The following is a 56,890-nucleotide window of genomic DNA, read 5'->3' as shown; positions in this document are numbered from 1 at the left end:
TCCCAACCTGGAGCCTGAACCATGCACCGCTTGCTTCGTACCCTGCTTGCCACTACCGCCATCGTCGCCGCCCAGCATGCCGCCGCCGCCCCTGCCGACTATGGCAAGGCGCCGGAATTCACCGGCATCGACAAGTGGCTCAACTCTGAACCGCTGACCGTTGCCGGGCTGCGCGGCAAGGTCGTGCTGGTCGATTTCTGGACCTATAGCTGCATCAACTGCATCAACACGCTGCCCCATGTGCGGCAGTGGTACGACAAATACCGCGACAAGGGCCTGGTCGTGGTCGGCGTCCACACCCCCGAGTTCCCCTTCGAGAAGTCCACCGCCAACGTGCAGGCAGCGCTCAAGCGCTTCGATATCCGCTACCCGGTAGCGCAGGACAACGCCTATGCCACCTGGAACGCCTGGCGCAACCGGTACTGGCCGGCGCTCTACCTGGTCGATGCCAACGGCTCCGTGGTCTACAAGCACTTTGGCGAAGGGAGTTACGCCGAGACCGAAGCGGCCATCCAGAAGGCGCTGGCCGGGCGCAAGTAAGTATCAATTCGTCGAGCCTTGAGCAGCCGGTCAAGACCAACAACTTTGACATCCTCTCCTCCCTAAAGGGAGGAGATTCCCTCTGCAGGCGATCGATGTCCCGATCGGGCAAGGATATTTAGCGCAGCGTTCACATCGCGATCAGGTACAGCACCGCATCCACTGCATACCCACTGCCTTATTCCAAGGTCTGCGATACCTTTCGGCCTCTCCGGCGGCATCGCGTCGCACGAAGAGCAGACCTGGGTGGTGAAACGTTCGTCGACTTCCTCGTACCACGCGCCATGCGCAATCGCCTTGTACGCGAGCATTGTGCGGAAGGACGACCAGCCCGCATCGAGGACGGACTTCGCCATGCTGGTCCTGGCGAGGCCGGCGGCGTTCACATTCCCCACCGCAATGTAGTCGAAGTCCCGCACGATGCGATGCGAGAGCTTGTGCAGGAAGTCACGCCGCGCATTGGCGATGCGGGCGTGAAGGTTCGTGGCCTGTCGCCGCTTGCGCGCTCGCTGCGCTTTGGCCAGCGCTTGCTCGAGTCGGCCAAGGTGGCGCGGATTCCCGACCTTCTCGCCGGTGGACAGCGTGGCAAGGTCCTTCAAGCCCAGATCGATGCCAACGCCGCGTGCCGGGGAGCGGGCTTGGGTGTCGGCAACTTCAATCACGATGTTCAGGAACCAGTTGCCTCGCGCGTCGCGGGAGAAATTCGTCCCGTCCTTGATCTTGCCATCGGGAAGGGGGCGGGAGCTGAACACGCGAAACGTGTTGCCGGCAAAGCGGAATGCGTCGCCCGAGCGCTTGAGATCCCGGCCCTTGAGCGGCACCCAGCCGAGCGACTTGCGGCCGCGATAGCGCAGGTACGGCCGGCGATGCTGGCTACGCGACTTGGCGTACTGCTCGCAAACCGCGTTGACGGTGCCGGAATGGATGCGCAGTTCCTTGCAGCTGCTGGTGGTCAACACGTTCATATCGAAACCCGTGGGCCATTTCTTGCCCCACCTCCCGCGCAAGGGAGTTGATACAAATTGTATGCAATTTTTGTATCACGGAGTGCTTATCCCTGCTATTCTTGCTCCCCGGTTGCAGCCTGGAATCTGATCCAGGCCACGCTCGCGGCAGGCGGCCTCCGCCTGCCCGTCAGCGCGCAATGACAGGGCCGGGGGCAGCCCCTTCCCCGGCGCCAGAAGAACAAGACAGTCCGGAAACCTATCCGGCCAGACAACAGGAGACATGAATGGCGCCCTTGCTATTCAAGGTGGAAGACCGCCCCCCTCGGCTGACGACGTTTTTGCTTGCGCTCCAGCATCTGCTGGCCGCCCTGGGCGGCATCATTGCGGTGCCGCTGGTCATTGGCGGTGCGCTGAAGCTGCCGCCGGACCAGGTCATTGCCCTGGTGAATGCGGCCCTGCTTGGCTCGGGCATCGTCACCATCATCCAGTGCAAGGGCATTGGCCGGGTGGGCATCCGCATGCCATGCGTGATGGGCACCAGCTTCGCCTTTGTCGGCGCGGCCATCAGCGTGGGCGTCGAACACGGCGTGGCCGGCATCCTGGGCTCGGCGCTGGCGGGTTCGCTGGTGATGATCCTGGGCAGCTTCTTCATGCCGGCGATCCGCAAGCTGTTTCCGCATACCGTCACCAGCGTGGTGGTCACCATGATCGGCCTGTCGCTGATTCCGGTGGCCATCGACTGGGCCGCAGGCGGCCAGGGCAGCAGCCGCTATGGCGCCCCCGGCAACCTGGCGATTGCCGTCGCGGTGCTGGCGCTGGTGGTCGCGGTGGTGCAGTGGGGCAAGGGCATGCTGTCGGCCTCGGCCATTGTGGTCGGCATTGCCGGCGGCTACCTGCTCTGCCTGGCACTGGGCCTGGTCGACTTCACTCAGTTTCACCAGGCGCCGATCATCGCGGTGCCGCAGCCGCTGCACTTCGGGATGTCGTTCCCGGTCTCCGGCATCGTCGCCATGTCGATCGCTTACCTGGTGACCATCGTCGAATCCACGGGCACGTTCATGGCACTGGGCGCGGCCACGCAGCGGCCGATTTCCGGTAAATGCCTGTCGCGCGGCATCCTGTGCGATGGCTTTGGCTCGGCCTTTGCGGCACTGGTGTCGAGCCCGCCGCTGTCCACCTTTGCGCAGAACGTCGGCGTGGTTTCGCTGACCGGCGTGGCCAGCCGCCATGTGGTCGCGCTGACCGGCGTCATGCTGCTGCTGGCGGGGCTGTTCCCGGTGCTGGGCGCGCTGGTGGTGACGATTCCGCAGCCGGTGCTGGGCGGCGCCGGCCTGATGATGTTCGCGATGATCGTGTCGGGCGGGATCCAGATGCTCAGCACCGTCAAGTTCACGCAGCGCAATACCCTGATCGTGGCCGTGTCGATCGGCTGCGGCCTGGCGGTGACATTCCGCCCGGAACTGCTGTCCAAGCTGCCTGCCTTCGTCCATGAAGTGTTTGGCTCCGGCATCACGGTGGGCTCGCTGTCGGCGGTGATCCTCAACCTGCTGCTGCCCGGCGGCAAGGACGAGCCGGCTGAAGAAGTCGGCCACGGCACCGTCGGCGAGGCTGCCTGAGCGGCCTGCCTTGAAACCCGCGGGCGCGCGCGCTAGCGTGCGCCGCCTCGCGCGGCCGCCCCGCCCCCTGGCGCGGGCGCCTTCAGCAGCGGGTAGGGATTGATCGCCCCGCCCGCGGTGTAGACGCCATAGTGCAGGTGGGGCGGCGTGCCCCGCGCATTGCCGCTTGTGCCGACATAGCCCAGCACCGTGCCGGGCACAATCACGTCGCCGGCACGCACGCCGGCGTAGTCGTCCAGATGGGCGTAGTAATGCAGCTGGCGCCCGGGCCCCATCACCCACACCACCTTCCCGCCCAGCTTGTTGGTGCCCACGCGCGTGACAATGCCCTCGGTAGCCGACACCACCGGGCGGCCGCGCGGCGCAAAGATATCGATGCCCTCATGCTTGCGTCCGCCGGAGCGCGCGCCGTGCCAGGTATCGCGCAGCGCCCCCGGGACAATGCCCTCGACCGGCACCGGCAATGCCACCGGCGCGGGGCGGACCGAGAGCCGGGCCACGTAGATCGCGCGTTCGATTGGCGGCCGCAACCAGGGCCAGGCGAGCCAGATCAGGCAGATGCTCACCACCAGCCAGATCAGGCCGGCGAATGCGCGGGGACGGGAAGACAGACGGGAGGCATGCATATGCCTTCGACGGCAGCCAGCCCCGCAAATTCCCCGTCAGGCGCGCCTGCGCGCCACATCAAGCGGCCCCGGCACCACTTTCGCAAGCATTTTCCGGTCGAACCATACGCGCTGGCGCCGGTCATACCCTGACTGTTTTCACTGCAATGAGGAGAAGCAATGGATTGTCCGGTGTGCCCGCAAACGCAACTCGTGATGTCCGAACGCCAGGGCATCGAGATCGATTACTGCCCGAAATGCCGCGGTGTCTGGCTGGACCGCGGCGAACTCGACAAGATCCTTGAGCGCTCCGTGGCAACCGCCCCCGCGCAGCAGGCGGCGCCGATGCAGCAAATGCCGCAGCAAACCCAACCCCCGCGACAGGAATACCAGCGCGGCCATGGCGACCGCGACCGGTACTATGAGCGCGAGCAGAAGCACTATAAGAAGAAGAGCATCTGGCACGAGCTGTTCGACTGATGCTGACTTGCCAGTGAGCAAGGGCGACGCAAGGTCGCCCTTTTTTGTTGCCGGCCGCAATCGCCAACCGCTATAACCCTGCGGCCAATCCATCTCCACGTGGATCCGTGGCGCCATACATCACGCCTGTCACTGGATCGATCAGGATGGCGCCCGCGTGGCCCATCGTGTCCGTGAACGCTTCCACGCGCCTGACCGGATGCCCGCGGCGAGCCAGCTCGGAGGTCACGGCCTCCGGCACGCGGCCTTCAATCTTGAGGTCGTTCGACGACACGCCCCAGGTCCGCCCATACAGCCAGCGCGGCGCATTGACGGCATCTTGCGGCGACATGCCGAAATCCACGATCCGCGTCACCAGCGCGGCCTGCGTTTGCGGCTGCCCTTCCCCGCCCATGGTGCCGTAGACCAGGAACGGTTTGCCGTCCTTCAGCAGCAGTGCCGGGTTGAGGGTATGGAAGGTGCGCTTGCCCGGCGCCAGTTGATTCACGTGCGCGGGATCGAGTGAAAAGAACGAGCCGCGGTTCTGCAGCAGCACGCCGGTGCCCTTGGGTACGATGCCGGAACCGAAGTCGTGATACACGCTCTGGATCATCGACACCACGTTGCCGTCCTTGTCGGCGGTGCCGAACCACACGGTGTCGCCGTGCGGGTCCATCGGCTTCACGTCCATGCCGGCCCGCAGCATGCTGATGCGCCCCGACTGCACCTGCCCGTGCTGCGGCGACAGCAGCCGCGCCAGCGGGATCTGCACGAAATCCGGATCGGCCAGGTAGCGGTCGCGATCGGCAAAGGCCTGCTTGGTCGCCTCCACCAGCACGTGATAGTAGTCGGCCGTGCCTTCGCCGAGGGCGCGCACGTCGCGCTTGTCCAGGATGTTCAGGATCTCCAGCGAGGCAAAGCCTTGCGTGTTGGGCGGAAAGTTGACGGCCTGGTAGCCGCGGTAGTTCACGGTAATAGGCTGCACCCAGTCGGCGCGATGGCGGGCAAAGTCACCGTAGGTCAGCATGCCGCCGTGTGCCTGCAGGTCGGCCACGATCTTGCGCGCGATTTCCCCCTGGTAGAACGCCTTGGCGCCGCCCGCCGCGATCTGCTGCAGCGTTCCGGCAAGGTCGGGCTGGCGCAGGGTTTCGCCAACCCGGTAGGCAGAGCCGTCCGGCTTGAGGAATGTCTGGCGAAAGCCGTCGAAGCGCTGCAAGGCGCGGAACTCCTTGTCGGACGGATCGGTATTGATCCGGCTCCAGGTCACGAATGAAGATGAGACCGGAAAGCCCGTCTCGGCATAACGCACCGCATCGGCCAGCAGATCCGGCCAGGGCAGGCTGCGGCCCATGCCCTGGCGCGCGTACTGGTACGCCGCCTCCCAGCCGGCAACGGTGCCGGGCACGGTGTTGGCCGACAGGTAACCGCGGGCGGGGATCTTGTCCAGGCCTTTGCCTTGGTAGAAGGCGATACTGGCCTGCTCGCCAGCGCGGCCGCTGGCATTGAGCGCGCGCACCTCGCGGGTTCTGGCGTTGTAGATCAGCCAGAAGGCATCGCCGCCGATGGAGTTCATATGCGGGTAGACCACGGCGATGGTCGCAGCCACGGCGATGGCAGCATCGACCGCATTGCCGCCGCGCGCAAGCACGCGCAGCCCCGCCTGCGTGGCCAGGCGGTTGGACGACGTCACCATGCCGCCGGTGGCCATCGGGTTGACGCAGGCTGAAGGTGTATCGCAGTACTTGCCGCTCACATCGAAAGCCCACGCCGGCGCAGCCGGCAGGATGAGCGCGGCCAGCAAGCCGGCCCGGCGCAGTCGGGTGGAAAGTCGTATGCGGTGCATTGCAGGCTCCGTTGGTAACACAGCGAAGGGGGCATGCCGGACGCTGGGCAACCTGCATGCGTGGTAGAGCGGATTGCCCGGATTGCCTATGGGGCGAGCGCAAGTTAGCCTGCGGCAAATAATCTGGCTAACGGCAAAGTCGCATCCGGTATCGCCAATCGGACATCAGCAGCGGCATCGCCCACAGCGCCAACGGACACCGCATGCCTGCCCACGACCACGGCCTGCGCGCACTCGCGCGGCTGCCTCGCCCGCTATATGGCCATGTCGAAGCCCTGCCCAACCGCATACTGGGCTACCGCCACCGGCATCCGTGGTGCCAGTTCGCCTATGCCCTGGAGGGTGTGCTGGAGGTGCTGACCGACAGCGGGCGCTTTGTGGCACCGCCGCAGTGGGCGGTCTGGATTCCGTCCGGCATGCAGCACCGCGTGCGCTGCGCTGCCGGCACGCGCGTCCGCAGCCTTTACCTGGACAACGGGGTTTGCGCGGCGGCCTCGGGCCGCTGCCGTGTGCTCACGGTAAGTCCGCTGCTGCGCGAGCTGATCCGGGCCTTCAGCTACCTGCCCGCCGAATACGATGAGCACAGCGCCGACGGCCGCCTGGCGCGCGTGCTTCTGGACCAGCTCGGCGCCGCGCCGGAAGTGGAACTCATGCTGCCGCTGCCTGCCGACCCGCGCCTGCGGCTGGTCTGCAACGGCCTGCAGCGCCACGCGGACCGCGATACCAGCCTGGCTGCGTGGAGCGCCCGCCTGGCGGTGTCGGACAAGACCTTGACCCGGCTGTTCCTGCGCGAAACCGGGCTGACCTTCCGCGCCTGGCGGCAGCGCCTGCGCCTGCTCGACGCGGTCCCGCGGCTGGAGCGCGGCGAGGCCGTGACCGACGTTGCCCTGGATTGCGGCTATGACTCGCTGTCGGCGTTTATCGCGGCATTCCGCCGGCTGTACAACATGACCCCGGGCGAGCTGTCCCGCGCGAACCGGATCGGCACAAGCGGGGCGTAGCACACTGCCGTCACGCCGCCTTGCGCCTGCGCCGTGACGCTTCCGCGGCAGCATCGCGCAGCTCTGGCGGCAACGCGCGCAGTTCGGCTGTGAAGAAGGCACGCTCGGCCGGCCGCAGCGCCGGCAGCTGGGCGGCCAGCCGCTCCACCGCGGCACACGCTATGGCGGTAGCGCCTTGCTCGTGGGTGAGGTACCAGGCCGATTCGAGCAGCAGGTTGGCCAGCTGCAACGGCCCCAGCCTGACGTGGCCGACGTCATGGTCTTCCAGCGCGAACGCAGCCACGGCGGACCAGCGCACGAAGCCCTTGGCCGGTGCGAACGGCGCGTGGAACGGCCGCAGTGCGTCGACAGCGTCGGCAACGGACAGCGGGCGCTGGCGGCGGAACGCGGCCATGCTGTCGTTGGCCCTGGCTGGCCGGTCGGATGGCGGGGTATCGGGCCCGCAGCTGCCGCGTGCGATGCGCAGCAGGAAGATCGCGTTCCACGCCGTGCCGCCGCCCACGCCGAACCGGTCGCAGATCCACTCCGACAAGCCCAGCCAGCGCATCGCCTGCCGCTGCACCGCGCTGGCGGACAAGGTGCGCGCGGCATCGACCAGGCCGTGCTGCCAGAACAGCCACAGGCACAGGCCGATATTGGCCGCGGCATGCTGCACGGCGTCGACGGAATCGGCCTCGTAGGCGGCCTGCAGCGCGCCGGCGAAGGTATCCAGCGCCAGCTGCGCGGCCCGCGCCGTGCCGGCATGCCCGGCGCGCATGGCATCGGCCTTGTGCAGCAGCGCTTCCAGGTTCAGCACTTCAAAGCGCACGCGCGGGTTGTAGCGCACCACCAGGCGCAGTTCCGGATCGGACTGCAGCCCTTCCAGGCCGGCACGCGCGCCGTCGCTGTCACCGCGGGTATAGCGTTCCCAGGCCCGCACGATATGCGCCATGGCGCAGAACGCGGGCGTCGCCGCGCCGGCCTCGGCCGCCTGCACCAGGCGGTCGACACGCCTGAGTGCCGCCCGGCTCTGATCGAGGCGGCCGCAGCGGCGCCACGCCAGGCTTTCCTTGAGCAATGACAGCGCTTGCTGGAAACCGTCGCCGGCACTGCGGCCTGCCGCGCGGAAGGACTCGGCCACGGCTGAGCCGTGCATGCCTGCGTGGCCGTCCTGCGCGCCGCGCATGGCCTGGGTCAGCTCGCTCCAGAAGGCCATGTCGCGCATCACGTAGCCGACGCCGTCCGGCTGGCCCGCCGGCGCCGCTTGCGGCCCCGTGGGAAAGCCAAGGCGGCGGGCCAGCGCGGCCGGGCCCAGCGTGCGCCCGTCCGCCACAAAGCGCAGGCGCCGCGCGCTCGCTGCCGTGATCCAGAACGGCCCGCGGCTGCGCTGCGCCGGATTGGCCGCGGCCGGGTCGCGCTGGCGGTCGGCCCCCCATCCGACCGCCACCTGCCAGCGCGCAAAGTCCGCAAACGCGCGCGACACCAGCATGCGCAGGTTGGCCGCCGTCGGGAAGGCGCTGCGCACCACTGCCGCGGCGACACCGCCCTCCCCGGTGCGATGCGCATGCCAGATGCGCGCCAGCAGCCAGACCGACTGGTAGCGCGCGGGTTGGCCGTCGACCCGGTACGGGGCCGACACGTCGATACGGATCGGGGCAGGCGTGGCTGGCATCAGGTAGTCAGGGATCGAGTGAAAAGCGCTGGTGGCGCCCGTCATGTTACGCAAGTTACAGCCAGCGCGGTTGGCCTTATCCGGACGCTCTCCTATGCTGCGCACCACGGTCCGGGCCCGGATTGCCATCCCCTCAACTCTTCTGCAAGGCCATGAACAGACATCTTGCTCGTCTGCTGACACCGATGGCGATCGGCTTCGGCCTGCTTGCCTCCACCCTGCCCGCCCTGGCGGCACCGAAAGAAGTCCCGCTGGATGCCGCGGCGCTGTTCCGCCAGGCCGATACCACCGGCACCATGGTGATCTACGACCTGCGGCGCGACCGCATGCTGACCTACAACAAGCCGCGTGCGGCCACGCAGTACTCGCCGGCGTCGACCTTCAAGATCCTGAACTCGATGATCGGCCTGGAGAGCGGTGCCGTGGCCGACGTCGACCATGACAAGCTGCCGTGGGACGGCAAGGTCTGGCTGGTCGGCGGCAAGGCTGTCCTGCCCGACGCCTGCAACGCTGACGTGCCGCTGCGCGTCGCCTTCCCCAACTCCTGCGTGCCGGCCTACCAGGCGCTGGCGCGGCGGGTTGGCAGCGCGGCCTACCAGCGCTACCTGACCGCATCGCACTATGGCAATGCCAACAGCTCCGGCCAGGTCGACCGCTTCTGGCTGAACGGCACGCTGCAGATCTCCGCCTACCAGCAGATCGACTTCCTGAAGGGCGTGGTACAGCGTACGCTGCCGTTCTCGCCAACCACCTTCAAGGCCGTGGACGACATCACGGTGATGGAGCGCACCGCCGGCTACACCCTGCATGCCAAGACCGGCTGGGCCGATTCGGCCAAGCCCGCAGTGGGGTGGCTGGTGGGCTGGGTTGAGCGTGGCGACGACGACTACCTGTTTGCGCTCAATCTCGACCTGGTGCGGCCCGAACACGCCAAGGCGCGCATGGAGATTGCGCGCGCGGCGCTGCGGCAGGCGGGGGCGTTACCGGATTGACGCTGCCGAAGGCGGCCGCCGCACGCGCGGCCGCCTGCAGTCACTGCCCTCGGACATTTCACACAGGCAATTTCTCCCCCGTATTTCAGATCCGTCTGATTTACCTGCCGACCCCGGATCGATAGCTTTGGCCGGTCGGCATTTCCCACCGCGTCGCCCGACGCAACCATTCCGTAGTGGGATCTGCCCGACGCCCGTATGCAACGGGACAGCCAGACCTTTCCCACAATCCGGAGGTGAAATCCAATGAGAAAAATAGCAATGCCGGCAGCCCTGCTGTCGGCCATCGCGCTGCTGGCCGCCTGTGGCGGCGGCGCGGACGACGCAACGACCACACCGGCGGCACAAACGCCACCGTCCGAAAATAATCCGGCACCGGCGCCTACACCAAAGCCTGAGCCCTCGCCCGAAGCAGCACCGCAACCTGCGCCCACTGGCGAGCTGCCGCCGAGCCTGAGCGCACCGCAACCGGGCTCGACGGCAGCGGTCGGCAATGGCAGCGAAGGTCTCTGGGTCGGCCTCATGAACGCCACGCTGGTCGACAACAGCGGGAAGTTCGTGCACGCGAGACTGACGGGCGTGCTGGCAGGCGCGTTCCAGTTTTCTGGCTCGGCCTGGACGCTGGGCCCCGGCACGCTGTACGAAACCGGCTTTGCCTACCCGGCCACCGGGGCCGGCACCATTACCCCGGGGCAGCGCTTTGACGGCAATTTCGTCGCCACGCCAGGCAACCCTATCAATTTGCTATCCGGTACCTATGATCCGTCCAACGCGCTAGCCGTGGACCAGGCTGCCATCGCCGGCAACTGGAAGCAAGACGGCTTTGCCATGCAGATCGATGACGCGGGCAACGTCACCGGTACCTATACCAGCGGCACCCGCATTTGCGACCTGCAGGGCACGGCAACGCTTGCCACCCCGGGATCGGCCAAGAACCTGTATGCGGTCAGGATCGTAGCCGAAAACTCCATGCAGGCGGGCAGCACCGGCTGCGCGCTGTCGACCGGCGTGCCGCACAACGGCTTTGCCGCGATCCGCCTGATGCCGGCCGACGGCAGCATCATCGTGAGCAGCAGCACGCGCTATGCACGCACGCTGGTGATGGCCGCCAGCACCGGGACCGGCGGGTACTTCACCATGCAGATGTCCAAACAATAAGCCCGCCCCCCGCAACGCCCCGGGCGGTCCTCCTGCGGGCGGACCGCCGCTACCTTCTTCCTTCCGAGCCACGGCAGTGGCCTCACCATCACCTGACACCCAGGCGTCGCATCCGCCCTCCGGGTTTCCCCGCGGTTGAGTTCTGTGCTCGCATATCATTTAATTCAACGTGAATTAATTAATAGCGGACGGAGACAAGATGACCGCATCCAAAGCGGGCCGTGGCGTGAATTCCGCCAGCCTGCGCCTGTACAACGAACGTGCGCTGCTGCTGGCGCTGCGCCGTGCCGGCGAGGCCTCCAAGGCTGACCTGGCGCGCATGGCGCAACTGACCAATACGGCGGTGGGCAGCATCGTGCAGACCCTGTCCGAGGAAGGCCTGGTCGAGCAGTCCGGACGCCGCACGGAAGGCCAGCGCGGCCAGCCCGCCAGCCTGATCCGGCTGCAGCCCAAGGGCGCCTTCGGCATTGGCGTGCGGCTGGACCGCGGCAGCATCGAGGTGGTGATGGTGGACTTTGCCGGCCATATCCTGGCCAGCCGCGCCCACCAGCTGGTCCTGCCCCACCCTGACCAGGCGCTGGAAATGGTGCGGCACGATATTGCCGAGCTGCGCGCCCTGCTCACCCCCGCCGAACAGAAGCGCCTGCTGGGCATCGGCGTGGCGCAGCCCTATAACCTGGGTGCCTGGCTGCGCGAGCTGGACGTGCAGGGCGAAGCCTTCCAGGCAAGCTTCCGCGCCTGGGACCAGGCTGACTTCCCGGCAATGCTCAACGCCGCCACCGGCTTGCCGGTCTTCGGCGAGAACGACGGCACCGCCGCCGCGGTGGCCGAGCTGTTCTACGGGCGCCACCATGCCCAGCATTTCCTCTATGTCTTCCTTGGCCCCGCCATCGGCGGCGGCGTGGTGCTCAATGGCGACTGCGTGCGCGGTGTCTCCGGCAATGCCGGCGATATCGCGATGATCCCGGTGCCGCCCAGCACCCTGCCCTCCGCGCCGGTTGCCACCGGCACCGGCAAGCGGCGCGACATCCTGATCTCGCGCGCGTCGCTCAACGCCCTGACCCGCCACCTGCGCCACCACGGCGTGGTGGTCAACGGCCATGCCGACCTGCAGCGCCAGGTAGAGCTGGGCCACCCCGCGGTCGAGGAATGGATTGCCGACTGCGTCGATGCGCTGGCGCCGGCGCTGCAGTCCGCCCTCGCCGTGCTCGACGTGCCGCTGGTGATCTTCGATGCCGATATCGACGGCGGCCTGGTCGCCACGCTGATCGCGCGCCTGCAGCAGGCGCTGGATGAAAGCGCCCCCGAAGCCCGCGCGCCCGCCACCGTGGTGCGCGGCTGCTTTGGCGCCAACGCCGGCGCGGTGGGTGCCGCGTCGCTGCCGATGTTCATGAACTTCTCGCCACGCGCCGAGCTGCTACGGGGTGCGTCTGCCATCGTTCCGGAGGCCAGCCATGCCATTGTCTGAAGCACCGCGTACCTCGCCCATGCCAGCACACCTGCATGGCGGCCATGCGGGCCCAGCGCCGCTGCTTGAACTGCGCAATATCTCCAAGACCTTCCCCGGCGTGAAGGCGCTCAGCAACATGGAGCTGACCGTCTACGCCGGCGAAGTCCATGCCCTGATGGGCGAGAATGGCGCCGGCAAATCCACGCTGATGAAGATCCTGTCCGGCGCCTATATCGCCGACCCGGGCGGCGAGTGCCGCATCGACGGCAAGCCGGTGGCCATCGACGGCCCGGCCACGGCGCGCGCCCACGGCGTGGCCGTGATCTACCAGGAGCTGAGCCTGGCGCCCAACCTGAGCGTGGCCGAGAACATCTACCTGGGCCGCCACCTGCACCACCGCGGCATGGTCGACCGCACCGCCATGGCGCGCGCCTGCGAGGCCACGCTGGCCCGGCTGGGCGCGGACTTCACGCCGCAGACGCCGGTGCATACGCTGTCGATCGCGCAGCGCCAGCTGGTGGAGATCGCGCGCGCGGTGCATTTCGAGACCCGCATCCTGGTGATGGACGAGCCCACCACGCCGCTGTCCACCCGCGAGACCGACCGCCTGTTCGCGCTGATCCGCCAGCTGCGCGCCGAAGGCATGGCCATCATCTATATCAGCCACCGCATGGCGGAAATCGATGAGCTGGCCGACCGCGTCACCGTGCTGCGCGACGGCTGCTTTGTCGGCACGCTCACGCGTGAGGTTCTGACGCAGGCGGCGCTGGTCAAGATGATGGTCGGGCGCGACCTGTCCGGCTTCTACACCAAGACCCATGGCGAGGCCGCGCCGGGCGAGATCATGCTGTCGGTGCGCAATATGTCCGATGGCCGGCGCGTGCGCGGCTGCAGCTTCGACCTGCGCGCCGGCGAAGTGCTGGGCCTGGCCGGGCTGGTGGGCGCCGGGCGCACCGAGCTGGCGCGGCTGGTCTTCGGCGCCGATGCCCGCACCGATGGCGCCGTGTTCGTGGCCGGCACGCCGCTGGCCGTCACCGGCCCGCGCCAGGCGATCGATGCCGGCATTGCCTACCTGACCGAAGACCGCAAGCTGCAGGGCCTGTTCCTGGACCAGAGCGTGCACGAGAACATCAACCTGATCGTGGCCGCGCGCGATGCGCTGCGCGGCGGGCGCCTGAACCGCGCCAGCGCGCGCCAGCGCACCGCCGCGGCGATCCGCTCGCTCGGCATCCGCGTGGCGCACCCGCAAGTCAACGTGGGATCGCTGTCCGGCGGCAACCAGCAGAAGGTGATGCTGTCGCGGCTGCTGGAAACCCGGCCGCGCGTGCTGATCCTGGACGAGCCTACGCGTGGCGTGGATATCGGCGCCAAGGCCGAGATCTACCGGCTCATCAACGAGCTGGCGCGCTCCGGCGTGGCGGTGCTGATGATTTCCAGCGAACTGCCCGAGGTGGTCGGCCTGTGCGACCGCGTCCTGGTGATGCGCGAAGGCGAGCTGGCCGGCGAAGTGCCGGGCTGCGCCGATGCCGCCGCCATGCAGGAACGGATCATTGCGCTGGCGACCGGCGCCGGCGAGCAACCGCCCCCGGTCCTGCACTGAACCGCTGAATTCCCGAACAGGCCGGCACAGAACGGCCGCACCGGGGCGGCATCCCGCCTCGCAGCATCAGGAGACACTTATGCGCAATCCCCTCTCATCCACGGCCCATGGCGTCACCGCCCAGGCTTCCGCGCCGGTGGGCCACGCCACCGGCCGTGCCACCACGCAGGAACGCCTGCGCGCGCTCGGCATGCTGCCGGTGCTGGTGCTGCTCTGCCTCGGCTTCACGCTGCTGACCGAGAACTTCGCCAGCCTGCAGAACCTGTCGATCATCGCCCAGCAGGCGTCGATCAACCTGGTGCTGGCCGCGGGCATGACCTTCGTGATCCTGACCGGCGGCATCGACCTGTCGGTGGGATCGATCCTGTCGGTGTCGGCCGTGGTGGCGATGCTGGTCTCGCTGATGCCGCAACTGGCGGCGCTGAGCGTGCCGGCAGCACTGCTGTGCGGGTTGCTGTTCGGACTGGTCAACGGCGCGCTGATCGCCTTCATGAAGCTGCCGCCGTTCATCGTGACGCTGGGCAGCCTGACCGCGGTGCGCGGGCTGGCGCGGCTGGTCGGCAACGACAGCACGGTCTACAACCCCGATATCTCGTTCGCCTTTATCGGCAACGGCGACCTGCTGGGCACTCCCTGGCTGGTGGTGATTGCCGTTGCGGTGGTCGCGGTGTCGTGGCTGGTGCTGCGCCGCACAGTGCTGGGGCTGCAGATCTACGCGGTCGGCGGCAATGCCGAGGCGGCGCGCCTGTCGGGCATCAAGGTGTGGGTGGTGCTGCTGTTCGTCTATGCGGTGTCGGGCGTGCTGTCGGGGCTGGGCGGCGTGATGTCGGCGTCGCGGCTGTATGCGGCCAACGGGCTGCAGCTGGGGCAGTCCTATGAGCTGGATGCGATCGCCGCGGTGATCCTGGGCGGCACCAGCTTTGTCGGCGGGGTGGGATCGATTGCCGGCACGCTGGTGGGGGCGCTGATCATCGCGGTGCTGTCCAACGGGCTGATCCTGCTGGGCGTGTCGGATATCTGGCAATACATCATCAAGGGCCTGGTGATCATCGGCGCGGTCGCGCTCGACCGCTATCGGCAGAAGGGCTCGGCCCGTACCTGAGCTGCGGCCGCACAGGAGACAGACCGTGATCCAACCCATCCTCAAAGCCCTTGCCGCGAGCGCGCTGGCAGCGCTGTGCGCGGTGCCGGCCCTGGCACAAGCGCCCGCGCAGACCGCGCCGGCTTCAGATGTCCAGTCCGTGCAGCGCCCGCTCAAGAAGGTCGGCGTGACCCTGGGCTCGCTGGGCAACCCGTATTTTGTCGCACTGGCCCGCGGTGCCGAGGCCGCGGCCCTGCAGGCCAACCCGAAGGCAAAGGTCACCGTGCTGTCGGCGGACTACGACCTGAACAAGCAGTTCATGCACATCGACAGCTTTATCGTCGCCGGCGTCGACCTGATCCTGATCAACGCCGCCGACGCCCGCGCCATCGAGCCGGCGGTACGCAAGGCGCGCAAGGCCGGCATCGTGGTGGTGGCGGTCGATGTGGCCGCCGCCGGCGCCGATGCCACCGTGCAGACCGACAACACCCAGGCCGGCGAACTCGCCTGCGGCTTTATCGCCGACCGGCTCAAGGGCCGCGGCAACGTCATCATCCAGAACGGCCCGCCCGTATCGGCGGTGCTGGACCGGGTCAAGGGTTGCAAGACCGTGCTGGCGCGCCACCCCGATATCCGCATCCTGTCCGACGACCAGGATGCCAAGGGCTCCCGCGAAGGCGGGCTGAACGTAATGCAGCTGTACCTGACGCGCTTTCCCAAGGTGGATGCGGTCTTCACCATCAACGACCCGCAGGCCGTGGGCGCGGACCTGGCCGCGCGCCAGCTCAACCGCCGCGGCATCGTGATTGCCTCGGTCGACGGCGCGCCTGACATCGAGGCGGCACTGAAGGCCGACACGCTGGTGCAGGCCTCGGCCAGCCAGGACCCGTGGGCCATTGCCCGCACCGCTGTGCAACTGGGCGTGGGCATGATGAACGGCCAGCGCCCGCCCAACCCGACCGTGCTGCTGCCGTCCACGCTGGTGACGCGTGCCAATGTCGGCCAGTACAAGGGCTGGGCCGCGCCGCGGTAAGCGGCACGGCCGGTCCCTCCACCCTCCTTTCTATTTGCTGATCCATGATGGCTAGACCCCCTGCCGGCGCTCCGGCACCTGAACCTGCCCCGGAGTTCGATTTCGTACTGTTCGGCGCCACCGGCGACCTGGCGCGGCGCAAGCTGCTGCCGGCGCTGTTCGATGCCCACGCCGCCGGTTCGCTGCATCCGCGCGGGCGCATCCTGGCATTGGGCAGCCAGCCGCTGTCGCATGACGCCTACCTGGCGATGCTAAACGACGAAGTACTGCCAGCGCTGGCCGGCAACGCCGCGGCCGCAGCGTGGCAGGGTTTTCTCGACCGCATCGTGTACCTGCAGGTCGATGCCAACGCCGATGCCGGCTTCGATGCGCTGGCCGAGCTGGTCAATGCGCGCGCGGCGCCGGTGGTGGTGTTCTACCTGGCCACGGCCCCGCACCTGTTCGTCACCATCTGCGAGCAGCTGGCGCGCGTGGGCCTGACCGGCCAGTGCAGCCGCATCGTGCTGGAAAAACCGCTCGGGCACGACCTGGCCTCGTCCGAGGCCATCAACGCCGAAGTGGCGCGGCACTTTGCCGAGGACCAGATCTACCGGATCGACCACTACCTGGGCAAGGAGTCGGTGCAGAACCTGATGGCGGTGCGCTTTGGCAACGTACTGTTCGAGCCGCTGTGGCGGCGCGAATGGGTGCGCCAGGTGCAGATCACCATCGCCGAAGAGCTGGGCGTGGAGCGCCGCGGCAACTTCTACGACGGCATCGGCGCGCTGCGCGACATGGTGCAGAACCACCTGCTGCAGTTGCTGTGCATGGTCGCGATGGAGCCGCCCACGAGCCTGTCGGAAGACGCCATCCGCGACGAGAAGCTCAAGATCCTGAAGGCGCTGCGGCCGATCCTGCCGGAAGACGTTGCCGAGAAGGTGGTGCGTGGCCAGTACTCCCGTGGCGCCGCGGGCGGCGACCCGGTGCCCGGCTATGCCAGTGAACCCGGCATCGCGCCCGACAGCCGCACCGAGACCTTCGTTGCCATCCGCGCCGAGATCGCCAACTGGCGCTGGGCCGGGGTGCCGTTCTACCTGCGCACCGGCAAGCGCATGCAGTCGCGCGTGGCGGAGATCGTGATCCATTTCCACGACGTGCCCTACCCGCTGTTCCCGCACCCGCTGGGGATCATGTCCGGCAACCGGCTGGTGATCACGCTGCAGCCCGAGGAAAGCATCCGGCTGTATTTCCTGACCAAGCAGCCGGGCGACACGCAGGCGCTGATTCCCGCGTCCCTCGACCTGCAGCTGAACACTGCCGCCCCACGTGTACGGCGCGTGGGCGCGTACGAGCGCCTGCTGCTCGACGTGATCCGCGGCCGGCTGGGCCTGTTCGTGCGGCGCGATGAGCAGGTGCAGGCGTGGCGCTGGGTCGCGCCCATCCTGAAGACGTGGGAGAACTCGCCCACGCCGCCCAAGCCTTACACCGCCGGCACCTGGGGCCCGGCGGCCTCCAGTGCCCTGCTGTCGCGAGACGGCATGGCCTGGCATGAAGAGATGTAGCACACGTATCGCGGAGTATCCGACATGACCACTTCCCTACCCGCCTGGCAAGCCCTGCGCGCGCACGCCGACACCCTGCGCGGCACCCATATGCGCGACTGGTTCGACGGCCCGCGCGGCCCGCTGCGCGCCGAGCGCTTCAGCGCCGAAGCCTGCGGCCTGACACTGGACTACGCCAAGAACCGCATCACCGACGAAACGCTGGCGTTGCTGTTCACCCTGGCTGGCCAGGCACGCGTGGCCGAGCGGCGCGACGCCATGTTCGGCGGCGAACCGGTCAACACCACCGAGCACCGCGCCGCACTGCATATCGCGCTGCGTGCCTATCCGGAGGATGGCTATCGCGCGCTCGGCGTGCCCGTGGGCGCGGACGTCGCCGCGGTGTTGGCACAGATCGAGCGCTTTGCCGGCGCGGTGCGCAGTGGCGCCTGGACCGGCTTCGATGGCCGCGCGATCACCGACATCGTCAATATCGGCATCGGCGGCTCGGACCTGGGCCCGCGCATGGTCTGCCGCGCGCTGGGCGATGCGCAAACCACCGGTCCGCGCATGCACTTTGTCGCCAATGTCGACGGCAGCGATCTGGCACGCACGCTGTCCGGGCTGGATGCCGCCACCACACTGGTGATCGTCTGCTCCAAGACCTTCACCACGCTGGAGACCATGGCCAACGCCTGCACCGCGCGCGACTGGTTCCTGCAGCAAGGCGTGACCCGCGCCGGACTGGCGCGGCATTTCGTGGCGGTGTCGACCAACCGCGATGCGGTGGCCGAATTCGGCATCGACCCGGCCAATATGTTCCCGTTCTGGGACTGGGTGGGCGGGCGCTTCTCGCTGTGGTCGGCGGTGGGGTTGTCGATCGCCGTGGCCATCGGCTTCGGGCGCTTCCGCCAATTGCTGGACGGCGCGCGCGCGATGGACCTGCATTTCGCCAGCGCACCGCCCGAGCGCAACCTGCCGATGATCCTGGGCCTGCTCGATGTCTGGTACCGCAGCTTCCTCGGTGCCGGCAGCCGCTGCGTGGCGCCCTACTGCGAGCCGCTGGAACTGCTGCCGGCCTTCCTTCAGCAACTGGAAATGGAGAGCAACGGCAAGTCCGTGCGGCTTGACGGCGGCGCGCTCGATGCGGGCTCGGCCGCGGTGGTGTGGGGCACCACCGGCACCAACGGCCAGCACGCCTACTTCCAGATGATGCACCAGGGCTCGCAGCTGGTTCCAGTAGACTTCATCGCCACGCTGGAACCCGTGAGCGACTTGCCCGGCCACCATACCAAGCTGCTGGCCAACTGCTTTGCGCAGGGCGAAGCGCTGCTGCGCGGGCGCACCGCCGACGAAGTGCGCGCCGAAGGCGTGCGCGACGAAGCGCTGGTGCCGCACCTGGTATTCGAGGGCAACCGGCCCAGCAATACGCTGCTGCTGCAGCGGCTGGACCCGTACCACCTGGGTGCGCTGCTGGCGCTGTCGGAACACCGCACCTTCGTGCAGGGTGCGCTGTGGCAGATCAATTCGTTTGACCAGTGGGGCGTGGAACTCGGCAAGAAGCTGGCCGCGCCGATCCAGCGCGAACTGGAAGGCACGGCCGGCGCCGCCGCGCATGATGCCTCGACCGCCGCACTGATCCGCCGCGCCCAGGCAGTGCGGGCAACGGCCGCAAGCTAACGCGCGGCAGACAACACAGGAGACTCCGATGTCCACGCCCCTTCCCCGCTATGTCGTGTTCGGCGAAGCCCTGACCGACATGGTCCGACAGGCCGACGGCAGCTGGCTGGGCCTGCCCGGCGGCTCTTGCTGGAACGTGGCGCGCGTGGGCGCCCGGCTGGGCATTGCGACCGCCTTTGCCGGCGCCGTCAGCCAGGACCTGTTCGGCGATGACCTGGCGCAGGCCAGCGCTGACGCCGGCTTGGACAGCCGCTTCCTGCAGCGGGTGGCGCGCTCGCCGTTCCTGGCCTTTGTCGCGTCACGCCATCCGCCGCAGTATTTCTTTGTCGGGGACGACAGCGCGGACCTGCATTTCGATCCGGTCCGCTTGCCAGAGGGCTGGCGCCACGTGGCAGAGGTGATCCACTTCGGCTCCATCAGCCTGGTGCGCCAGCCGCTGGCGGCACGGCTGTGTGAAGAAGCCACGCTGGCCGCAACCGCGGGCAAGCGCATTGCCTTCGACCCCAACTTCCGGGACCTGATGCGCGCGCCGGGCTACGCCAACGTCCTCGCACACATGCTGCGGCTGGCCAGCTACGTCAAGATCTCGGACGAAGACCTGGCCGGGCTCTTTCCCGCGCTCGACACCAACGCAGCACTGGCGCAGGTACGCGCCATGGCGCCCGATGCAACCGTCATGCTGACGCGCGGCGCGCATGGCATGACGTTGCTCAAGGGCAGTGTTGTCGTCGAGCAGCCCGCGCTCGCAGTTGATGTGGCCGACACCGTCGGCTGTGGCGATGCGGCGATGGGCGGCTGGATGGCCGGCGTGCTGTCCGGCGCGGCGCGCGACCTTGCCGCACAGGCGCGGCTGGCTGCCGCGGCGGCGGCCATTGCCGCGACCCGGGCCGGCGCGTATCCGCCACGGCGCGAGGAAGTGGAAGAACTGCTGGCTGTTTGAAGGGCCAAGGAAAGCCGTTTGGGAAAGCTCTGAATATGCACCAGATTTCGAGAAAGTAACCTCCTCGCTACATTGTCGGTGGCAAAGTGCTGTGCTAGCCAGACGAGCCTTGGCCACAGGCAACGTTATTCTGCCGCCCTATGGGCATACGAAACTATGCAAAGCGGTCGGGCTCGCCATACTTATCACACTGTGATAGCATCGCTATGCGCGACCGTAGCCTCGACACACTGTTGGACCTGGATGGACTCCGCTTCGTCATAGATGACGAGAGCTTGCATTGGGTGAAAATCGTGGTGCGCACCTGCCCTGTCTCGCAGGAACGCCCTCACGGACTGAGGTATTCGCTGACACTGCATGACAGGATTGGCTGCCGTTTGCTTGGCTTTGACAATGCGCACGGCATCAATGAGGGATCCGGGCCAGGAGTGCGGACGCGCATTGAATACGACCACCAGCACATGGCGGCGGGCATTCGATTCTACGACTACCAGGATGCTTCCACGTTGCTGGAAGATTTCTGGACAGAGGTCGACAAGATCCTGCAGCAAAAGGAGTGAATGATGAGCGGCAACCTCAAGATTGGCATCGCCTCACTGGAAGACTTCAAGGCCCGCACCATGGCCATCGCCCGCGGCAAACTCAAGCCCGGAAAGGATGAGCCCAAGGTCTGGTTTCAATCGCTGGACGTGCTGGCAAAGGTCCTGTCCCCAGCCAATCGCCAATTGCTTGCGCTGATCGCGGAAACGAATCCCGAATCGCTCGAAGAGCTCTCGCAGAAAACCGGACGCGCCGTGTCGAACCTGTCGCGGACACTCCGCACGATGGAGGGCTACGGCCTGATTCACTTCGAACAAGGGCCGCGCCGCAGGCTTGCTCCGCGCGTTGACTACAGCGGCGTGGAGCTTGAGCTTGCTTTCCACTAACGTCCGCTGACATGGCCGGCACGCTTGCCGCTACGGCAGGAACGCCGGCGACAGCAGCCGCAGCCCGATCGTAAAGAAGCGCGCACCGGTACCGCCGCCGAACACGTTGCCGTAGGTGGTATCGACCTGCACGCGGTCCTGCACCACCCAGAAACGGAATCCCGCCTGGAACGACGGCTTGCCGCGGTTCTCGCCGAAGGCCTCGGCGATCAGGAACACGCGCGGATGCAGTTCCGTCTCCGTGCCTGCGCCCCATGTCATGCGCGTCTGGTTGTTCTCGGTGTCGCGGTTGGCGCCCACGTTCAGGTGCGCGACGAAGCGGTCGTCGGCAAACGAGACCGACACCGGCACGTTGAGATACAGGTTGCCGAACAGCTTGCGTTGCTCGGCATTGGGATGATGGATAAGGCCGCCGGACAGCGCAATGCCGTAACCGTTGGTCTCCAGCGGCTTCAGCAGCGTCTTGGCCTGGAACTGCACATTGGTGGCATCCAGCCCGCCATCGATCCGCTGCAGCGACCCGCCCAGCGTCAGCTCCAGATTGCCGGTGGGGTTGCAACCCGGCAGCGCCCACAGTTCATTGCCGCCGGACTGGAACTGCATCCACGATTCCAGCTGGCAGGACTTGGGATCGACAATGCGGGCATCGTCAGTGATCAGCGGCCGGGCCGCAAGCGCCGGCCGGCAGGCCGCGGCCACGATGGCCACAGCGGCCAGACGCACGAAGAACTGGTGCCACACCATGGCAACCCTCCTGGCAAATACCGCCACATGGCCGCCAACCATACGCGCAGGCCATGACAAGACATTGAAGGACAGGAAGGGAAGAACGGCACCGGCGGGCACAGGCTTGCACCTGGCCACGGGGGACGCTGCAGGGCGCGATGCCATCACTGCAGCGAAAGACTGCAGTGGCTCAGCGCACCCCGACGGCCTGAGAAACTTCCCTTCCGCGAGAATGACTGGGACAACTGTCCACGGATAACTCCGCTGATAAGAACGGGGCGCAGTGTAACGGCAGGCCGGCAACACGGTCAACCCGAGCCATGCGCCACGCGCATGCATTCATGCGGAGATATCGCTACCGTCTGCGCCCCGCCTTCTCCTAACATCGGCTGCACCATCTGCCAGGCCGGCTGAGACGACACCGGCTCTTGCCCCCGGCAGCTGCCACAGAGGAGGAAGCACCCATGCAAAACAGCGCTGCGCCAACGAGCGCACCCTACACACCGGCAGGCCCAGCGGCGCCCGCCATCCAGCCCAGCCAGCGCCGCCGCGCCATCATCGCCACGGTGATCGGCAATGGCCTGGAATGGTTCGATTTCACCGTCTACAGCTTCTTCGCGGTCATCATCGCGAAGCTGTTCTTCCCCACCGGCGACGACCTCAGCTCGCTGCTGCTGGCCGTGGCCACCTTCGGCGTGGGCTTCTTCATGCGCCCGGTGGGCGGCATCGTGCTGGGCATCTACGCCGACCGCGTGGGCCGCAAGGCGGCACTGTCGCTGACCATCCTGCTGATGGCGCTCGGCACCACGCTGATCGGCATTGCGCCCACATACGACCAGATCGGCATCTTCGCCCCGCTGCTGATCGTGGTGGCGCGCCTGATGCAGGGCTTCTCCGCCGGCGGCGAGATGGGCGGCGCCACCGCCTTCCTGACCGAGTATGCCCCGGCGCGCCAGCGTGCCTACTACTCCAGCTGGATCCAGGCCAGCATCGGCGTGGCCGTGCTGCTGGGCGCGGCGGTGGGCACCTACGTCACCAGTTCGCTGAGCACCGAGGCGCTCAACAGCTGGGGCTGGCGCCTGCCGTTCCTGCTGGGCATCGTGATCGGCCCGGTGGGCTACTACATCCGCCACCACCTCGATGAAACCCCGACCTTCCGCGACAACGCCGAGCGCGCCGATTCACCGCTCAAGGAAATCGTGCAGGCCTACCCGCGCGAAACCCTGGCCAGCTTCTCGATGGTAATCCTGTGGACGGTGTGCACCTACGTGCTGCTGTTCTACATGCCGACCTACGCCGTCAAGGTGCTGAAGGTGCCGCAGGCCGATGGCTTTATCGCCGGCATGGCGGGCGGCAGCGCCATCATGGTGTTCGCGCCGCTGGTGGGCCTGCTGGCAGACCGCATCGGCCGGCGCGTGCTGCTGAGCGGCTCGGCGCTGCTGATCCTGGTGCTGGCCTGGCCGATGTTCGCGTATATCAACCATGCGCCCGGCCTGGCTTCGCTGCTGGTATTCCAGCTGGTGTTCGGCGTGCTGATCGCCACCTATACCGGCCCGATCCTGGCGGCGTTCTCCGAACTGTTCCCGGCGCGCGTGCTGTCGACCGGCCTGTCGGTGGCCTACAACTTCGCGGTGACGATCTTCGGCGGCTTTGCCTCGTTCATCATCACCTGGCTGATCGCCACCACCGGCAGCAGCATGGCCCCGGCCATCTACGTGATGATCGCCGCCGCCATCAGCCTGGTCGGCACCCGCTTCGTGCGCGAACCTTCCTACCTGCAACAACGCTGACATGTCCCAGAGTCCCCAGATCCTTTTCCACGGCGGCGATGTGCTCGAACCCGGCACGGGCGAGCTGCTGCGCGGCCACGACGTGCTGGTTGAAGGCGAGCGCATTGCCGCGGTCGGCCCGGCCATCGATGCCCCCAACGCACAGCACATCGACGCGCGCGGCAAGACCGTGATGCCCGGCCTGATCGACTGCCACGTGCATGTGCTGGCCTCGCTGGCCAACCTCGGCCTGAATGCGGTGCAGCCCAACGTGCTGGTAGCGATCCGCGCGCTGCCGATCATGCAGCGCATGCTGGAGCGCGGCTTCACCACCGTGCGCGATGCCGGCGGCGCCGACTGGGGCCTGTCGCAGGCCGTTGCCACCGGGCTGGTGCCGGGACCGCGCATCTTTGCGTCGGGCAAGGCGCTGTCGCAGACCGGCGGCCATGGTGATTTCCGCCCGCGCTCTGACGTGCTGGAACCCTGTTCGTGCGCCTTCCGCGCCGGCGCCATCGCGCGCGTGGTGGACGGCGTCGACGCGGTGCGGCTGGCCGTGCGCGAAGAAATCCAGAAGGGCGCCAGCCAGATCAAGATCATGGCCTCGGGCGGCGTGGCCTCGCCCACCGACCCGATCGGCAACACCCAGTACAGCGAAGACGAGATCCGCGCAATCGTGGCCGAAGCCGAAGCCGCACAGACTTATGTGATGGCCCACGCCTACACCGGCCGCGCCATCACGCGCGCGGTGCGCTGCGGCGTGCGCACCATCGAGCACGGCAACCTGGTCGACCGCGCCGCCGCCGACGAGATGCGCAGACACGGCGCCTTCGTGGTGCCGACGCTGGTCACCTACGACGCGCTCGCGCGCGACGGCGCCCGCCTGGGCCTGCCGGCCGACTCCGTGGCCAAGATCGAGACCGTGCGCCAGGCCGGCCGCGACTCGCTGCGCATCTATGCCGATGCCGGCGTGCCGATGGGCTATGGCTCGGACCTGCTGGGCGAGATGCACGACCACCAGTCCGAAGAGTTCCGCATCCGCGCCGAGCTGCTCGGCAACCTGGAAGCGATCCGCTCGGCCACCTCGATCGCCGCCGCCATCCTGCAGCGCGAAGGCGAGCTTGGCACCGTGCGCGCCGGTGCGCTGGCCGACCTGCTGCTGGTCGACGGCAACCCGCTGGCCGATATCGGCCTGATCGCCGGCCAGGGCGAGCGCCTGAGCGTGGTGATGCAGGCCGGCCGCATCCACCGCCGCGCCGGCTGATCCGGGCGGCGCGCCCCACCCGCTGGCCCGCGCCCGCGGTCTATCATGGGGGCTTCTCTGACCGGAAGCCCCCATGCGCATTTCCCCGCTCCCGCCCCTGCCCAACCTGGTCGCGTTTGAAGCCGCGATGCGCCACGGCAGCTTCACCCGCGCCGCGGCCGAACTGCACCTGACCCAAAGCGCGATCAGCCGCCAGGTGGCCCAGCTGGAAGACTTTCTCGGGCGCAAGCTCTTTATCCGCGAACCGCGCGCGCTGCGCCTGACCGTCAGCGGCCAGCGCTATGCCGAGGTGGTGCAGCGCCTGCTGGTGGGCTGCGCCGAAGCGACCGAAGACGTGATGAAGGTGCGCAGCCATACCGCCCTGACGGTGGCGTGCTCCAGCGGCGTGGCGGTGCTGTGGCTGACGCCGCGGCTGGCCTCGTTTCGCGAGGCGCACCCCGAAATCCAGCTGCGCCTGACCGTCAACGACAGCCTGGCGTCACTGTCGCCGGCGGAGTTCGATATCGCCATGTACTACCTGCGCGAGGGCCCGCCGCCCGGACTGGCGGCGCGACGGCTGTATGGCGAGGAAGTGTTCCCGGTGTGCGCGCCGGGCTATCTGAACGGCCGCACGCTGGCCCCGGCCGCGCTGGCCAATGAAACGCTGCTGATGCTCGACGACGGCCAGCGCCAGTGGATGTCCTGGCAGACCTGGCTGGCCAACCAGGGCCTGCCCGATGCCACGCTGCGCAACGTGCTGACCTCCAACCAGTACCCGATCCTGCTGCAGCTGGCCATGGAAGGTCAGGGCATCGTGCTGGGCTGGCGCCATATGATCGACGCGTGCCTGCGCGAAGGCCTGCTGGTGCGCGCCAGCGAGGCCAGCGCCAGCCTGGGCGGCGGCTACTACGCGGTGTGGCCGCGCGACCGGATGGAACCGGCCGCGGCGCGCGCGTTCCGCAGCTGGCTGGTGCGGCAGGCGACGCCTGCACCAGCCTGATTGCTCAGGAACCCGCCTTGTAGTTCGTATCCTTGACGATCTTCGCCCACCTTGCCGCATCCTCGGCAATGGTCGCGGCGAACTGCTCCGGCGTGCCGCCCACCACCTCATAGTCGATCGCTGCCAGGCGCTGCTTGATCTCGGGCTGCGCCAGGATGCGGTTCACCTCCTGGTTCAGCCGCGTGACGATTTCCTTGGGCGTGCCAGCCGGTGCCAGCAGCCCCGCCCAGGAATTGAAGGCCATGCCGTCATAGCCGGCCTCATGCATGGTCGGCACGTCCGGCAGCGCGGGCGAGCGCTTGGACGCGAACACCGCCAGCGGGCGCAGCTTGCCGGCCTTGATCATCGCCATGCCGTTGAACGGGTCGATGGTCATGTCGACCTCGCCCGCCACCACCGCCTGCATCTGCGGCCCGGTGCCGCGGTAAGACACGCTGACGACGTCCGGCGTGCCCGCCGCGGACTTGAAGGTGGCACCGATCAGCTCAATCATGCTGCTGCCGGCCGACAGGCTCAGCGGCTTGGTCTTGGACTTGGCCAGCGCTACGAACTCCTGCACGGTCTTGGCCGGCACCGACGGATGGACCACCATCACGAAGCCGATATTGCTGATCTGCGAGATCGGCGCAAAGCTCTTCAGCGGCTCATAGCCCGCCTTGTACAGCACCGGGCTGAGGGTCTGCGCGCCGGCGCTGTTCAGCAGCAGCGTGTAGCCGTCCGGCGCCGCGCGCGCCACGATGTCCGTGCCGATGATGCCGTTGGCGCCCGGGCGGTTTTCCACCACCACCGACTGCTTGAGCGCTTCGCCCAGCTTCTGCGAAATCAGCCGCGCCACCACATCGGTGGCCCCGCCTGGCGCAAACGGCACCACCATGCGGATGGGCTTGCTGGGATAGGTGTCACTCCAGGCCAGCGCGGGCATCGCGCCCAGCATGGCGGCGCACAGCATCAGGCGGCGGCGCGAGTTCGGTTTCATCGGGTTGTCTCCTGGACGGCGGTTGTCGGAAGCCGGCACCGGCATGGCCAGCCATGGCTGGCACCTGCCTTTATTCATATTTGTGAATTGGATTTTACGCACATAAATTATCCCGTCAACCGAGGGTATGTGCGGACAGGCGAGTGCTGCCATGCGTTTACATGCTGCTCGGCCTGTCGCCTGAGGCTGGCGGCGTCTACACGCTATGCACTAGGGCGAGCCGCGGGGGGCGCCAGCGTTGGTGCATACGCCCGGCGCGATCGCCGCGGCGGCACTTATGCGGAAAGTCAGAGTCTTCTGCCGTTCAGGGAAGTCGGCCGGCGCCATTCCCTGTCAGAAATTGTTTCCACATTCACCTCTCGAACTGTGGGAGTTGGTGAACTGATATGGCATCGGACGGCAACAGCAACTTGCCTGCCGCCTCCCCGTGCGCGACTCAGCTATTGCAATCACACGCTGTTCCCAAAGCTTGGGACACCCCGCACGCTCATACCAGCTACCAACGAATCCGCATGCCAAGATTCCCCGTCCATGCCTGGCGGTAGTCGCCCGACACATCGGTCAGGTAATCCACCTCGGCATACAGGCTGACGCGCTCCTGCACGCGGGCCGCCACGCCCAGGCCGAACTGCAGCGAGGTCGAGCCGAAGCGCGTGGGCACGGCAGCCGCACCGTTGTACACGGTCTCGTCAGTACCGGAGAACTCGCGCCACAGGTTGACGCGCAGGTAGGGCTCCACCAGGCGGCCGCCGGAGTCGAAGGTGCGCTTCAGCCGCAGACCAAGCCGGCCCACGTAGGCGTTCGATTCATTGAAACTGACTTGCGCCGCGCCGTCGTTGAAGCCATTCATCGACACGAACTGGGCAATGAGCTGCGCCTGCGGCTCCAGCGTCAGCCCGCTGCCGAGCGCCAGCGGATAGCCGCCTTCCAGCGACAGCGTGGTAGCGGTGCCGCGGGTGCTGCTGTCCATGCCGTCGCGCGACTTCATGTCGGCGGACAGCCAGGTGACCATGGCCACGGCGTCGGTGTACCAGTTGGTGGGGCCCACGTGGGTCCAGTAAGCGCCCAGGCTGTAGCCGTCGATATCCAGCGAGCCGCTGAGCAGGCCGGACTGCGCCAGCGTAAAGCCGCGCACATCGCCCTTGGCCCGCGCATAGCTGGCGAGCACGCCGACGCGGTCCTGGTGCTGGCTGTCGCGCTGCCAGGTGTAGAGATCCTGCCCCAGTTGGAAGCCCGCGATGTGGCCGTCGAACTGCGGCGCGGCGTCACCGCTGTAGCGGTTGTCGGTGCTTTCGCCGAAGACCCGGCCCCAGGCACCGGTCCAGGCGCCCTTGCCGGTCAGCAACGACTGCTCGCCCTGGCGCTGGTGGAAGGTGTCAAGGGTGGTGATCGCCAGCTGACGCGACGTAGCCACCACTGCGCTTTGCACCGCCACCTCGGCGCGGTAGATCGGCACTTGCAACGGCGCGTCCTGCGGTTGCGCCAGCACGATCGCGGAGGGCAGCACCACCGGCGCGCCGGGGGCCTGCTGCGGTATCGGCTGCTGCGCGGTCACCACCGGGACGGTCGAGCGCAGGTACCAGTTGTCCTGCGATCCGCTGCTGACGCCGCCCTTGTACAGGAAGTACTGGTACGGGCCAGCCTTGACCGTCTGCGGCATGCTGAACGCGGCGGCATCACTGGTCGCGCCGTTGGTGGCCTGCACCACCATGATGCCGTCTGCAACAGTCTCCGCCCCGCCGCCGCCCACATTGTTGACCGACAGCAGCGACTGGCCGCCGATGCGCCCCTGCGACACGATCAGCCGGTCGGCCGCAGCGCCGTCGCCGGCCAGCACCGCATCCACCTTCAGCGTGCCGCCGTTGCCGGTGTAGTTGCCGGCGATAGTGAGCCGGTTGGCGGCGCTGCCGCCGGTGAGGTCGATGGTGCCGGCATTGGTCACGCTGGCAAGCTGCCCGGCGGTGATGGCGCGGATGGCCGCCGCCGTGCCCGGCACTGCCTTCAGCGAGCTGGTGGCATCGAGCGTCAGCGCGCCCGTACCGGTGCCGCTGTCGCCGAGCACCAGGTCGCCGTCCATCGACAGGCCGGAGCCGCGCTGCAGCGCCATCGATTCCCAGTTGACAAAGCGCGCCACGCCGCCGGCCTGCGCGTTGTCCAGCGTCAGCGCATCCGCGCCCAGGCCGCCGTCGAAGGTGGCCGTCGGCGCCAGCTTTGCAGCATCCAGATTGCGCAGCGTGGCGGTGTCGTTGTCCGGGCCCATGTCGATGCGGCCCAGCACGGTGCCGCCGCCGTCCCATGTCAGCGTGTCGCTGCCGAAGCTCAGCAGCGCCGAGCCTTCGAGCCGCCCGCCGGTGATGGTGAGGCTGTCGGTGCCGCCGCTGACGCTGATGTTGCCCCCGATCACGCCGCCGGACAGGAGGATGGTGTCGTTGCCAAAACCCGCCACCAGGTTGCCGCGGATGGTGCCGCCTGACATGTCGAAGATGTTGTTGTCCAGCTTCATGTCGACGCGGCCGATGGTGCCGCCGGTCATGGTCGCGACGTCGCCGTCTTCGAACGCGCCCACGATGGTGCCGCCCGACATGAAGAAGGTGTCGCGGGTATCGCCCTGCTGCAGCGAGCCGATCTGGCCGCCGGTCATGCGGAAATCGTCGGACATGGCGCCCTGTGCCACCGCACCCGTGATGACGCCATCGGAGATGACGGCGCGGTTGCGGCCATCGCCCTGGCTGACGGCACCCTCGATCCTGCCGCCCTCCATGGTGAAGCTGTCCGCGCCCGCACCGAACTGCACGGCATTAGCGCCGCTGCCCTGGATATTGCCGCTGTTGACCAGGCTGCTGTCGCCGCCGCTCAGCGACACGCCGGGGCCAGCCGTGCCGGTGACCTGGCCGCGGTTGACCACCGCGTTGCCGCTGCCGACGCCGAGCACGCCAGTGCCGCCGCTAATCGTGCCGGTATTGGCCAGCGTGTTGCCGTCGCCGGCCAGCGATACCCCGGCGAACCCGGCTGCGGCGGTGATCTGGCCGGCGTTGGACAGCGTACTGGCGTTGCGCAGGCGGACCGCATCGGCACCGGCGACGTTGAGCGCCGCACTCTGGTCCACGGCGACGTTCACGTTGCTGCTGCCTGCCACGGCGTCGATCCGCTGCGGGTCGGGGTTGGGCGCGCCGCTGTTGCAGGTCACGGTCTCGCCGGAGGCCGGGTTGTACGGGTCGCCGGTGCCTGTCGTCGTCACGCAGGCGGCGTGAACCTTGCAATTCAGGGCAGAAGCGGCAATCAGCGACGCGTAGACCAGATGTCTAGCCACGATGGTCCTCCCGGGGGCGTTTGTTTTTCGTTATTCGGGCAAGAGCAAGTGCAGCTCTCGTCTATGAGCCGCAAATATGCATTACCGGTGGCATCATCCGTATTGAATTATTTTGAGGAGTGATTTTCGAAAGATAAAAGGAACCCTCCATCTGTATGTTTTTCTACAAATGGGGATCTGGAGGTCTTGATGTGAAATTACGCCATTCTTGCTGGATGAGAACTCGGCTCATATATTCCCAATCAGATTTGTCGCTCAACAACTTGTTGCGACAATCTGAAAGCAACACTATGGCCGTACTCGCATCTCCTCCGGGTTTGAACGAAAGGACGCGACGGCAAGCATGAATAATGGCGCCAAAATGCCGGCCTCCACTTGGCGGTGAACAGCACCACGCCCACGCCGGTGGTGACGCGCAGCTGGTGGCGCATGGCCGAGCGCGTCGCAGCCCGGTCGTTGGCGGGCCGACGCGAGGCTGAGGGAAAGCAGGGCTATCGAGAGACGATGTCCTTCCTCATTGGCCCTAGCATGCCGAGCAGTTCTTTCTGTTCCTGAGGCGGAACCTTGAATTTGGTGAGCGACTTCACCAGGTCTTCCACCAGCGCATCGAACTCGGCATTGGTGATGCCCATGCCGGCGTGGGCGGTCCTCATGTCACGCCCGGAGTAAGTGCATGGCCCCCCTGCGCCAGCACAAATCTGTTCAACCAGTCTAGTCTTCAGGCGCGGAATATTGGCCGTGGCGAACTTCGCATTGATGCGCGTGTCGGCAGCAACATTTCCAACAAAATCGTCGACGACCGCGGTAATTGCCTGCATGCCACCAAGCCGTTCATATAGCGAAGACGTGGCTGGCTTCGGCTTGTCCGGCATGGCGCAACCGCCGAGTCCAATCAATGCGGCTAGCAGAACGCCGTACAGGGAAGGTGAAATGCGCATGGTCGTCTCCTCGTGCAGGATTCAGACTCCCCCGGACAGATTTGAAAACAGTTGCTGGCGCAATCGGCAATGATGAACTGCCGACGCCGGCTGATATGGGCAATTCCGCTGGTTCAGCATAGCAGATTGCGGGGCTTTCTCATGGCCCTTGCGAGCAGGGAAATCCGCCGCTATCCGGATGCTCGAAGGCGCGTCACAGCATTGATCGCTACCATGGAATCGGCTGGCGATCGCGGAAGAAGCCGCCGGTGGGACCATCGTCGGGCAGCGTTGCCAGCCAGATCACCGTGTCGATGCACTGCTCCGGCGAGCGCGGCGCATCGGGGCCGCCCAGGTCGGTGCGGCACCAGCCGGGGCACACCGAGTTGACCTTGATACCGCGATCGGCCATCTCGGCGGCCAGGATACGCGTGACGGCATTCAGCGCCGTTTTCGAGATCCGGTAAGCTGGCACGCCACGGCCCATCTCCGCCAGTTGTCCCATGCCCGAAGCCAGGTTGACCACCCGGGCGGCGCGGCTGGCGCGCAGCAGCGGTGCCAGCGCCTGGGTAGTCCGGAGCACGCCGAACAGATTGGTTTCCAGGGTGCGGCGCAGGGTCTCGAGCGGCAGTTCGAGCAGGCTGGTGTGATAGTGGTCGAGTGAAACACCAGCGTTGTTGATCAGCACGTCCACGCGCCCGAAGCGTTCGGTCAGCCAGTTGGCCAGCGCGGCCGCCGAGCCTTCTTCCGTGACGTCAAGGCGGTGGCATGCGATCGGATGCTCCGCTAGCCGGAGCTCTGCCTCAAGCCCCGCGAGGTCCGCCGGCGTGCGCGCCGTGGCGACGACCAGATGGCCTTCAACAGTGGCCAGACGACGCGTGGCTGCGCGGCCCAGGCCGCGGCTCGCGCCAGTGATGACGGTAATCGGTTGGTTGGCCATGCCTGAGGTCCTCCTCGCTGGCGCAGATAACCATCTATACACCGTCGACTGCGACTTTTGGCAGCGGCTTTCCGCATCCCGGCCTGATTTGAAACAGGGATGCCGGAACAAATCCGGACCGAATTGGTTCTAATTTAAGAAATACCGGTGGCGACAATGCTCAGACTTAGCAAGCTGACTGACTATGGCACGGTGATCATGACGCACCTGGCGCGAAACCCGGGCCGGATCTACAGTGCCGCCGAGGTCGCCGCCGCGATCGGTGTGGCGGCTCCGACGGCAAGCAAGATTCTGAAAATGCTGGCAAGGCACCACTTGCTGGAGTCGTTGCGCGGTGCCAATGGCGGCTACCTGCTGGCACGACCGCCGGAACAGATTTCGATCGCACAAGTGATTGACGCCATGGAAGGCCCGGCCGGCATGACCGAGTGCAGTGTCGCTGCCGGCCTGTGTGCGCAGGAAGGCCTGTGCGCCATTCGCGCCAACTGGCAATCGATCAATCGAGTCATCTTTAGCGCACTGAATGGCGTGACGCTGGCGGATATGGCGCAACCGGTATTACACCCGGTGGATATCGGCGCCTTGCATGCCCGACGCGCAAACGGGCCGCAAGCTGACATTTTGTGATTCAGGTGACAGTGGCAAGCGAAGGCAGACCATGGCAACCCCGGCACGCAAGCTCGATGAACTGATCAGCCAAGGCTATAAGCATGGCTTCTACACCGCCGTTGAGACGGACACGGTGCCGTGCGGGCTGGATGAGGACGTGATCCGCATGATCTCGGCCATCAAGGGCGAGCCGGAGTTCATGCTGGAGTGGCGTCTCAAGGCCTTCCGCCACTGGCTGACGATGTCCGAGCCGCACTGGGCGACGGTGACGCACCCGCCCATCGACTACCAGGCAATCGCCTACTATGCCGCGCCGCGCTCCCAGAAGGCCGGACCGAAGTCGCTGGCCGAGGTCGATCCGGAGTTGCTGCGCACCTACGAAAAGCTGGGCGTGCCGCTGCACGAGCGCGAGCTGCTTGCCGGCGTGGCCGTGGACGCGGTATTCGACAGTGTCTCGGTGGCCACCACCTTCAAGCAGAAACTGGGCGAACTCGGCATCATCTTCTGCTCGTTTTCCGAGGCGGTGCGGGACCATCCGGCGCTGGTGCAGCAGTATCTCGGCTCGGTCGTGCCCTATACCGACAACTTCTTCGCCACGCTCAACTCCGCCGTGTTCAGCGACGGCTCGTTCTGCTATATCCCGCCCGGGGTACGCTGCCCGATGGAGCTGTCGACCTACTTCCGCATCAATGCCAGCAACACCGGCCAGTTCGAGCGCACCCTGATCATCGCCGACCAGGGCGCTTACGTCAGCTACCTGGAAGGCTGCACCGCGCCGATGCGCGACGAGAACCAGCTGCATGCCGCGGTGGTGGAGCTGATCGCGCTGGAAGACGCACAGATCAAGTACGCGACCGTGCAGAACTGGTATCCGGGCGACAAGGATGGCAAGGGCGGCATCTATAACTTCGTCACCAAGCGCGGCGACTGCCGCGGCGCACGCTCGAAGATTTCGTGGACCCAGGTGGAGACCGGCTCCGCCATCACCTGGAAGTATCCGAGCGTGATCCTGCAGGGCGACGATTCGGTCGGCGAGTTCTATTCGGTCGCGCTGACCAACCACTACCAGCAGGCCGACACGGGAACCAAGATGACCCACCTCGGCAGGAACACCAGGAGCACCATCCTTTCCAAGGGCATCTCGGCCGGCCACGGCCAGAACGCGTATCGCGGGCTGGTGAAGATGGCCCGGAGCGCGGTCGGCGCGCGCAACTACTCGCAATGCGATTCGCTGCTGCTGGGCGACAAATGCGCCGCCCACACCTTCCCATACATCGAGGTGAAGAACGCCACCGGCCAGGTCGAGCACGAGGCCTCCACCTCGCGCATTGGCGAGGACCAGTTGTTCTACTGCCAGAGCCGCGGCGTCAGTGCGGAGGATGCAGTCTCGATGATCGTGAACGGCTTTTGCAAGGAAGTATTCAAGGAGCTGCCGATGGAATTCGCGGTGGAAGCCCAGAAGCTGCTGGGCGTGAGCCTGGAAGGCAGTATCGGATGAAAGAAGGCCGCCATGCTTGAGATTCGCAAGCTGCATGTCAGCGTAGACGACAAGCCCATCCTGCACGGCATCGACCTCAGCGTGAAGGCCGGCGAGGTGCACGCGATCATGGGCCCGAACGGTTCGGGCAAGAGCACCCTGGCCCACGTGCTGGCCGGGCGCGACCGCTTTACCGTGACAGAGGGCGAAGTCCTCTATGACGGCACCAACCTGCTTGGCATGCCGCCGGAGGAGCGCGCCCGCGCGGGCATCTTCCTCGCTTTCCAGTATCCGGTTGAAATTCCCGGCGTCTCCAATATCTACCTGCTCAAGGCGGGGCTCAACGCAATCCGCAAGCACCGCGGCGAGCCGGAGCTGGACGCTATGGATTTTCTCGCCCTGGTCAAGGACAAGCTCCAGCTCATGGAGATGGACCAGGACCTGCTTTACCGTTCGGTGAACGAGGGCTTCTCAGGCGGCGAGAAGAAGCGCAACGAGATCCTGCAGATGGCAGTGCTGGAGCCGCGGCTCGCCATTCTCGACGAGACCGACTCCGGCCTCGACATCGATGCGCTCAAGATCGTCGCCAGAGGCATCGAGGCCATGCGCAGCCCGCAACGCGCGATTGTGCTGGTCACGCACTACCAGCGCCTGCTCGACTACATCGTGCCGGACCAGGTCCACGTGCTTGCGCAAGGCCGCATCGCCAGGTCCGGCGGGCCGGAGCTGGCGCGCGAACTGGAGCGGCACGGCTATGCCGCGATGGAGTCTTCGACATGAGCGCAAGCGGACTGGAGCACTATCTCGCCGAGTTCGCCCGCGTCGAGGGCGCACTGCCCGGCCGCCGTCTGGGCTGGCTTGCGCACGCGCGGCGGCAGGCGCTGGATCATTTTGCCCAGGCCGGGTTCCCGACGCTGCGCCAGGAGGACTGGAAATACACCAGCGTGGCCGCACTCGAGCGAAGCCGCTTTGCCGTGGCACTGCCGCAGGCCGGCGACAGCCTGGACCCCGCGGTGGCAGCCCGGATCGAGACGCTTGCCCTGGCCGGCGCGCACCTGATGGTGTTCATCAATGGCGCGCACCAGCCGCAATGGTCGCGCATCGGCACCCTGCCTGCGGGCATGGAGCTGGCCAGCCTCGCCGCGATGCTGGAGCGCGCGCCGGACTGCCTGGAAGCGCTGCTGTTGCGTCGCGCAAGCGACTACCCGTCCGGCTTCGCCGCCTTGAACATGGCGTTCATGACCGACGGTGCCTATATCCGCGTGGCGGCCGGCATCGTCCCGGAACAGCCGATTCACTTGCTGTTCCTCGCCACGGCTGGCGAGGTGGCAATCCATGCGCGCAACCTCGTGGTGGCGCAAGCCGGCAGCCAGGTCTGCATCGTGGAGCACCACGCGGGCCTGGATGGCGTGGGCTATTGCACCAATACCATCACTGACATCGTTGCCGAGCGCGATGCTCTGGTCGAACATCACAAGCTGCAGCAGGAGAGCCTCAAGGCCTTCCATATCGCCGGCGTGAACCTGGACCAGCGGCAGGGTAGCCGCTGCGCCTCCAGTTCCTTTGCCCTGGGCGGCGCCCTGGCGCGGGTCGACATCGAAGTCGGGCTCAATGCCGAGCATACCGAGTGCTCGCTGGACGGGCTGTATATGACCGCGGGGCGGCAGCATGTCGACCACCATACCCGCGTCGACCACGCCAGCCCGCACAGCAAGAGCCGCGAGTTGTATAAGGGCGTACTGGCGGGCGCCTCGCGCGCCGTCTTCAACGGCAAGGTGGTGGTACATGCCGATGCCCAGCACAGCGATGCGCACCAGTCCAACCGCAACCTGCTGCTGTCCGACCAGGCCGAGGTCGACACCAAGCCGCAACTGGAGATCTATGCCGACGACGTCAAATGCGGCCACGGCGCCACCGTCGGCCAGCTCGACGCCGAGCAGATCTACTACCTGCGCTCGCGCGGGATGGACGATGCCGCGGCGCGTGCCCTGCTGACCTTTGCCTTCGCCGAAGAGGTCGTCAGGCGGCTCGGCCCGGCCCCATTGCGCACGCGGCTGGAAACGCTCTTGCGCGGCAAGCTGCCTGAGCCTGTGAAGGAGCTGCCATGAACACGGCAGCGCATGAACTGATGGCCGTGGAGCGCGCCTTGCCGGTCGCCAGCCTGGAGGTAGAGCGGCTGCGGCAGGATTTCCCGATCCTGCGCCAGACCATCAACGGCAAGCCGCTGGTCTACCTGGACAACGCCGCTACCACCCAGAAGCCGCAAAGCGTGATCGCTTGCGAGGCGCATTACTACGGCGCGCTCAACGCCAATATCCACCGCGGCGTGCATACCCTGAGCCAGCGCGCCACCGATGCCTACGAGGCCGCGCGCGACGCAGTGCGAGACCTGATCAGCGCCGCCGGGCGCGAGGAAATCGTGTTCGTGCGCGGCACCACCGAGGCCATCAACCTGGTGGCGGCAAGCTTCGGCCAGCGCCTGCGCCCGGGCGACGAGATCCTGATCAGCGCGATGGAGCACCACTCCAATATCGTGCCGTGGCAACTGGCGTGCCAGCGCACCGGCGCCTTGCTGCAGGTGGCGCCGATCAACGATGCCGGCGAGCTGATGCTGGAGGAGTTCGCGCGATTGCTCGGCCCGCGCACCAGGCTGGTCGCGCTGACGCACCTCTCCAACGCGCTGGGCACCGTCAACCCGGTGCGGCACATCATCGAGCTGGCGCATGACCATGGTATCCCGGTGCTGATCGATGGCGCCCAGGCCGTTCCGCACCTCAAGGTCGACGTGCAGGCCCTCGATTGCGATTTCTACGCGTTTTCCGGGCACAAGCTTTACGGCCCCACCGGCGTCGGCGTGCTCTACGGCAAGGCCGCGCTGCTCGATGCCATGCCGCCTTACCAGGGCGGCGGGGACATGATTCGCGAGGTCACGTTCCGCAAGACCACATACAACGAGCTGCCTTACAAGTTCGAGGCCGGCACCCCCAATATCGCCGGCGTCATCGCACTTGGCGCCGCCATCGGCTATGTACGCGCGCTCGGCCTGGAAGCCATCGCCGCCCACGAGCACGCGCTGCTCGCCTACGCCAGCGCACAGGCAGCGAAGATCGCCGGCCTGCGCATGATCGGCACGGCAGCCGACAGGGCGAGCATCCTCTCGTTCACGCTGCACGGCATCCATCCCCACGATGTCGGCACCATCCTCGATCAGCACGGCGTGGCGGTCCGTGCCGGCCACCATTGCGCCATGCCGGTGATGGAGCGCTTCGGCGTGCCGGCCACGGTGCGCGCATCCTTCGCGCTGTACAACACGCGTGAAGAAGTGGATGCACTGTTTGCTGCCGTGCGCGCGGCACAGGAGGCATTCGCCTGATGCCTGACCTGCGCAACCTCTACCAGGAAGTGGTCGTCGACCACAGCCGCTCCCCGCGCAATTTCGGACGGCTGGCGGCAGCGAACCGCAGCGCCGAGGGCTTCAACCCGCTGTGCGGCGACCGGCTGACGCTGTACCTGAGAATCCGCGACGGGGTGATCGAGGACGCCAGCTTCGAGGGCTCGGGCTGCGCCATCTCCACTGCCTCTGCGTCGCTGATGACGGAAGCGCTCAAAGGCAAGACCGAGGCCCAGGCGCGAGTCCTGTTCTACAGCTTCCACGCGCTGGTGACCGGAGAGCCGGGGCAGTCCGAAGTGCCGATGGGAAAGCTGGAGGTCCTGGCCGGCGTGCGCGAGTTCCCGGCACGCGTGAAGTGCGCCACCCTGGCCTGGCATACCATGCAAGCCGCTTTGGAGAACAGCGCCAGGCCGGTCTCAACGGAGTAAAACCATGAGCATGATCGATTGGCTGCACAAGGCCAGGGACCACGAAGACAGGTTCGAGGCTGAGCCGGACAGCCTCGAGGGGCGGGTGATAGCGGCCTTGCGCACAGTGTACGATCCCGAAATCCCGGTCAATATCTACGACCTTGGCCTGATCTACCAGCTATCGGTGGACGAAGCCAGCGGCAAGGTGGGGATCCGCATGACGCTGACCGCGCCGGGCTGCCCGGTGGCGCAGACCTTCCCCGGCGTGGTGGAGAGCGCCGTGATGGAAGCCAGCGGGGTGGACGAGGTCGAGGTGGAACTGGTGTGGGACCCGCCCTGGTCGAGGGAACGGATGAGCGAGGCGGCACGCCTGGAACTGGGGCTGCTCTGAGATGAGCGAGTGGATCGATGTCGCCCGAGCCGAGGACTTCGCGCCCGGCACTTGCCGCAGCGTCGATGTCGATGGCGTCCAGGTCGCGGTATTCAATGTGGATGGCACTTACTACGCCATCGAGGACCTCTGCTCGCATGAGGCCGAGCCGCTCTGCGGCGGCGACGTGGAAGGCCAGGAAGTCGTCTGCCCGCGCCACGGCTCGCACTTTTCCCTGCTGACGGGCGAGGCGCTGTCCCCGCCCGCCTACGAGCCGGTGGCGACGTTCCCGGTCCGGGTGGCGGACGGCAAGGTGCAGGTCAGGGACGAGCGCGGGGAATAAGCGCACGCCCCGATCAGTCACCTGGCCTGGGGCGGCCTGGACGCGCTGTCACCAGGCGGCACCGCCTTGCCATCCCCGCCGATCCCGCCTCTAATAGTCTTGAGTACCGTCCAGGCGACCAACGACGGCCAGGAGGCGAAATGCGCTGCACCAGTTGCGGTTTCGCGAACCTTGCGGGAGCCAACTTCTGTGAGGCGTGCGGGGCGAAGCTTGGCCGAGCCTGCCCTCAGTGTGGCGAGGAGGCCACTGCAGCCGCGAAGTTCTGCCGCGCTTGCGGCTTTGCGCTGTCCGACACACCGGCCGGCACCGTTTCCATGCCAATGCCGGCCGCGGCCACGGCCCCGGTCCTCTACACCCCGCCCCACCTTGCCGGGCGCATCCTGGCCGAGCAGGCGGCAATGGAGGCCAGGGGCGAGACTGCCGGCGAGCGCAAGACCATCACCGCGCTGTTTGCCGACATGGCGGGCTCGACCGCGCTGACGCAGGACCTCGACCCCGAAGACGCGCGCCGGCTGATCGACCCCGTGGTGACGCTGATGATGGAAGCCGTCCACCACTATGAGGGCTATGTGGCCAAGTTCCTCGGCGACGGCATCCTGGCGCTGTTCGGCGCCCCGATTGCCCACGAGGACCATGCCTTGCGCGCGCTCTACGCGGCGCTGCGCATGCAGGACGCGATGCATCGCCACAGCGACCGGGTGCGGCTGGAGCAAGGCATCCCGCTGCAGATCCGGATCGGCGTCCATACCGGCGAAGTCGTGGTGCGCTCGATCCGCAAGGATGACCTGCACACCGACTACGATCCGGTCGGGCACACCATCCATATCGCCTCGCGCATGGAGGGGATTGCCACGCCGGCGTCGATCCTGGTCAGTGAATCGACCCACAAGCTCACCGAAGGCTATTTCGAGTTCACCGCGCTGGGGACCACCCATGTCAAGGGCGTGCGGGATCCGCTCGCGGTATATGAAGTCGTCGGCCTGGGCGCCTTGCGCACGCGCCTGCAGGTGGCGGCGCACCGCGGCCTGGCCAGGTTTGTCGGGCGCCAGGATGAGCTGGCGCACTTGCACGCGGCGCTGGGGCAGGCCAAGGCGGGGCACGGGCGCATTGTTGCAGTGGTCGGCGAAGCGGGGGTCGGCAAGTCCCGGCTGTTCCATGAATTCAAGGTCAGGTCGCAGCAGGGCTGCCTGGCGCTGGAGACCTTCTCGGTCTCGCACGGCAAGGCGTTTGCCTACCTGCCGCTGATCGAGATGCTGAAGAGCTATTTCCAGATCACGGCGCAGGACGGCGACCGCAGCTGCCGCGAAAAGATGACCGGCAGGCTGCTGACGCTGGACCGTTCGCTGGAAGAACACCTGCCCTACCTGCTCTACCTGCTCGGCACCATCGAGCCCGACTCGCCGTTGCCGACCATGGACCCGACCATCCGGCGCCAGCGCACCTTCGAGGCGATTGCGCGGCTGCTGGTCCGGGAAAGCCTAAACCAGCCGCTGGAAGTCATTTTCGAAGACCTGCAATGGCTGGACGGTGAGACCGAGGCCTTCCTCAACATGCTGATCGACCATGTGCCCGGCGCGCGGATCCTGCTGCTGGTGAACTACCGGCCGGAGTACAGCCATCGCTGGAATGCGGACGGGCATTATTCGCAGCTGCAGCTGCAGCCGCTGGGGCAGGCGGAGGCGCAGGAACTGCTGACGGCCCTGCTCGGGGACGACCGCAGCCTGGTGCCGCTGAAGCGGCTGATCCTCGACAAGACCGAAGGCAACCCCTTCTTCATGGAGGAAGTGGTCCAGACCCTGGCCGAGGAAGGCGCGCTGCTCGGCCAGCCCGGCTGCTACCGCATCGAGACCGCGCCGGCCCTGCTCCATATCCCCACCACCGTGCAAGGCGTGCTGGCCGCCCGTATCGACCGGCTGCCGCTGGCCCAGAAGGAGCTGTTGCAGACCCTGGCCGTGATCGGCAAGGAGTTCCCGCTGAGCCTGGTCCTGCGCGTGACCGGCTTGCCAGAAGACCACTTGCATCCGCTGCTGTCCGACCTGCAGGCTGCGGATTTCATCTACGAACGGCCGGCATTCCCTGAGGTCGAGTACGCCTTCAAGCACGCGCTGACCCAGGAGGTGGCCGGCAGCTCGCTGCTCACCGAGCGGCGCAGCGCCTTGCATGAAAGCTCCGCCCAGGCCATCGAGGCGCTCTTCCATGGCCGGCTCAAGGACTACTGCAGCGAACTGGCGCACCACTATAGCAACAGCGGCAACATCCCGAAGGCGGTCGAGTACCTGCACTGCGCCGGCCAGCAGGCCCTGCTGCGCTCGGCGCAGGCCGAAGCGATCCGGCACCTGAGCACCGCCATCGACCTGCTCAAGCGGCAACCCGACAGTGCCGAACGCGCGCGCCAGGAACTGACGCTGCTGCTTGCGCTCGGGCCCGCCCTGATTGCGGCCAGGGGCCAGGCATCGCCCGAAGTCGAGGGCAATTACCGGCGGGCGCTGGCCTTGTGCGAGCAAGGCCAGCAGACGCCCTACCTGTTCTCGGCACAACTGGGGCTATGGGCCTTCTATCAGCTGCGTGCGCAATACCAGGTCTCGCTGCCTTTGGGCAAGCGGCTGCTTGCGCTGGCCATGAAGTCGCAGAAGCCCAAGCAGCTGGCGGAGGGCCATCGCGCGATCGGCGCCACGCTGTTCCGCCTTGGCATGCTGGACGCCGCGCGCAAGCATGTTGAGGCGGTGCTCGCGGTGCCGCATCCTGAGCAACCGGCGTACGACTTCCTGACGGGCTACGGGCGCGACCCGGCCGTCCACGCCACCAGTACGCTGGGCTGGATCCTGTGGTACCAGGGGTTGGCGGACCAGGCACTGGCGCGCTGCCAGGAGGCGCTGGCCATGGCCCGCTCCCGCCCGGATGCGTACAACCTTGCGCTGTGCCTGGTGTTTGCCGCGGAACAGCATCGCTGCCGGCACGAAGTCCGGCTGACACAGGAATACGCCGAAGCCGCCATCGCCATCTCGGGCGAACAGGGTTTTCCGATCTACCTGGCGTGGGGCACCGTGCTGCAGGGCTGGGCCATGGCGGAGCTGGGCAGTCACCAGGAAGGCATCGCGCTGATGCGCCAGGGCGTGGCCGCCTATGAGGCCACCGGCGGCAGGCTGGGCATGCCGAACCTGCTGGCCCTGGTTGCCGATGCCTGCGGCAAGGCCGGCCAGATCACCGCCGCGCTGGACGTGCTAACGCAGGCACAAGCGCTGGTGGAAGAGACCGGAGAGCGGCTCGACGAGGCAACCGTGTACCGGCTGCGCGCCGAGATTCTGCTGCAGCTGTCGGCAGAGCGCCCTCCGTCGCCGGCCGCGCAGGAGGAAGCCGAGGCCTGCTTCCAGCGGGCCATCACGGTCGCCCAGGAACAAGGTGCAAAGCCGCTGGAGCTGCAGGCCACCCTGAGCCTGGCCCGGCTGTGGCGGCAACAAGGCAAGGTCGACGCGGCGCGTGAAGTGCTGGCGCGGGTCCACGGCAGCTTCAGCGAGGGCACCGACACCGCGGACTGGCAGGAGGCCCAGGCGCTGCTTGCAGCGCTGGCGGCCGACCTGGCCAATACCCCGGAGCGCCCCCACGCATGACCTCGACGCCAGGCCTCCCCCTGCAAGACCGCTTCATCGCGCTGTGGACACGTGCGGGCGGCACGCACGCGGCCGACGCCTATGCAGATCTCGCCCGTTGCTACGGTGAGCCGACGCGGCACTACCACACCCTCGACCATGTCCGCCGCTGCCTGCAAGACCTGGACTGGGCGCGCAGCGCGATACCGGATACCGACGAGGTGGAACTGGCGCTCTGGTGCCACGACGTCATCTACGTGCCCGGCGCCACGGACAACGAGCAACGCAGCGCCGCATGGTTGCGCCATTGGTCGGCTGGCAGCATCGCCGCCGCCGCGCGCGTGGCCGCCCTGATCCTGGAAACCACCCACGCCGAAGTGCCGGCTAGCCTGGCCGGCCGCTTCACCGCCGACATCGACCTGGCGGCGCTGGGCTGCAGCCGCGCGCGCTTCCAGGAAAATGGCGCCAACCTGCGCGCCGAACGCACCGACCTGGACGACGCCGCCTATGACGCCGCCGAGCGCGCCTTCCTGGGTGCGCTGCTGGCCAGCCCGCGCATCTACACCACCGACCTGTTCCAGGCGCGCTACGAGGCGCAGGCACGGGCCAACCTGACGTGGCGACTGGCGCAGCCGGCCTGGCCTACAGGAACTCTCCGCTGATATCGATGCTGGAGCGCTGGCCCACGCTGTCGTAGTGCTGCTCCAGCCACCGGCTCGCTTCTGCGCGGCCCTTGTCGCGCAGCGAGCACAGGAAATCCCAGTCGGCGTTGTACTTGGTGGAGACCCCCAGCGCGGCCATGGTCTGGTCCGAGCGGATCGAATGGATCCACACCTCCTTCATTTCAGTGCCGTCGAGCTTGCCCTGCTGGATCAGCGACGTGACGAAGGCAATGGCGCGCATCTCGCGCATCAGCGACGAGTTGAAGCTGACCTCATTGACGCGGTTCAGGATATCCGCGGCCGTGGTCGGCACGCCGTGGCGCACGATCGGGTTGATATGGACGATCACCACATCGTGGGTCTGGCAGTGATAGATCAGCGGGAAGATCGCCGGGTTGCCGACATAGCCGCCATCCCAGTAGTGCTGGCCGTCGATGCTGACCGCCTGGAACAGCGTGGGCACGCAGGCCGAGGCCAGCACGGCGTCGATGCTGAGTTCCTCGGGCGGGAAGATGCGTATCCGGCTGGTCTCGATATTGGTCGCACACAGGTACAGCCGGATCGGGCAATGCTCGCGCAGTGCCGCAAAGTCGACCTGGCTGCCGAGCACGTCGCGCAGCGGATTGAGGTTGTTGGGATTGAACTGGTACGGCGACAGCAGGCGCAGCGCGATGTCGGCCATCGCATACATCGGCGAATGGTTCAGGCCCAGCGTATGGCTGCTCTTGAACCAAGGCAGCCACCGGAACGGGTTGTAGCGCTGCGCCGAGTGCGCGATCGCCTCCCAGAAATCATGCAAGGCCAGGCGTGCGCCGTCACTGCCGCCCTGCAGCAGCCCGTAGGCCAGCACGGTGGCGTTCATGGCCCCGGCACTGGTGGCGCTGACGCCTTCGATCGCCAGCCTGCCGTCCTCCAGCAGCCGGTCGAGCACGCCCCAGGTAAAGGCGCCATGCATGCCGCCGCCCTGCAGGGCGAGCGCCACAGGCTTGGGTTGTGCAGGCTCTGGCTGCATGCGTTCTTCCCTTCAGCGGCGGCAACCCGCCATGCTCAAGTGTAGGGAAGAACTGTGCGTGCAGCGTAGTGCCGGACGCGCGCAGTGGCACACAGCAGGTATGCCCTGGCCAGATGGGAGCCAGGGCCGCATGCTCCGGCGCTGGCGCATAACGCAACTGAGCCAGGCTGCGGCCAGGTACTACAATGGCCGCATAAAAGCAGAACAGCTTTCCTTCGTGCGTCAAATACCTCACTTTCCGGCCCGCAAAGCCACTTTCCGCCCGGCCTCCCTGATCGTTGCCGCCAGCCTTGTCCTGGTCTGCATGATCGCGGCCCTTGGCGCGCTCGCCCTGGTGCAGATGCGCAGGGATGCACTGGACAATGCCGGCGAGGCCTCGGCCAACCTGGCGCTGACGCTGGAACGCAGCATCACGCGCAACCTGCAGATCCACGAGCTGGCGATCGGGGGCGTGGTGGAAGCCATGCACGACCCCGCACTGCTGGCGCAGCCGCCGGCGCTGCGCCAGCGGCTGCTGTTCGACCGCTCGATCAATGCCGAAGACATGGGCTCGCTGCTGGTCACCGACGCCAACGGCACGCTGGTGTTCGACTCGCACCAGTGGCCGCCGCGCCCGGTCAACGTCTCCGACCGCGACTACTTCCAGGCCCACCGCAGCGGCGATCACAGCGGCCTGTTCCTGAGCCGGCCGTTCCAGCCGCGCCTGACGCCGGAGAACAAGTCCATCGGCATCAGCCGGCGGCTCTCCGGGGCGGACGGCAGCTTTGCCGGCATCGTGGTCGGCACCTTGCGCCTGAACTACTTCCGCAAGCTGTTCGATGGCGTAAGCCTTGGCGCGGGCGGCACCCTGACGCTGCTGCGCACGGACGGCACCATCATCATGCGGCGGCCCTATGAAGCCGAATCGATCGGGCGCGACATCTCCGGCAGCCCGTCGTTTGCACCGCTGCTGCAAGGCACGCAAGGCACGTTTATCGGCGTCGCGGCAGTCGACGGAGTGCAGCGGCTCTACAGCTTCAGGCGCATTCCGGGCTTTCCGCTGCTGGTCGTGGTGGGACGCGCCACCCACGACGTGCTGGCACCGTGGTACAAGCGCGCCTGGGTGTTCGGGGCGCTGATCATCGCGCTGGACGCCGCCATCATCGCGCTCTCGGTATTGCTGTCGCGCCAATGGCGGCGCCGCGCCGAGATGGAAGAGCACCTGCGCTGGATGGTCAACACCGATGGCCTGACCGGTCTTGGCAGCCGCCGTGCGCTGGACGACGCCGCCGACGTGGAATGGCGGCGCGCGCGCCGCCACAGCCAGCCTTTGTCGCTGCTGATGCTGGACGTCGACCACTTCAAGGAATTCAATGACCGCTACGGCCACCAGGCCGGTGACGATGCGCTGGCCGCGGTGGGCGCCTGCATCCAGCGCCAGGTGCGGCGGCCGGGCGACTATGCGGGGCGCTATGGCGGCGAAGAGTTTGCCATCCTGCTGCCGCACACCAACGCTGCCGGCGCGGCCGCCATGGCGGAGGCCATCCGCGCCGCCATCGAGGCCTTGCAGATTCCGAACTCGGCCGGCGCCGACGGGCACTTGACGGTCAGCATCGGTGCGGTGACCGATGCCAACAGCCCCGGCAACGAAAAGGATTTCGCGGAGCTGCGCGCCTTCCTCCGTGCCGGCGACGAAGCGCTTTACCTGGCCAAGCGCTCCGGGCGCAATTGCGTTGCAACCTTCGGCACGACGATGGCAGTGGCAACGGCGCCTTGAACTACGCAGGATGCCTTCCGTCAACGATCAAGGGAACCGCTTGCGCATTCAGATCGAAGGTCATTATGGTTCCCGAGATGGTCTGCATGCCAGGCATGATGGCCGAATTCCGGGACCCGAAAAACTTCGCGTGACGCAAGCAGGCATTACAAAGGCTCATGCGCGAATGCCGCCGCGGCGCGCTGCATCCGGGATTTGCCGGAGCGGCAGCTTACCCGCCGGCGGTGTCCCATAAGCCAAAGGCCGGCAGCCGCTTGATCGCATCGAGCCGGCGGGGCGGCGCCTTTCAGGTGCCCTTTCCGGCCGCCGCAGCCGCGCGGCCTGCCGCTTCGAGCGGCGGCTTGACGCTCTCCAAGGCGCCGCCGCCGTCGCAGGGAATCAGCGCACCGGAGATATAGCCCGCGTAGGGTGACGCAAGAAACAGCGCAAGGTTGGCGATATCGTCTACCGTGCCGAACCGCTGCAGCGGCACGCATGCCTGCGCGGCAGCACGGTCCTGATCGGTGGGTGCCATCAGCCTCCGGAAGCCCTCGGTGCCCTCGATAGGCCCTGGCGAGATCGAGTTGATGCGAATGCCATCCCCGCCCCATTCGAGCGCAAGCACGCGCGTCAGCTGGTCAACCCCGGCCTTGGCCGCGCTGGCATGTGCCTGGTAGCGCATCGGCACGAAGGACTGTGGCGCGGTGATATTGATCACCGCTGCGCCAGGCTTGCGCAGGTAGCTGTAGGCCTGGCGCAGCACGTGGAAGGTGCCGACCAGGTCGATGTCGACCACCACGCGAAAGCCGTTCGACGACATGTGCCTGGCCTCGCACAGAAAGTTTCCGGCGGCGCCGGAGACCAGCACATCGACAGGGCCCAGGCGCTCGACCGCTTCGGCGAACGCGCGGCCGACCGCGTCGAAGTCGCGCACGTCGGCGCAGACACCATGGACCGGTGCGCCGGATTGCGCCAGCTGCTTGCACGCGGCATCGACATTTTCCTGCTTGCGGCTGGCCACCGTCACGCTGGCACCCTGCCTGGCAAAGGCCTCGGCGATCCCAAAGTTGATGCCGGTGGTACCGCCGAACACGAAGACGTGGCGGCCCGTGAAATCGAGATTGACTTGCATGACTATCCTCGTGAAGGACGCTGCCCGGCTGGAGCCGCCTGGCGTCCGGTTGTCAGTCGAACCTGGGCACACGCCTTTCGGCAAAGGCGGCAATGCCTTCGGCGGCATGGGCACTGGCAGCGGACTCGACCATCAGTCGGTGCTCCAGTCCGAGCTGCGCCTGCAGGGTTCTCTCGTGCGCGCCGTCGACCAGGTGCTTGATCCGCCCCAGCGCCGCGGTGGCGCCGCGCGCCAGCGCTTCAGCCAGCGCCTCCGTACGCGCCGGAAGCTCAGCGTCCGGGACCACCTCGCATACGATTCCCATCTCAAGGCACTGCTGCGCGGAAAGCGCCACATTGGTGAAGAAGATGTGCTTGGCACGCATGGCGCCGGCACGGCGCGTCAGGAACCATGACGACCCGGCATCGGGTGTGAGGCCAATCGCGGAATAGCCGCCGCGCAGCTTCATCGACTCGGCGGCCAGCACGACGTCCGCGCACAGGGCCAGGCCGATGCCGCCACCGCCAACCGGCCCGTTGACTGCGCTGATCACTGGTACCGGCAGCGTGGCGAGCTGGTACAGGGCGGCATGCAGCGGGCCAAGCAGCGCGTCGAGCATGGACGGCAGTCCGGCACCGGCGTGGAGGAAGGCGTCAATGTTGCCCCCGGCGCAGAATTGCCGCCCGGCGGCACGCAGCACGACCACGCGTACCGCGGTATCCGCGGCGACCTCGTCGATGCACCCGATCAGCGCGCGCACCGCATCCGCGTCGATCGCATTGCCCCGCTCGGGCCGGTTCAGCGTGATGGTGGCAATGGCGTCTTGCCGCGTCAGCAGGACGGACTGGGTCATGATGGGGTTCCCGTTGATAGTGTCCGGTCGTTGAGCGAAGGCCGGCTCAGCTTTGCCGCCGCAGGATCGCGACCGATACCGCGGTGCCCAATCCGCCGTTGTGCTGCAGCGCCATACGGGCGCCCTCGACTTGCCGATGGCCAGCGTTGCCGCGCAACTGGGTGGTGAGCTCAGTGATCTGCGCCAGCCCGGTTGCGCCCAGCGGATGCCCCTTGGACAGCAGGCCGCCTGATGGACACACCACCACCTGGCCGCCGTAGGTGTTACGCCCCTCGACAACGAAGCGCTCGAGGTCTTCCTCGTCGCAGAAGCCCAGGCACACGTACGTGAGCAATTCGTTGCTGACGAAGCAGTCGTGCACTTCGGCCACGTCGATGTCGTGCGGCTCCACGCCGGCTGTGGCGTAGGCGCGGTCTGCCGTGCGCCGTGCCGCGCCCCGGCTCAGCGCATCGGGCACGTTGGGTGGGTCGAGGTCCGCCGCGATATCGCTGCCCATCTCATGCGCCAAAATCGCCACATCCGTGCGCAGTCCGTGGCGCCGTGCGAACCGGTCACTGCACACGATCACCGCGGCAGCGCCGCAGCTTGGCGGGCACGCATAAAGCTTGCGCAGGCGCCCCCAGACCGTGGGCGCGGCCAGCACTTCCTCGACCGTGAGCGGGTCGCGGAAGATCGCATAAGGATTGTGCCTGGCATGCGCGCGCGCCTTGACGGCGATCCGCGCAAACACCTCGTCCGGAATATGCAGCTCGCGCGCGGTCCATTCAAGCTGCGAGCCAAACATCATCAGCGCCGGCGGCAGCGCGCGTTCGTTTTCGCCAAAGCCCATCGCCGCCGCCACGCTCTCGCGGTGGCGTTCCAGCGGATCGGCATAGCCTGGAAACACCCGGTCCAGCGCGCCGGGCTGCATTTCCTCGAAGCCGACCGCGAGCGCGCATTCGGCCGCGCCCGCCAGCACCGCCTGGCGCGCCAGGTAAAGCGCCGAAGAGCCGGAAGCACAGTTGTTGTTGACGTTGGTAATCGGGATGCCGGTCATGCCCACCCGGTAGAGCGCACGTTCGCCCGAGCACGAGTCGCCATACACGAAGCTGGCGAAGGCCTGCTCCACCAGGCTGTAGGCGATGCCGGCATCGGCCAGCGCCGTGCGCACCGCCGTCTCGGCCATCACGTCATAGGGTTCGCTCTGGCCGGGGCGCTTGAACGGCACCATGCCGACGCCGGCGATCAATACATTGCTGCGCATGGATAGTCTCGCGTCTGTATTCAGATGCTGCGGTGCTGCGCGGCCCAGTATGGCGTGCGCAGGTCCTTCTTCAGCACTTTGCCGTTCGGGCTGCGCGGCAGGGAATCGACGAAGTCCACCGATTTCGGCGCCTTCACGCTGCCCAGCTTTTCCTTGCACAGCGCGATCAGTTCCGCGCCGCTCACGTCCATGCCCGGGTTCAGCTCGACCACCGCCTTGACGGCCTCGCCCCAGTTGGCGTCCGGCACGCCGATGACCGCGCAGTCCTGCACCGCGGGGTGGGTCCAGATCACCTGCTCGACTTCGCTGGGATAGACATTGAAGCCACCCGTGATGACCATGTCCTTCTTGCGGTCGGTGATGCGCAGATAACCGTCGCCGTCGATGTGCCCGATGTCGCCGGTATGCAACCAGCCGTCGACGATCGCCTCGTCGGTCTTCTCCGGTGCGTTGTAGTAGCCTTTCATGACCAGGTCGCCGCGCACGCAGATCTCGCCGCTCTCGCCGGTGCCGAGCGGCTCGTTGCACTCGTTCATGATCGCCACGCGTACCAGCGGACTGGGACGGCCGCACGAAAGCAGCCGCGCATCGTCGGCAACGCTGCCCCCAACAAAGTTCTCCTCCGGCCGCTTGATCGCGATCGATCCGGGCGCTTCGGTCTGCCCATAGGCTTCCATCATGACCGGCCCGAACACCGCCAGCGCGCGGCGCAGCTTCTCGGCCGACATCGGTGCCGCGCCGCAGATGAAGTACTTCAGCGAAGCGTAGTCGTGCTGCGCGATGCCAGGCGTATCGAGCAACCGGTAGATCACTGTCGGCGGCAGGAAGAACTCGGTTACCCGGTGCTTTTCGATCGCCTCGACCAGCGCGGCGGGATCCGGCCTGGTCAGCACCACCACCGTGCCGCCGCGCGCGGTGCACGGCAGCGACAGCACGCCCGCGGTGTGCGTCATTGGCGCGGCGGCCAGGTTCACGATCTTCTCGTCCGCACGGTAGCTGCAGGCAATCATGAACTGCGCGCAGAACGCCTGGAAGCTGCGATGGGTGTTCATCACCCCCTTGGGCAGCCCCGTCGTGCCGCCGGTCGGCATCACGGCAACGGTGTCGTCCGGCTCGTACGGAACCTGCGGCCGGCGCGCCGGCTGCCCCGTTATCCAGTCGGGCAAGCCCGTCGCGCCGGGCACGGCCTCCTCGATGCAGACATAGAGCCGGACCTTGGGCAGGTTCGGGCGCATCGCCCCAACCACGGAAGCGAACGCCTTCTGGAAGAACAGCACTTCGCAATCGAAGCCGTCCAGCAGTTGCTGATTCTCTTCCACCGAGCCGCGCGGATTGACCGGCATCCACGCCATGCCTGCGCGCCACAGGCCCAGTGTGCAGGTCCACGCGGTGGGATGGTTGGCGCCCAGCACCGCCCCGATTTTCCCGCGTCCCATGCCCGCAGCGAGCAGCGCGTGCGCGATGCGACATGAAAGTGTCCCCACCTCGTCGAAGGTGAACGCCTCGTCATCCATCACATAGGCCACGGCATCGGGAGCGATCTGCCAGCCGCGGTCGAAGAAATCAATGATCGCCATGTCTTGTCTCCTGAGGTCCGGCTTACGCGCCTCCGAGGGCGCGCCGGATCTCGATCAGGCGTTGTCGCCGACCGGTTTGAAATAGCGGATGTCCCAGATGTTGCCCATGCGCTCGTCCGCCAGGACGGCGCGCACGCGCATGCCGGGCTTCACGGCTGCAGGATCGATCTCGCCGAGATAGTGCGCCAGCGCGGTGTCGGCGCCATCGAGGCGGATCAACCCCAGGACGTAGGGGCGGGCCACCGGCTGCAACATCCCGGGCTCGCGCACAATGGTGTAGGACACCAGCGTGCCGGTGTCGCTGACGTCGACCCAGTCGCGCAGCTCGGCAAAGCACTCGGGGCAGGACAGCCGTGGCGGCACGTAGGTGCGCGCGCAGGCGGCGCAATGCGTCGCGGTGATCTTGCCGTGGTCGCGCAGCGCGGCGAAGAAGCGGCCGTTGGTTTCGCCCACGTCGTAGTTGATGTCGGCATACAGCACCGGCTGGCGCAGGATGGCCGGCTCCGCGTCTTCCAGGTAAGCGGGATACATGGTCCTAGTCTCCTTGTGTCGTGCCCGGGTCCCGCACGGGCTCCCAGTAGAGGATGTCAGTCATCAACCCCTTGCGCTCGGCCTCGGGCCGGAACACGGCACGCACACGCATGCCGTTGTGCACCTTGTCCAGGTCGGTTTCGCCGATGTAGTGCCACAGGAAGCCGGCGGTGCGGCCGGGCGAATCGACCATCAGCACGCCGACCGGGTAGGCGCTCGACTGCACCGACAGGTCGTTGGTATCGATGAACGGCATGTTGAACGACATGAAGCCGGCCACGGTGGCCTCGGGCCCCATTTCCACCCATTGCGGGTCGTCGAAGTTCTCGCCATGGCACACGCTGCATACGGCCTGCGGCGGCAGCATGGTGAAGCCGCAATGGCGGCAGACCATGCCCATGAGGCGGCCGTGGTCGCGCATCTCGCGCGAGAACCTGCCGTTGAACAGGCCCAGCGGGTATTCCATGAAGCAGGGCGTGCGCAGGCGCGTCGGCGGCACGGGAAGGGTTTCGGGTTGCTCGGTGCTCATTGCCATTCCTCCTTACTTGTCCTTGGACAGCAGCATCAGCGGCGTCCAGCCGGTGCCGCCGAAGCCGGTGGCGAGGCCCAGCCTGACATCGCGCGGCACCTGGTGTTCGCCGGCATCGCCGCGGATCTGCAGGGCCAGCTCGCCGTAACGCAGCAGGGTCGAGGGAACGCCGGGGTTGGTGCAGGTGACCCCGCCGGAAGGGTTGATGGGCAGTTCACCGTCGATATCGGTGGCGCCGCTGCCCATCAGCTTCCAAGCCTGGTTCGGTTCGCACAGGCCCATGGTTTCCATCCACACCAGTTCGGCCCAGGTGCAGGGCTCGTACATCTCGATCACGTCGAGCTCCTTGGCTGGATGCGTGATGCCATTGCGCTTGTAGAGCACCTCGCACGCCTTGGCCAGGCTTGGCAGCACGCAACGCTCTTTGGGCGCGATGAAGTCCTGCAGGGCAGCCCAGTGCTGGGCCGAGTGGATGGTGACCATGTCCTTCACCCACACCGGCTTTTTGGTGAGCTTGTGCGCCACCTCCTCGCTGGCAAAGATCATCGCCGCCGAGCCTTCGGTGATCGGGCACATGTGGAGTTGGCGCATCGGTGCCGTCAGCATGGGTGACTTGAGCACGTCCTCCACGGTCAGGTGCTCGCGCAGATGTGCATAGGGGTTCTTCAAGGCGTTGTTGGCGGCCTTGACCCGGGCGATGGCAACAGCTTCTTCGGTGCAGCCGGACAGCTTCACATAGGAGCTTGCCATCAGGGAGAAGGTCCCCACGGCGCCCACGCTGCACCATTTCTCGGTGAGCGCGTGCAGGCCCGAGTTGATCGCCGCCTGCAGGAACGGCCCGCGCGGCAGCGTGCCCGGGGGCGGGCCCACGAACTTCGCCGTTGCCGAAACCAGCGCAACGTCACAGGCGCCGGCTGCGATGTGATGCACCGCCGACAGCGCCGCCGACCCGCCCACGGTGCCGCCGGTCTCGATCTTGACCACGGGCTTGCGGCAGTGCCCCACCCAGTCGGCCAGCTCCATCTCCGACTCCGCCGTGCCCGACACGTAGTCGATGTCGGCCAGCACGATCTCTTCGACCTGCTTCATCGTGATCTGCGCATCTTCCAGCGCCCGGCGCACGGCCTGGTTGGCCAGCTCCGCCTTGGTCAGCGGACTGCGCGCCATCATTTCCGTCTGGCCGAAGCCGACGATTGCCACTCTGCGATTCATACTGTTTCTCCGTTGCGGCGCCGCCTGGCGTCACCAGGCCAACATCAAGGCGTGGTGCCCAGGACCATGACCTGCTGCAGTTGCCCGCACGGCCCCGAAGCCAGATGGGCCAGCCCGGTGCGGGCGCCATCCACCTGGCGCGCGCCCGCCTCGCCACGCAGTTGCAGCACGATCTCGGCAATGCGGCCCATGCCGATGGTGGTATGGGAACAGCCGGACAGCGCGCCGCCAGACAGGTTGACCGGCTGATGGCCGCCGCGGCTGCTGGTGCCGGACTCCAGCCAGCGACCGCCCTGCCCGGCTTCGCACAGGCCCAGCCCTTCATAGGCCATCAGCTCCTGGTAGGAGAACTCATCGGTCACCTCGAGCAGATCGATTTCCTTGCGCGGATCGCGGATGCCGGCCATGCGATAGGCCTTGTTCGCGGCGATCTGCAGCACCTCTGAGTCCGCAAGGTCGCGGTCCCCCAGGTTGTAGCCGTCGCAGCAGTTGGCCTGGCCCTTGATCCACACCGGCTTGCTGGTCAGCTGCCGCGCCCTTTCCTCGCTGGCCAGCAGCATGACGATGGCGCTGTCGCCAAAGGCACGCGTCTGCAGCGCCGTGATCGGATCCGACAGTGCCTTCGAGCCGAGTACGTCGGCGACGCTATAGTCCCCCGCGCGCAGGGCCCACGGGTTGTCCTTCGCATGGCGCAGGTTCTTCACCGACACCGCGGCGCATTGTCCGGGCGTGATGCCGTACTTCTCCATGTAGCGGTTGGCCTGCAGCCCGGCGGCCTGCACGTTGTCAAGGCCGAGCGGACGGCAGAAGAAGGGATCGAAAACCTTGTTCTCGATCGCATTGCCCGCACTGCTGCTGGTGGAGTCGTGGCATACGGCGACCACAAGCACGGTTTCGAACTCGCCGGAGGCAATCTGCCAGGCCGCTTCGAGCACGCCGACGGCACCGTCCTGGTCGATCTTCTCATCGGGGCGCAGGTTGGCGCCGGCCACGTCGACCACCAGCGATGCCGAGAAGGGCCGCGCGATGCGCGAGTGCTCGTGGCAGATCAGGCTGGCGTCAATCCCGCCCTTCTCATATGCCGGCAGGAAGCGCAGGCCGGTTTCCTGAAGCACGGGACGGATGGCCTGGTAGGCCAGTTCCTCGGGCGAGTACGCGCGCTTCTCGCTGTAGTTGACTTGCGCCATGGAGACGATGGCGACACGGTTTGACATGCTCATCCTGGTGTCCTCGGGCGGTTGACTAGTGCACCTTGCGCTGCTGGTCGGTCCAGTATTTGTCGCGCACTTGCCTGCGCAACACCTTGCCGATCACCGTCATCGGGAGCTGGTCGACGATGGTCACTGTCTTCGGCGCCTTGTAGCCGATGCGCTCCTTGCAGAAGGCGATGATCTCGGCGGGATCGGCGCAGTGCCCTTCCTTGAGCACCACTTCGGCGTGCACGGACTCGCCCCATTCGGCATGGGGCACGCCCACCGCCGCCGACATCAGTACGGCGGGGTGCGCGTTAAGCGCCGCCTCTACCTCGATGGCGTAGACGTTGAAGCCGCCGCTGATGATCATGTCCTTCTTGCGATCGACGATGTACACGTAGCGGTCTTCGTCGATGTAGCCCAGGTCGCCGGACTTCCAGAAGCCGTCCTGGAATTCGGCAGCAGTTGCCTCGGGATTCTTGTAGTAGCCCTTGATCACGCCCGGCCCGCGGATCCAGAGTTCGCCGGTCTCGCCGGCCGGCAGCTCGTGGCCTTCGTCGTCCATCACAACGATTTCGGTTTCCGGCAGCGCGATGCCGGTGGAGCTCAGGTGGCGGGTGCTCTCGCCAGGGGCGCGCAGGTGCTCGGCCTTGCTCAGCACGGCCACCGGTGCCAGCGCTTCGCTGCTGCCATAGGCCTGGATGAAGATGTTGCCGAACTTCTCCTGCAGCAGCGCAAGCTTGGCCGGACTCATCGGCGCCGCGGCATAGAGGATCGTGCGCAGGCTCGACAGGTCGAATTGCTCGTTCAGGCCGAACTCCAGGAAGCGGTAGAGGATGGTCGGCACGAGATGGCTGGACGTGATCCGCTCGTTCTGGATATTGGCGCAGAACTGTCTGAGGTCGGATGCGTTCATGGTGACGTGGCAGCCGCCCTTGAACGCAAGGGTCGTCGCGTACGCCGCGGCCCCGTGACTCAGCGGGGTAATGCTCAGGTGGCGGGCGTCATAGCCGAACATGTCGTCCGGCATCGAGTAGAAGTAGCGGTGCAAGGCCAGCCAGTTGTTCAGGCTGTACATGCAGCATTTGCCCCGGCCGGTGGTGCCGCCGGTGAAGCGCAGGAGCAGCGGTTCGTCCGCGTCGATTTCGATATGCGGCTCCGTGTCCGGCACGCCCTCCAGCAGGTCCCAGAAACAGGACACGCCATCGCGCGGCGTGGCGGGCGGATCCATGCACACGATGCGGATGCCGCGCTGGTGCAGCATGTCGTAGTACTTGTCCAGCAACGCGGTTTCCAGGAACACCACCCTGGGCTCGACCCAGTCGATCTGCCAGAGGTGCTCGTCGAAGGTGTCCCGGAAGTTGCACCATGCCGCCTTCACGTCCGCCTTGGCCAGCGTGCAGAAGGTCAGCAGGCTCATGTTGTCGTTGTCGAGAATGGTCAGGTAGATGTCGCCCGACATAAGGTTGAGCCGCTCCTTGATCATGCGGGCGATCCGGTTGGTAAGCCGGTGCAGCTCCAGGTGCGTATAGCGGCGGTTGCGCTCGACATTGACCAGGGCTTCGCGCTGCCCGAACCGCGAGGCGGCATCGAGCAACCATCTCGAGAAATCGATCTTCATCCTTGTCTCCTTTGTGTGCTGTGCTTGCCTGGGTTGACCCAGGTCGTCAGATGCCGCGGAACGCCGGCGGTCGCTTTTCGCTGTAGGCAGCGAGTCCCTCGCGAAAGTCATGGGAGCGCGTGTGCTGCTGGCAGGCCAACAGCTCGTCACGCAGTGCTGCCTCCTGCGAGAGGTCGACCGACCGGCCGGCCACCGCCTTCATGCGGCGCAGCACAAGGCTGCTCTTGGCCGCCATCCGCTCCGCCAAGGCCGCCACGGCCGCCAGCAATTCCTCGTCGGCGACCACCTCGTTGAGCAGCCCCCAGGCCTGCATCCGGGCCGCGTCGGCAAGGTCACCGGTAAACAACAGCTGCTTGGCGCGGCCGAGGCCGACGCGGCGCGGCAGCACCGCAGCGCCGCCGCCGCCAGGAAACACGCCGAAGTTGGCATGGCCGTCGCCGATCCTGGCGCCCGCCGCTCCGATCAGGATGTCGCAGCACATTGCCAGCTCCAGGCCGCCCGCGACGGTCAGCCCGTTGATCGCCGCGATGACCGGCTTGGGCATGTTGCGCAGCAGCGAAAGTGTGGCAAGGGTGCGATCGGCGAAATTGGGCTCGCCCGGAGCCACTTCGAGGCCGGCGAGCAGCGCCTTGAGATCGGCGCCGGCGCAGAACGCCCGGCCGGCCCCGGTCAGCACCAGTACGGCCTGGCCGGCATCGGTCTGCACTGCGGTGAGCGCATCCTGAAGCTCTTCAAGCATGCGCAGGTTCACCGCATTGAGTTCGGCCGGGCGATTCAGCGTGATCCACGCGACCGGGCCTCGCCGTTCGTAGATAATGGTTTCGTATTGCACTGTGCTGTCTCCTTGCGGGCTGGCAAGCTGGCGGCAATGCTGCGCGCCCGGGCTGCCCGGCCAGTGGCGGGCTCAGGCGCTCGCCGCCCGTCCGCTGGGCATGGCTCAATGATGGGTCGCGCGCCGGGCGGGCGCACCACACTTATCGGGTGCTGGCCGGGTGTTTTACCGGGTGGCATGGCGTCTGAGCCGCGCGCATGAGGTCCGCCCGGCGGCGGCCGCTTAGACGTGCCAGAGCACTTCCGATAAGATGCCGTTCGCATATCAGCAGGAGACCCTGGCTTGGCCCCTGATCGCCTTCTCATCCCCACCAAGTTCGCGCCGCCGCGCATCAGCCCGCAGTCCACAGTGCGGGCCAAACTGCTGGCGCGGCTGCGGGATGCGCGCGACAGCCGGCTGACGCTGGTGTGCGGCAGCGCCGGCTTCGGCAAGACGACCTTGCTGGCCCAGTGGCGCCAGCAGCTGCTGAAGGACGGCGAACTGGTCTGCTGGCTGTCCCTGTCGCCGGACGAACGGCACCTGCCCCAGTTCCGCGCCTACCTGACCGGCGCACTGCAGCAGGCAGGGCTGCCCGTCGATGACGGCACCGCCTTTGCCTCGGAGGTGCGGGCCGATCTGCCGGTTGCAGGACTGGTCGCCACCATCGTTGACGCGGTGTGCCAGCAGGGCCAG

50 protein-coding genes and 1 pseudogene (2 of these 51 cut by a window edge) are annotated in these 56,890 nt (G+C 66.9%); 31 read left to right on the top strand and 20 right to left on the bottom strand.

The genetic code is table 11. The features are described from left to right. Together AC3WVS_RS00995 and AC3WVS_RS00990 are read left to right on the top strand one after the other, a co-directional pair. A protein-coding gene (locus tag AC3WVS_RS00995; RefSeq protein ID WP_492316986.1) for a cytochrome c biogenesis CcdA family protein crosses the window boundary here: on the top strand, positions 1–18 show its 3' end. It extends 684 nt beyond the left edge of the window; the window shows 18 of its 702 coding nt (coding positions 685–702); its start codon lies beyond the left edge, outside the window; it ends in the stop codon at positions 16–18. Between the two features lie 3 nt (positions 19–21). Next, the gene (locus AC3WVS_RS00990) at positions 22–540 is read left to right on the top strand and encodes a thioredoxin family protein (RefSeq protein WP_492316985.1); all 519 of its coding nucleotides are present in this window, start codon (positions 22–24) and stop codon (positions 538–540) included. Positions 541–602: 62 nt separating this feature from the next. Here AC3WVS_RS00990 and AC3WVS_RS00985 read toward each other — a convergent pair. After that, positions 603–1,538, bottom strand: a pseudogene (locus AC3WVS_RS00985) (RNA-guided endonuclease InsQ/TnpB family protein); the annotation flags it as partial. A gap of 233 nt (positions 1,539–1,771) precedes the next feature. On the opposite strand from AC3WVS_RS00985, the gene AC3WVS_RS00980 reads away from it, so the two are divergent. Continuing rightward, positions 1,772–3,103 (top strand): nucleobase:cation symporter-2 family protein, encoded by a 1,332-nt coding sequence (locus tag AC3WVS_RS00980; protein WP_492316984.1) that lies wholly within the window; start codon positions 1,772–1,774, stop codon positions 3,101–3,103. A gap of 32 nt (positions 3,104–3,135) precedes the next feature. Here the strand turns inward: AC3WVS_RS00980 and AC3WVS_RS00975 are convergent, their stop codons facing one another. After that, positions 3,136–3,729, bottom strand: a complete 594-nt coding sequence (locus AC3WVS_RS00975; RefSeq protein ID WP_492316983.1) for a M23 family metallopeptidase — start codon at positions 3,727–3,729, stop codon at positions 3,136–3,138. Between the two features lie 159 nt (positions 3,730–3,888). Between AC3WVS_RS00975 and AC3WVS_RS00970 the strand changes: the two genes are divergently transcribed. Continuing rightward, on the top strand, positions 3,889–4,188 hold the full coding sequence (locus tag AC3WVS_RS00970) for a TFIIB-type zinc ribbon-containing protein (protein WP_492316982.1): 300 nt from the start codon (positions 3,889–3,891) through the stop codon (positions 4,186–4,188). A 70-nt stretch (positions 4,189–4,258) separates the two neighbouring features. On the opposite strand, the gene ggt is transcribed toward AC3WVS_RS00970, so the two are convergent. Then, entirely contained in the window at positions 4,259–5,875 is a 1,617-nt protein-coding gene (gene ggt, locus AC3WVS_RS00965) for a gamma-glutamyltransferase (protein WP_492317177.1), read from the bottom strand. A 338-nt stretch (positions 5,876–6,213) separates the two neighbouring features. On the opposite strand from ggt, the gene AC3WVS_RS00960 reads away from it, so the two are divergent. Further along, complete coding sequence (locus tag AC3WVS_RS00960; RefSeq protein WP_492316981.1) at positions 6,214–7,011, top strand: AraC family transcriptional regulator; 798 nt, start codon at positions 6,214–6,216, stop codon at positions 7,009–7,011. Positions 7,012–7,021: 10 nt separating this feature from the next. Here the strand turns inward: AC3WVS_RS00960 and AC3WVS_RS00955 are convergent, their stop codons facing one another. Then, on the bottom strand, positions 7,022–8,662 hold the full coding sequence (locus AC3WVS_RS00955) for a hypothetical protein (protein ID WP_492316980.1): 1,641 nt from the start codon (positions 8,660–8,662) through the stop codon (positions 7,022–7,024). Positions 8,663–8,814: 152 nt separating this feature from the next. Between AC3WVS_RS00955 and blaOXA the strand changes: the two genes are divergently transcribed. From blaOXA to AC3WVS_RS00900, 11 genes are all read left to right on the top strand, one after another. Next, positions 8,815–9,654, top strand: a complete 840-nt coding sequence (gene blaOXA, locus AC3WVS_RS00950; RefSeq protein ID WP_492316979.1) for an OXA-1206 family carbapenem-hydrolyzing class D beta-lactamase — start codon at positions 8,815–8,817, stop codon at positions 9,652–9,654. A 246-nt stretch (positions 9,655–9,900) separates the two neighbouring features. Continuing rightward, on the top strand, positions 9,901–10,812 hold the full coding sequence (locus tag AC3WVS_RS00945) for a hypothetical protein (RefSeq protein ID WP_492316978.1): 912 nt from the start codon (positions 9,901–9,903) through the stop codon (positions 10,810–10,812). Positions 10,813–11,011: 199 nt separating this feature from the next. After that, positions 11,012–12,280: an ROK family protein gene (locus AC3WVS_RS00940; RefSeq protein WP_492316977.1), complete on the top strand. Its 1,269-nt coding sequence runs from the start codon at positions 11,012–11,014 to the stop codon at positions 12,278–12,280. Positions 12,281–12,299: 19 nt separating this feature from the next. After that, positions 12,300–13,862: a sugar ABC transporter ATP-binding protein gene (locus tag AC3WVS_RS00935; RefSeq protein ID WP_492317176.1), complete on the top strand. Its 1,563-nt coding sequence runs from the start codon at positions 12,300–12,302 to the stop codon at positions 13,860–13,862. A 79-nt stretch (positions 13,863–13,941) separates the two neighbouring features. Beyond that, the gene (locus AC3WVS_RS00930) at positions 13,942–14,964 is read left to right on the top strand and encodes an ABC transporter permease subunit (RefSeq protein WP_492316976.1); all 1,023 of its coding nucleotides are present in this window, start codon (positions 13,942–13,944) and stop codon (positions 14,962–14,964) included. Between the two features lie 25 nt (positions 14,965–14,989). After that, a complete protein-coding gene (locus AC3WVS_RS00925) occupies positions 14,990–15,976 on the top strand; it encodes an ABC transporter substrate-binding protein (RefSeq protein WP_010814485.1) in 987 nt (328 codons plus the stop codon). A 44-nt stretch (positions 15,977–16,020) separates the two neighbouring features. Further along, positions 16,021–17,517, top strand: a complete 1,497-nt coding sequence (gene zwf / locus AC3WVS_RS00920) for a glucose-6-phosphate dehydrogenase (protein WP_492316975.1) — start codon at positions 16,021–16,023, stop codon at positions 17,515–17,517. A 24-nt stretch (positions 17,518–17,541) separates the two neighbouring features. After that, positions 17,542–19,176, top strand: coding sequence for a glucose-6-phosphate isomerase (gene pgi / locus AC3WVS_RS00915; protein ID WP_492316974.1), 1,635 nt, complete (start codon positions 17,542–17,544; stop codon positions 19,174–19,176). Between the two features lie 28 nt (positions 19,177–19,204). Further along, entirely contained in the window at positions 19,205–20,116 is a 912-nt protein-coding gene (locus tag AC3WVS_RS00910; protein ID WP_492316973.1) for a carbohydrate kinase family protein, read from the top strand. Positions 20,117–20,322: 206 nt separating this feature from the next. Then, a complete protein-coding gene (locus tag AC3WVS_RS00905; protein WP_492316972.1) occupies positions 20,323–20,676 on the top strand; it encodes a toxin-antitoxin system TumE family protein in 354 nt (117 codons plus the stop codon). A gap of 3 nt (positions 20,677–20,679) precedes the next feature. Beyond that, positions 20,680–21,042, top strand: a complete 363-nt coding sequence (locus AC3WVS_RS00900; RefSeq protein WP_013953158.1) for an HVO_A0114 family putative DNA-binding protein — start codon at positions 20,680–20,682, stop codon at positions 21,040–21,042. Between the two features lie 30 nt (positions 21,043–21,072). Here the strand turns inward: AC3WVS_RS00900 and AC3WVS_RS00895 are convergent, their stop codons facing one another. After that, positions 21,073–21,786 carry a PA4824 family protein gene (locus tag AC3WVS_RS00895; protein ID WP_492316971.1) on the bottom strand — a complete coding sequence of 238 codons (714 nt, stop codon included), beginning with the start codon at positions 21,784–21,786 and terminating at the stop codon, positions 21,073–21,075. A gap of 446 nt (positions 21,787–22,232) precedes the next feature. On the opposite strand from AC3WVS_RS00895, the gene AC3WVS_RS00890 reads away from it, so the two are divergent. The 3 genes from AC3WVS_RS00890 to AC3WVS_RS00880 all read left to right on the top strand — a co-directional run bounded on the left by AC3WVS_RS00890 (position 22,233) and on the right by AC3WVS_RS00880 (position 25,777). Then, the gene (locus AC3WVS_RS00890; protein ID WP_492316970.1) at positions 22,233–23,558 is read left to right on the top strand and encodes an MFS transporter; all 1,326 of its coding nucleotides are present in this window, start codon (positions 22,233–22,235) and stop codon (positions 23,556–23,558) included. 1 nt (position 23,559) lies between these two features. Continuing rightward, positions 23,560–24,798 (top strand): metal-dependent hydrolase family protein, encoded by a 1,239-nt coding sequence (locus AC3WVS_RS00885; RefSeq protein ID WP_492316969.1) that lies wholly within the window; start codon positions 23,560–23,562, stop codon positions 24,796–24,798. 73 nt (positions 24,799–24,871) lie between these two features. Continuing rightward, positions 24,872–25,777 carry a LysR substrate-binding domain-containing protein gene (locus tag AC3WVS_RS00880; protein WP_492316968.1) on the top strand — a complete coding sequence of 302 codons (906 nt, stop codon included), beginning with the start codon at positions 24,872–24,874 and terminating at the stop codon, positions 25,775–25,777. Positions 25,778–25,781: 4 nt separating this feature from the next. Here the strand turns inward: AC3WVS_RS00880 and AC3WVS_RS00875 are convergent, their stop codons facing one another. The 4 genes from AC3WVS_RS00875 to AC3WVS_RS00860 all read right to left on the bottom strand — a co-directional run bounded on the left by AC3WVS_RS00875 (position 25,782) and on the right by AC3WVS_RS00860 (position 31,920). Further along, positions 25,782–26,753 carry a Bug family tripartite tricarboxylate transporter substrate binding protein gene (locus AC3WVS_RS00875; RefSeq protein ID WP_492316967.1) on the bottom strand — a complete coding sequence of 324 codons (972 nt, stop codon included), beginning with the start codon at positions 26,751–26,753 and terminating at the stop codon, positions 25,782–25,784. 496 nt (positions 26,754–27,249) lie between these two features. Further along, positions 27,250–30,063: an autotransporter family protein gene (locus AC3WVS_RS00870; protein WP_492316966.1), complete on the bottom strand. Its 2,814-nt coding sequence runs from the start codon at positions 30,061–30,063 to the stop codon at positions 27,250–27,252. 491 nt (positions 30,064–30,554) lie between these two features. Further along, entirely contained in the window at positions 30,555–31,001 is a 447-nt protein-coding gene (locus tag AC3WVS_RS00865) for a group I truncated hemoglobin (RefSeq protein ID WP_492316965.1), read from the bottom strand. Positions 31,002–31,209: 208 nt separating this feature from the next. Continuing rightward, positions 31,210–31,920, bottom strand: a complete 711-nt coding sequence (locus tag AC3WVS_RS00860; protein ID WP_492316964.1) for an SDR family oxidoreductase — start codon at positions 31,918–31,920, stop codon at positions 31,210–31,212. A gap of 156 nt (positions 31,921–32,076) precedes the next feature. Between AC3WVS_RS00860 and AC3WVS_RS00855 the strand changes: the two genes are divergently transcribed. The 10 genes from AC3WVS_RS00855 to AC3WVS_RS00810 all read left to right on the top strand — a co-directional run bounded on the left by AC3WVS_RS00855 (position 32,077) and on the right by AC3WVS_RS00810 (position 42,769). Continuing rightward, on the top strand, positions 32,077–32,547 hold the full coding sequence (locus AC3WVS_RS00855; RefSeq protein ID WP_492316963.1) for an SUF system Fe-S cluster assembly regulator: 471 nt from the start codon (positions 32,077–32,079) through the stop codon (positions 32,545–32,547). A 31-nt stretch (positions 32,548–32,578) separates the two neighbouring features. Further along, on the top strand, positions 32,579–34,027 hold the full coding sequence (gene sufB / locus AC3WVS_RS00850) for a Fe-S cluster assembly protein SufB (RefSeq protein ID WP_492316962.1): 1,449 nt from the start codon (positions 32,579–32,581) through the stop codon (positions 34,025–34,027). Positions 34,028–34,039: 12 nt separating this feature from the next. After that, positions 34,040–34,786, top strand: a complete 747-nt coding sequence (gene sufC, locus AC3WVS_RS00845) for a Fe-S cluster assembly ATPase SufC (protein WP_492316961.1) — start codon at positions 34,040–34,042, stop codon at positions 34,784–34,786. Further along, on the top strand, positions 34,783–36,114 hold the full coding sequence (gene sufD / locus AC3WVS_RS00840; RefSeq protein ID WP_492316960.1) for a Fe-S cluster assembly protein SufD: 1,332 nt from the start codon (positions 34,783–34,785) through the stop codon (positions 36,112–36,114). Before sufC ends, sufD begins: the two co-directional genes overlap by 4 nt. Next, complete coding sequence (locus tag AC3WVS_RS00835) at positions 36,111–37,379, top strand: SufS family cysteine desulfurase (protein WP_492316959.1); 1,269 nt, start codon at positions 36,111–36,113, stop codon at positions 37,377–37,379. The genes sufD and AC3WVS_RS00835 overlap by 4 nt, the downstream gene beginning before the upstream one ends. Then, on the top strand, positions 37,379–37,825 hold the full coding sequence (sufU, locus tag AC3WVS_RS00830; RefSeq protein ID WP_492316958.1) for a Fe-S cluster assembly sulfur transfer protein SufU: 447 nt from the start codon (positions 37,379–37,381) through the stop codon (positions 37,823–37,825). The genes AC3WVS_RS00835 and sufU overlap by 1 nt, the downstream gene beginning before the upstream one ends. 4 nt (positions 37,826–37,829) lie before the next feature. Then, positions 37,830–38,198 (top strand): SUF system Fe-S cluster assembly protein, encoded by a 369-nt coding sequence (locus AC3WVS_RS00825; RefSeq protein ID WP_492316957.1) that lies wholly within the window; start codon positions 37,830–37,832, stop codon positions 38,196–38,198. A 1-nt stretch (position 38,199) separates the two neighbouring features. Beyond that, on the top strand, positions 38,200–38,520 hold the full coding sequence (locus AC3WVS_RS00820) for a Rieske (2Fe-2S) protein (RefSeq protein ID WP_492316956.1): 321 nt from the start codon (positions 38,200–38,202) through the stop codon (positions 38,518–38,520). 140 nt (positions 38,521–38,660) lie between these two features. Continuing rightward, on the top strand, positions 38,661–42,128 hold the full coding sequence (locus AC3WVS_RS00815) for an adenylate/guanylate cyclase domain-containing protein (protein ID WP_492316955.1): 3,468 nt from the start codon (positions 38,661–38,663) through the stop codon (positions 42,126–42,128). After that, positions 42,125–42,769: an HD domain-containing protein gene (locus tag AC3WVS_RS00810; RefSeq protein ID WP_492316954.1), complete on the top strand. Its 645-nt coding sequence runs from the start codon at positions 42,125–42,127 to the stop codon at positions 42,767–42,769. Before AC3WVS_RS00815 ends, AC3WVS_RS00810 begins: the two co-directional genes overlap by 4 nt. Here AC3WVS_RS00810 and AC3WVS_RS00805 read toward each other — a convergent pair. Next, complete coding sequence (locus AC3WVS_RS00805; protein ID WP_492316953.1) at positions 42,750–43,781, bottom strand: patatin-like phospholipase family protein; 1,032 nt, start codon at positions 43,779–43,781, stop codon at positions 42,750–42,752. The genes AC3WVS_RS00810 and AC3WVS_RS00805 overlap by 20 nt on opposite strands. Positions 43,782–44,085: 304 nt before the next feature. On the opposite strand from AC3WVS_RS00805, the gene AC3WVS_RS00800 reads away from it, so the two are divergent. Beyond that, positions 44,086–45,537 (top strand): sensor domain-containing diguanylate cyclase, encoded by a 1,452-nt coding sequence (locus tag AC3WVS_RS00800; protein WP_492316952.1) that lies wholly within the window; start codon positions 44,086–44,088, stop codon positions 45,535–45,537. Positions 45,538–45,823: 286 nt separating this feature from the next. Here the strand turns inward: AC3WVS_RS00800 and AC3WVS_RS00795 are convergent, their stop codons facing one another. Genes AC3WVS_RS00795 through AC3WVS_RS00750 form a run of 10 tightly spaced genes read right to left on the bottom strand, consistent with a single transcriptional unit; the run spans position 45,824 to position 56,218 of the window. After that, positions 45,824–46,648, bottom strand: a complete 825-nt coding sequence (locus tag AC3WVS_RS00795) for an SDR family oxidoreductase (RefSeq protein WP_492316951.1) — start codon at positions 46,646–46,648, stop codon at positions 45,824–45,826. A 52-nt stretch (positions 46,649–46,700) separates the two neighbouring features. Continuing rightward, positions 46,701–47,480, bottom strand: a complete 780-nt coding sequence (locus AC3WVS_RS00790) for an enoyl-CoA hydratase/isomerase family protein (RefSeq protein ID WP_492316950.1) — start codon at positions 47,478–47,480, stop codon at positions 46,701–46,703. A gap of 46 nt (positions 47,481–47,526) precedes the next feature. Next, positions 47,527–48,723, bottom strand: a complete 1,197-nt coding sequence (locus AC3WVS_RS00785) for a lipid-transfer protein (RefSeq protein ID WP_492316949.1) — start codon at positions 48,721–48,723, stop codon at positions 47,527–47,529. 20 nt (positions 48,724–48,743) lie between these two features. Continuing rightward, on the bottom strand, positions 48,744–50,300 hold the full coding sequence (locus AC3WVS_RS00780) for a class I adenylate-forming enzyme family protein (protein ID WP_492316948.1): 1,557 nt from the start codon (positions 50,298–50,300) through the stop codon (positions 48,744–48,746). 54 nt (positions 50,301–50,354) lie between these two features. Then, complete coding sequence (locus tag AC3WVS_RS00775) at positions 50,355–50,831, bottom strand: Zn-ribbon domain-containing OB-fold protein (protein ID WP_492316947.1); 477 nt, start codon at positions 50,829–50,831, stop codon at positions 50,355–50,357. A 4-nt stretch (positions 50,832–50,835) separates the two neighbouring features. Next, positions 50,836–51,360, bottom strand: a complete 525-nt coding sequence (locus AC3WVS_RS00770) for a Zn-ribbon domain-containing OB-fold protein (protein ID WP_492316946.1) — start codon at positions 51,358–51,360, stop codon at positions 50,836–50,838. Positions 51,361–51,372: 12 nt separating this feature from the next. Next, entirely contained in the window at positions 51,373–52,572 is a 1,200-nt protein-coding gene (locus AC3WVS_RS00765; protein WP_492316945.1) for a thiolase C-terminal domain-containing protein, read from the bottom strand. A gap of 44 nt (positions 52,573–52,616) precedes the next feature. Next, positions 52,617–53,792, bottom strand: coding sequence for a thiolase family protein (locus tag AC3WVS_RS00760; RefSeq protein WP_492316944.1), 1,176 nt, complete (start codon positions 53,790–53,792; stop codon positions 52,617–52,619). A gap of 22 nt (positions 53,793–53,814) precedes the next feature. Then, positions 53,815–55,386, bottom strand: coding sequence for a class I adenylate-forming enzyme family protein (locus AC3WVS_RS00755; RefSeq protein WP_492316943.1), 1,572 nt, complete (start codon positions 55,384–55,386; stop codon positions 53,815–53,817). Between the two features lie 46 nt (positions 55,387–55,432). Further along, the gene (locus tag AC3WVS_RS00750) at positions 55,433–56,218 is read right to left on the bottom strand and encodes an enoyl-CoA hydratase/isomerase family protein (protein ID WP_492316942.1); all 786 of its coding nucleotides are present in this window, start codon (positions 56,216–56,218) and stop codon (positions 55,433–55,435) included. A 282-nt stretch (positions 56,219–56,500) separates the two neighbouring features. On the opposite strand from AC3WVS_RS00750, the gene AC3WVS_RS00745 reads away from it, so the two are divergent. Then, positions 56,501–56,890, top strand: partial view of a helix-turn-helix transcriptional regulator gene (locus AC3WVS_RS00745; RefSeq protein WP_492316941.1) — the 5' portion only. It continues 2,301 nt past the right edge of the window; the window shows 390 of its 2,691 coding nt (coding positions 1–390); it begins with the start codon at positions 56,501–56,503; the stop codon falls past the right edge of the window.

It is taken from the genome of Cupriavidus sp. CPT47-8839-RL05A (assembly GCF_058792255.1).
The sequence above is the reverse complement of the archived record's forward strand: the minus strand, read 5'-3'. Positions and strand labels throughout refer to the sequence as shown.

Coding starts and splice junctions, on each gene's coding strand:
- AC3WVS_RS00990 (WP_492316985.1), top strand. CDS start 22: ATGCACCGCTTGCTTCGTACCCTGCTTGCCACTACCGCCATCGTCGCC.
- AC3WVS_RS00980 (WP_492316984.1), top strand. CDS start 1,772: ATGGCGCCCTTGCTATTCAAGGTGGAAGACCGCCCCCCTCGGCTGACG.
- AC3WVS_RS00975 (WP_492316983.1), bottom strand. CDS start 3,729: ATGCATGCCTCCCGTCTGTCTTCCCGTCCCCGCGCATTCGCCGGCCTG.
- AC3WVS_RS00970 (WP_492316982.1), top strand. CDS start 3,889: ATGGATTGTCCGGTGTGCCCGCAAACGCAACTCGTGATGTCCGAACGC.
- ggt (WP_492317177.1), bottom strand. CDS start 5,875: ATGGCCACCGGCGGCATGGTGACGTCGTCCAACCGCCTGGCCACGCAG.
- AC3WVS_RS00960 (WP_492316981.1), top strand. CDS start 6,214: ATGCCTGCCCACGACCACGGCCTGCGCGCACTCGCGCGGCTGCCTCGC.
- AC3WVS_RS00955 (WP_492316980.1), bottom strand. CDS start 8,662: ATGCCAGCCACGCCTGCCCCGATCCGTATCGACGTGTCGGCCCCGTAC.
- blaOXA (WP_492316979.1), top strand. CDS start 8,815: ATGAACAGACATCTTGCTCGTCTGCTGACACCGATGGCGATCGGCTTC.
- AC3WVS_RS00945 (WP_492316978.1), top strand. CDS start 9,901: ATGAGAAAAATAGCAATGCCGGCAGCCCTGCTGTCGGCCATCGCGCTG.
- AC3WVS_RS00940 (WP_492316977.1), top strand. CDS start 11,012: ATGACCGCATCCAAAGCGGGCCGTGGCGTGAATTCCGCCAGCCTGCGC.
- AC3WVS_RS00935 (WP_492317176.1), top strand. CDS start 12,300: ATGCCAGCACACCTGCATGGCGGCCATGCGGGCCCAGCGCCGCTGCTT.
- AC3WVS_RS00930 (WP_492316976.1), top strand. CDS start 13,942: ATGCGCAATCCCCTCTCATCCACGGCCCATGGCGTCACCGCCCAGGCT.
- zwf (WP_492316975.1), top strand. CDS start 16,021: ATGATGGCTAGACCCCCTGCCGGCGCTCCGGCACCTGAACCTGCCCCG.
- pgi (WP_492316974.1), top strand. CDS start 17,542: ATGACCACTTCCCTACCCGCCTGGCAAGCCCTGCGCGCGCACGCCGAC.
- AC3WVS_RS00910 (WP_492316973.1), top strand. CDS start 19,205: ATGTCCACGCCCCTTCCCCGCTATGTCGTGTTCGGCGAAGCCCTGACC.
- AC3WVS_RS00905 (WP_492316972.1), top strand. CDS start 20,323: ATGCGCGACCGTAGCCTCGACACACTGTTGGACCTGGATGGACTCCGC.
- AC3WVS_RS00900 (WP_013953158.1), top strand. CDS start 20,680: ATGAGCGGCAACCTCAAGATTGGCATCGCCTCACTGGAAGACTTCAAG.
- AC3WVS_RS00895 (WP_492316971.1), bottom strand. CDS start 21,786: ATGGTGTGGCACCAGTTCTTCGTGCGTCTGGCCGCTGTGGCCATCGTG.
- AC3WVS_RS00890 (WP_492316970.1), top strand. CDS start 22,233: ATGCAAAACAGCGCTGCGCCAACGAGCGCACCCTACACACCGGCAGGC.
- AC3WVS_RS00885 (WP_492316969.1), top strand. CDS start 23,560: ATGTCCCAGAGTCCCCAGATCCTTTTCCACGGCGGCGATGTGCTCGAA.
- AC3WVS_RS00880 (WP_492316968.1), top strand. CDS start 24,872: ATGCGCATTTCCCCGCTCCCGCCCCTGCCCAACCTGGTCGCGTTTGAA.
- AC3WVS_RS00875 (WP_492316967.1), bottom strand. CDS start 26,753: ATGAAACCGAACTCGCGCCGCCGCCTGATGCTGTGCGCCGCCATGCTG.
- AC3WVS_RS00865 (WP_492316965.1), bottom strand. CDS start 31,001: ATGCGCATTTCACCTTCCCTGTACGGCGTTCTGCTAGCCGCATTGATT.
- AC3WVS_RS00860 (WP_492316964.1), bottom strand. CDS start 31,920: ATGGCCAACCAACCGATTACCGTCATCACTGGCGCGAGCCGCGGCCTG.
- AC3WVS_RS00855 (WP_492316963.1), top strand. CDS start 32,077: ATGCTCAGACTTAGCAAGCTGACTGACTATGGCACGGTGATCATGACG.
- sufB (WP_492316962.1), top strand. CDS start 32,579: ATGGCAACCCCGGCACGCAAGCTCGATGAACTGATCAGCCAAGGCTAT.
- sufC (WP_492316961.1), top strand. CDS start 34,040: ATGCTTGAGATTCGCAAGCTGCATGTCAGCGTAGACGACAAGCCCATC.
- sufD (WP_492316960.1), top strand. CDS start 34,783: ATGAGCGCAAGCGGACTGGAGCACTATCTCGCCGAGTTCGCCCGCGTC.
- AC3WVS_RS00835 (WP_492316959.1), top strand. CDS start 36,111: ATGAACACGGCAGCGCATGAACTGATGGCCGTGGAGCGCGCCTTGCCG.
- sufU (WP_492316958.1), top strand. CDS start 37,379: ATGCCTGACCTGCGCAACCTCTACCAGGAAGTGGTCGTCGACCACAGC.
- AC3WVS_RS00825 (WP_492316957.1), top strand. CDS start 37,830: ATGAGCATGATCGATTGGCTGCACAAGGCCAGGGACCACGAAGACAGG.
- AC3WVS_RS00820 (WP_492316956.1), top strand. CDS start 38,200: ATGAGCGAGTGGATCGATGTCGCCCGAGCCGAGGACTTCGCGCCCGGC.
- AC3WVS_RS00815 (WP_492316955.1), top strand. CDS start 38,661: ATGCGCTGCACCAGTTGCGGTTTCGCGAACCTTGCGGGAGCCAACTTC.
- AC3WVS_RS00810 (WP_492316954.1), top strand. CDS start 42,125: ATGACCTCGACGCCAGGCCTCCCCCTGCAAGACCGCTTCATCGCGCTG.
- AC3WVS_RS00805 (WP_492316953.1), bottom strand. CDS start 43,781: ATGCAGCCAGAGCCTGCACAACCCAAGCCTGTGGCGCTCGCCCTGCAG.
- AC3WVS_RS00800 (WP_492316952.1), top strand. CDS start 44,086: ATGATCGCGGCCCTTGGCGCGCTCGCCCTGGTGCAGATGCGCAGGGAT.
- AC3WVS_RS00795 (WP_492316951.1), bottom strand. CDS start 46,648: ATGCAAGTCAATCTCGATTTCACGGGCCGCCACGTCTTCGTGTTCGGC.
- AC3WVS_RS00790 (WP_492316950.1), bottom strand. CDS start 47,480: ATGACCCAGTCCGTCCTGCTGACGCGGCAAGACGCCATTGCCACCATC.
- AC3WVS_RS00785 (WP_492316949.1), bottom strand. CDS start 48,723: ATGCGCAGCAATGTATTGATCGCCGGCGTCGGCATGGTGCCGTTCAAG.
- AC3WVS_RS00780 (WP_492316948.1), bottom strand. CDS start 50,300: ATGGCGATCATTGATTTCTTCGACCGCGGCTGGCAGATCGCTCCCGAT.
- AC3WVS_RS00775 (WP_492316947.1), bottom strand. CDS start 50,831: ATGTATCCCGCTTACCTGGAAGACGCGGAGCCGGCCATCCTGCGCCAG.
- AC3WVS_RS00770 (WP_492316946.1), bottom strand. CDS start 51,360: ATGAGCACCGAGCAACCCGAAACCCTTCCCGTGCCGCCGACGCGCCTG.
- AC3WVS_RS00765 (WP_492316945.1), bottom strand. CDS start 52,572: ATGAATCGCAGAGTGGCAATCGTCGGCTTCGGCCAGACGGAAATGATG.
- AC3WVS_RS00760 (WP_492316944.1), bottom strand. CDS start 53,792: ATGAGCATGTCAAACCGTGTCGCCATCGTCTCCATGGCGCAAGTCAAC.
- AC3WVS_RS00755 (WP_492316943.1), bottom strand. CDS start 55,386: ATGAAGATCGATTTCTCGAGATGGTTGCTCGATGCCGCCTCGCGGTTC.